Source organism: Stutzerimonas chloritidismutans, assembly GCF_051486945.1.
GTDB lineage: Bacteria > Pseudomonadota > Gammaproteobacteria > Pseudomonadales > Pseudomonadaceae > Stutzerimonas > Stutzerimonas chloritidismutans_B.
In genome coordinates this window covers 507031-563722 of record NZ_JAHVDX010000002.1, presented here as the reverse complement: position 1 = coordinate 563722, position 56692 = coordinate 507031, and the positions used below count along the sequence as shown (strand labels likewise).

At 64.6% G+C, this 56692-nt stretch carries 49 protein-coding genes (2 of these 49 running past the window's edge); 19 read left to right on the top strand and 30 right to left on the bottom strand.

The window, feature by feature from the left end:
- The 4 genes from KXR72_RS09685 to KXR72_RS09670 all read right to left on the bottom strand — a co-directional run.
- Positions 1-795, bottom strand: partial view of an ABC transporter permease gene (locus tag KXR72_RS09685; protein WP_437420899.1) — the 5' portion only. It extends 312 nt beyond the left edge of the window; only the first 795 of its 1107 coding nucleotides appear in the window; it begins with the start codon at positions 793-795; its stop codon lies beyond the left edge, outside the window.
- Between the two features lie 11 nt (positions 796-806).
- The gene (locus tag KXR72_RS09680) at positions 807-2360 is read right to left on the bottom strand and encodes an ABC transporter ATP-binding protein (RefSeq protein WP_437420898.1); all 1554 of its coding nucleotides are present in this window, start codon (positions 2358-2360) and stop codon (positions 807-809) included.
- 302 nt (positions 2361-2662) lie between these two features.
- Complete coding sequence (locus tag KXR72_RS09675) at positions 2663-3241, bottom strand: superoxide dismutase (RefSeq protein WP_243607046.1); 579 nt, start codon at positions 3239-3241, stop codon at positions 2663-2665.
- Between the two features lie 360 nt (positions 3242-3601).
- Positions 3602-4204 carry a LysE/ArgO family amino acid transporter gene (locus tag KXR72_RS09670; RefSeq protein ID WP_437420897.1) on the bottom strand — a complete coding sequence of 201 codons (603 nt, stop codon included), beginning with the start codon at positions 4202-4204 and terminating at the stop codon, positions 3602-3604.
- A 97-nt stretch (positions 4205-4301) separates the two neighbouring features.
- Here KXR72_RS09670 and KXR72_RS09665 point away from each other — a divergent pair, with 97 nt between their 5' ends.
- Positions 4302-5189, top strand: coding sequence for a LysR family transcriptional regulator ArgP (locus KXR72_RS09665; RefSeq protein ID WP_437420896.1), 888 nt, complete (start codon positions 4302-4304; stop codon positions 5187-5189).
- A 2-nt stretch (positions 5190-5191) separates the two neighbouring features.
- Here the strand turns inward: KXR72_RS09665 and KXR72_RS09660 are convergent, their stop codons facing one another.
- Entirely contained in the window at positions 5192-5464 is a 273-nt protein-coding gene (locus KXR72_RS09660; protein ID WP_437420895.1) for a hypothetical protein, read from the bottom strand.
- Between the two features lie 329 nt (positions 5465-5793).
- Between KXR72_RS09660 and KXR72_RS09655 the strand changes: the two genes are divergently transcribed.
- Positions 5794-6702 (top strand): ATPase, encoded by a 909-nt coding sequence (locus KXR72_RS09655; protein ID WP_437420894.1) that lies wholly within the window; start codon positions 5794-5796, stop codon positions 6700-6702.
- A gap of 170 nt (positions 6703-6872) precedes the next feature.
- Here the strand turns inward: KXR72_RS09655 and KXR72_RS09650 are convergent, their stop codons facing one another.
- Positions 6873-8789 carry an autotransporter domain-containing protein gene (locus KXR72_RS09650; RefSeq protein ID WP_437420893.1) on the bottom strand — a complete coding sequence of 639 codons (1917 nt, stop codon included), beginning with the start codon at positions 8787-8789 and terminating at the stop codon, positions 6873-6875.
- Between the two features lie 361 nt (positions 8790-9150).
- On the opposite strand from KXR72_RS09650, the gene KXR72_RS09645 reads away from it, so the two are divergent.
- A complete protein-coding gene (locus KXR72_RS09645; RefSeq protein ID WP_437420892.1) occupies positions 9151-10332 on the top strand; it encodes a diguanylate cyclase in 1182 nt (393 codons plus the stop codon).
- 2 nt (positions 10333-10334) lie between these two features.
- Here KXR72_RS09645 and pncB read toward each other — a convergent pair whose 3' ends face one another.
- From pncB to hmpA, 4 genes are all read right to left on the bottom strand, one after another.
- A complete protein-coding gene (gene pncB, locus KXR72_RS09640; protein WP_437420891.1) occupies positions 10335-11531 on the bottom strand; it encodes a nicotinate phosphoribosyltransferase in 1197 nt (398 codons plus the stop codon).
- Positions 11532-11936: 405 nt separating this feature from the next.
- Complete coding sequence (locus tag KXR72_RS09635; protein ID WP_019342274.1) at positions 11937-12113, bottom strand: general stress protein; 177 nt, start codon at positions 12111-12113, stop codon at positions 11937-11939.
- 230 nt (positions 12114-12343) lie between these two features.
- Entirely contained in the window at positions 12344-12577 is a 234-nt protein-coding gene (locus KXR72_RS09630) for a hypothetical protein (protein WP_437420890.1), read from the bottom strand.
- 58 nt (positions 12578-12635) lie between these two features.
- The gene (hmpA, locus tag KXR72_RS09625; RefSeq protein ID WP_437420889.1) at positions 12636-13814 is read right to left on the bottom strand and encodes an NO-inducible flavohemoprotein; all 1179 of its coding nucleotides are present in this window, start codon (positions 13812-13814) and stop codon (positions 12636-12638) included.
- 264 nt (positions 13815-14078) lie between these two features.
- Between hmpA and KXR72_RS09620 the strand changes: the two genes are divergently transcribed.
- A complete protein-coding gene (locus KXR72_RS09620) occupies positions 14079-14303 on the top strand; it encodes a DUF2188 domain-containing protein (protein ID WP_437420888.1) in 225 nt (74 codons plus the stop codon).
- 13 nt (positions 14304-14316) lie between these two features.
- On the opposite strand, the gene KXR72_RS09615 is transcribed toward KXR72_RS09620, so the two are convergent.
- From KXR72_RS09615 to gcl, 6 genes are all read right to left on the bottom strand, one after another.
- The gene (locus tag KXR72_RS09615; RefSeq protein ID WP_437420887.1) at positions 14317-15270 is read right to left on the bottom strand and encodes an urea transporter; all 954 of its coding nucleotides are present in this window, start codon (positions 15268-15270) and stop codon (positions 14317-14319) included.
- 26 nt (positions 15271-15296) lie between these two features.
- The gene (pyk, locus tag KXR72_RS09610) at positions 15297-16712 is read right to left on the bottom strand and encodes a pyruvate kinase (RefSeq protein WP_437420886.1); all 1416 of its coding nucleotides are present in this window, start codon (positions 16710-16712) and stop codon (positions 15297-15299) included.
- 43 nt (positions 16713-16755) lie between these two features.
- The gene (locus KXR72_RS09605; RefSeq protein ID WP_437420885.1) at positions 16756-18027 is read right to left on the bottom strand and encodes a glycerate kinase type-2 family protein; all 1272 of its coding nucleotides are present in this window, start codon (positions 18025-18027) and stop codon (positions 16756-16758) included.
- Between the two features lie 332 nt (positions 18028-18359).
- The gene (locus KXR72_RS09600) at positions 18360-19313 is read right to left on the bottom strand and encodes a 2-hydroxy-3-oxopropionate reductase (RefSeq protein WP_437420884.1); all 954 of its coding nucleotides are present in this window, start codon (positions 19311-19313) and stop codon (positions 18360-18362) included.
- Positions 19314-19317: 4 nt separating this feature from the next.
- A complete protein-coding gene (gene hyi / locus KXR72_RS09595) occupies positions 19318-20100 on the bottom strand; it encodes a hydroxypyruvate isomerase (protein WP_437420883.1) in 783 nt (260 codons plus the stop codon).
- Positions 20101-20277: 177 nt separating this feature from the next.
- Positions 20278-22059 (bottom strand): glyoxylate carboligase, encoded by a 1782-nt coding sequence (gene gcl, locus KXR72_RS09590; RefSeq protein ID WP_437420882.1) that lies wholly within the window; start codon positions 22057-22059, stop codon positions 20278-20280.
- Between the two features lie 153 nt (positions 22060-22212).
- Here gcl and KXR72_RS09585 point away from each other — a divergent pair, with 153 nt between their 5' ends.
- Entirely contained in the window at positions 22213-23121 is a 909-nt protein-coding gene (locus tag KXR72_RS09585) for a LysR family transcriptional regulator (RefSeq protein ID WP_437420881.1), read from the top strand.
- 5 nt (positions 23122-23126) lie between these two features.
- Here KXR72_RS09585 and uraH read toward each other — a convergent pair whose 3' ends face one another.
- Together uraH and KXR72_RS09575 are read right to left on the bottom strand one after the other, a co-directional pair.
- Positions 23127-23537, bottom strand: a complete 411-nt coding sequence (uraH, locus tag KXR72_RS09580) for a hydroxyisourate hydrolase (RefSeq protein ID WP_437420880.1) — start codon at positions 23535-23537, stop codon at positions 23127-23129.
- A gap of 17 nt (positions 23538-23554) precedes the next feature.
- The gene (locus KXR72_RS09575; RefSeq protein ID WP_437420879.1) at positions 23555-24043 is read right to left on the bottom strand and encodes a GlcG/HbpS family heme-binding protein; all 489 of its coding nucleotides are present in this window, start codon (positions 24041-24043) and stop codon (positions 23555-23557) included.
- A gap of 140 nt (positions 24044-24183) precedes the next feature.
- Here KXR72_RS09575 and KXR72_RS09570 point away from each other — a divergent pair, with 140 nt between their 5' ends.
- The 4 genes from KXR72_RS09570 to KXR72_RS09555 all read left to right on the top strand — a co-directional run bounded on the left by KXR72_RS09570 (position 24184) and on the right by KXR72_RS09555 (position 29229).
- The gene (locus KXR72_RS09570; protein WP_437420878.1) at positions 24184-24858 is read left to right on the top strand and encodes a heavy metal response regulator transcription factor; all 675 of its coding nucleotides are present in this window, start codon (positions 24184-24186) and stop codon (positions 24856-24858) included.
- Positions 24855-26213, top strand: coding sequence for a heavy metal sensor histidine kinase (locus KXR72_RS09565; protein ID WP_437420877.1), 1359 nt, complete (start codon positions 24855-24857; stop codon positions 26211-26213). Before KXR72_RS09570 ends, KXR72_RS09565 begins: the two co-directional genes overlap by 4 nt.
- A 66-nt stretch (positions 26214-26279) precedes the next feature.
- Positions 26280-27134 carry an exodeoxyribonuclease III gene (xth, locus tag KXR72_RS09560; RefSeq protein ID WP_437420876.1) on the top strand — a complete coding sequence of 285 codons (855 nt, stop codon included), beginning with the start codon at positions 26280-26282 and terminating at the stop codon, positions 27132-27134.
- A 700-nt stretch (positions 27135-27834) separates the two neighbouring features.
- Positions 27835-29229, top strand: a complete 1395-nt coding sequence (locus KXR72_RS09555) for a PepSY-associated TM helix domain-containing protein (RefSeq protein WP_437420875.1) — start codon at positions 27835-27837, stop codon at positions 29227-29229.
- A gap of 152 nt (positions 29230-29381) precedes the next feature.
- Here KXR72_RS09555 and KXR72_RS09550 read toward each other — a convergent pair whose 3' ends face one another.
- On the bottom strand, positions 29382-30560 hold the full coding sequence (locus tag KXR72_RS09550; protein ID WP_437420874.1) for an HlyD family secretion protein: 1179 nt from the start codon (positions 30558-30560) through the stop codon (positions 29382-29384).
- Positions 30557-32134, bottom strand: a complete 1578-nt coding sequence (locus tag KXR72_RS09545; RefSeq protein WP_437421330.1) for an MFS transporter — start codon at positions 32132-32134, stop codon at positions 30557-30559. The genes KXR72_RS09550 and KXR72_RS09545 overlap by 4 nt, the downstream gene beginning before the upstream one ends.
- Before the next feature lie 452 nt (positions 32135-32586).
- Here KXR72_RS09545 and KXR72_RS09540 point away from each other — a divergent pair, with 452 nt between their 5' ends.
- A complete protein-coding gene (locus KXR72_RS09540; protein ID WP_437420873.1) occupies positions 32587-34206 on the top strand; it encodes a class I adenylate-forming enzyme family protein in 1620 nt (539 codons plus the stop codon).
- Positions 34207-34485: 279 nt separating this feature from the next.
- Here the strand turns inward: KXR72_RS09540 and KXR72_RS09535 are convergent, their stop codons facing one another.
- Together KXR72_RS09535 and KXR72_RS09530 are read right to left on the bottom strand one after the other, a co-directional pair.
- Complete coding sequence (locus tag KXR72_RS09535) at positions 34486-36492, bottom strand: TRAP transporter permease (protein WP_437420872.1); 2007 nt, start codon at positions 36490-36492, stop codon at positions 34486-34488.
- A 73-nt stretch (positions 36493-36565) separates the two neighbouring features.
- Positions 36566-37729 carry a TAXI family TRAP transporter solute-binding subunit gene (locus KXR72_RS09530; protein WP_437420871.1) on the bottom strand — a complete coding sequence of 388 codons (1164 nt, stop codon included), beginning with the start codon at positions 37727-37729 and terminating at the stop codon, positions 36566-36568.
- 352 nt (positions 37730-38081) lie between these two features.
- On the opposite strand from KXR72_RS09530, the gene KXR72_RS09525 reads away from it, so the two are divergent.
- The 7 genes from KXR72_RS09525 (at position 38082) to KXR72_RS09495 (ending at position 47945) form a co-directional block, all read left to right on the top strand.
- Positions 38082-39329, top strand: coding sequence for a sensor domain-containing phosphodiesterase (locus KXR72_RS09525; RefSeq protein WP_437420870.1), 1248 nt, complete (start codon positions 38082-38084; stop codon positions 39327-39329).
- Positions 39330-39434: 105 nt separating this feature from the next.
- On the top strand, positions 39435-40769 hold the full coding sequence (locus KXR72_RS09520) for a lysine N(6)-hydroxylase/L-ornithine N(5)-oxygenase family protein (RefSeq protein ID WP_437420869.1): 1335 nt from the start codon (positions 39435-39437) through the stop codon (positions 40767-40769).
- On the top strand, positions 40766-41962 hold the full coding sequence (locus KXR72_RS09515) for an MFS transporter (RefSeq protein ID WP_437420868.1): 1197 nt from the start codon (positions 40766-40768) through the stop codon (positions 41960-41962). Before KXR72_RS09520 ends, KXR72_RS09515 begins: the two co-directional genes overlap by 4 nt.
- Positions 41955-42530: a GNAT family N-acetyltransferase gene (locus tag KXR72_RS09510; protein ID WP_437420867.1), complete on the top strand. Its 576-nt coding sequence runs from the start codon at positions 41955-41957 to the stop codon at positions 42528-42530. Before KXR72_RS09515 ends, KXR72_RS09510 begins: the two co-directional genes overlap by 8 nt.
- Positions 42527-44389 carry an IucA/IucC family protein gene (locus KXR72_RS09505; RefSeq protein WP_437420866.1) on the top strand — a complete coding sequence of 621 codons (1863 nt, stop codon included), beginning with the start codon at positions 42527-42529 and terminating at the stop codon, positions 44387-44389. Before KXR72_RS09510 ends, KXR72_RS09505 begins: the two co-directional genes overlap by 4 nt.
- 101 nt (positions 44390-44490) lie before the next feature.
- Positions 44491-45660, top strand: a complete 1170-nt coding sequence (locus KXR72_RS09500) for an aromatic ring-hydroxylating oxygenase subunit alpha (RefSeq protein ID WP_437420865.1) — start codon at positions 44491-44493, stop codon at positions 45658-45660.
- Positions 45661-45758: 98 nt separating this feature from the next.
- The gene (locus tag KXR72_RS09495) at positions 45759-47945 is read left to right on the top strand and encodes a TonB-dependent siderophore receptor (RefSeq protein WP_437420864.1); all 2187 of its coding nucleotides are present in this window, start codon (positions 45759-45761) and stop codon (positions 47943-47945) included.
- On the opposite strand, the gene KXR72_RS09490 is transcribed toward KXR72_RS09495, so the two are convergent.
- From KXR72_RS09490 to KXR72_RS09475, 4 genes are read right to left on the bottom strand one after another with little or no spacing between them, the layout of a single operon-like run.
- A complete protein-coding gene (locus tag KXR72_RS09490) occupies positions 47939-48850 on the bottom strand; it encodes an iron-siderophore ABC transporter substrate-binding protein (RefSeq protein WP_437420863.1) in 912 nt (303 codons plus the stop codon). The genes KXR72_RS09495 and KXR72_RS09490 overlap by 7 nt on opposite strands.
- The gene (gene fhuB, locus KXR72_RS09485) at positions 48847-50841 is read right to left on the bottom strand and encodes a Fe(3+)-hydroxamate ABC transporter permease FhuB (protein ID WP_437420862.1); all 1995 of its coding nucleotides are present in this window, start codon (positions 50839-50841) and stop codon (positions 48847-48849) included. The genes KXR72_RS09490 and fhuB overlap by 4 nt, the downstream gene beginning before the upstream one ends.
- Before the next feature lie 8 nt (positions 50842-50849).
- Complete coding sequence (locus tag KXR72_RS09480; protein WP_437420861.1) at positions 50850-51617, bottom strand: ABC transporter ATP-binding protein; 768 nt, start codon at positions 51615-51617, stop codon at positions 50850-50852.
- Positions 51611-52375, bottom strand: coding sequence for a siderophore ferric iron reductase (locus tag KXR72_RS09475; protein WP_437420860.1), 765 nt, complete (start codon positions 52373-52375; stop codon positions 51611-51613). The genes KXR72_RS09480 and KXR72_RS09475 overlap by 7 nt, the downstream gene beginning before the upstream one ends.
- 178 nt (positions 52376-52553) lie before the next feature.
- On the opposite strand from KXR72_RS09475, the gene KXR72_RS09470 reads away from it, so the two are divergent.
- Positions 52554-53006, top strand: a complete 453-nt coding sequence (locus KXR72_RS09470; protein ID WP_437420859.1) for a PA2169 family four-helix-bundle protein — start codon at positions 52554-52556, stop codon at positions 53004-53006.
- Between the two features lie 198 nt (positions 53007-53204).
- Positions 53205-54125, top strand: a complete 921-nt coding sequence (locus tag KXR72_RS09465; RefSeq protein ID WP_437420858.1) for an AraC family transcriptional regulator N-terminal domain-containing protein — start codon at positions 53205-53207, stop codon at positions 54123-54125.
- Positions 54126-54203: 78 nt separating this feature from the next.
- Here the strand turns inward: KXR72_RS09465 and KXR72_RS09460 are convergent, their stop codons facing one another.
- From KXR72_RS09460 to KXR72_RS09445, 4 genes are all read right to left on the bottom strand, one after another.
- A complete protein-coding gene (locus KXR72_RS09460) occupies positions 54204-54941 on the bottom strand; it encodes an SDR family oxidoreductase (RefSeq protein ID WP_437420857.1) in 738 nt (245 codons plus the stop codon).
- Positions 54942-55056: 115 nt separating this feature from the next.
- Entirely contained in the window at positions 55057-55527 is a 471-nt protein-coding gene (locus tag KXR72_RS09455; RefSeq protein WP_437420856.1) for a nucleoside deaminase, read from the bottom strand.
- Between the two features lie 231 nt (positions 55528-55758).
- Positions 55759-56538, bottom strand: a complete 780-nt coding sequence (locus KXR72_RS09450; protein ID WP_437421329.1) for an ABC transporter permease — start codon at positions 56536-56538, stop codon at positions 55759-55761.
- Positions 56525-56692, bottom strand: the 3' end of a protein-coding gene (locus KXR72_RS09445) for an ABC transporter ATP-binding protein (protein ID WP_437420855.1). It continues 630 nt past the right edge of the window; 168 of the gene's 798 nt are visible here — the last part of the coding sequence; its start codon lies off the right edge, out of view — the gene reads right to left on this strand; its stop codon occupies positions 56525-56527. The genes KXR72_RS09450 and KXR72_RS09445 overlap by 14 nt, the downstream gene beginning before the upstream one ends.

The window sequence follows — 56692 nt, the reverse complement described above, 5'->3', positions numbered from 1 at the left end:
GACCTCCGCGACCCCCGCCAGACCAGCGAGGCCGCCACTGATCAGCAGGGTAATCCAGACCAGCCACTTGTCGCGAAAACCGACAAAGCCGGCGGCACGCTTGTCCAGGCCCAGCACCTTGATCTGGAAACCCAGAAAGCTGCGCTGCAGCAGGACCCACACCACGACGAACGCCAGCAGCGCGAAATAAAGGCCGCCGTGTACGCGCAGGTCTTCAACGATTTGTGGCAAACGGGTAGCGTCGCCAAACATGGCGGATTCCGGGAAATTGAAGCCTTCCGGGTCCTTCAGCGGACCGTGTACGCAGAACAGCAACAAGTTCAGCGCGATGTAGTTGAGCATGATGCTGGTGAGGATTTCATTGGCGTTGAATGCCGTCTTCAGCCAGGCGCAGAGCGCGCCCCAGGCCGCGCCGCCGAGCGTGCCTGCTAGTAGCGTGATCACCAGTGCCCACTGGCTTTCCCAATCGATGATGTTGACCGCCACGGCGCTGCCAGCGAGCGCACCGATGAGCAGCTGGCCCTCGGCACCGATGTTCCAGATACGTGCGCTGTAGACCACCGCCAGGCCGAGCGCGCAGAGCATGATCGGCAATGCCTTGACCAGCAGTTCCGAGATGCCATACAGGTCGCCCACCGGATCGATGAGCAGCACCTTGAGCGTCTCCAACGGCGGGTGGCCGAGGATGGCGAAGAGCAGGGCGCCGCTGAGTAGCGTCAGCACGGCCGCGAGCAGCGGCGAGAACCAGAGCATGGCGCGCGACTGCTGGCCGCGCGGTTCTAGGGATAACAACATGGGCGGTCTCGTCAGGCTGCGGGGGTGGAGGCAGGAATGCGGGTATCGAACTGGCCGGCCATCCAGCGACCGACTTCAGCGGGTGTGGTACTGGCTGTCGGATATTGGGCCGAAAGCGCGCCATGGCTGAGCGCCGCGATCCGGTCGCTGATCTGGAACAGCTCTTCCAAGTCTTCGGAGACCACCAGAATCGCCGCCCCGGCGTCGCGAAGTTCGATCAGGGCGCGGTGGATTGCTGCTGCTGCGCCGACGTCGACGCCCCAGGTGGGGTGTGCGGCGATGAGCAGCTTGGGTTGCTGGAGAATCTCCCGGCCGAGGATGAATTTCTGCAGGTTGCCGCCCGACAGGCTGGCGGCAGGTGCCTGTGCATCCGGTGTCTTCACTGCAAAGCGCTCGATGATGCTGTCGGCGAACGCCTTGACGCGGCTGCGCTGGATCAGTCCATTGCCGAGCATTCCGCGTTGCTGGGAGGCCGTGAGCAGGGCGTTGTCGGCCAGGCTCATGCTCGGCACCGCGCCGTGACCCAGCCGTTCGGCGGGCACGAACGCCATGCCGTGGCGGCGGCGTGCATCCGGGCGCAGGTGGGCGACCGGGTCGCCGAGGAAGCGGATCGTCTCGCCTTCGTTGGCCGCCAGCGGGCGTTCGCCGCTGAGCAGGGCTAGCAGTTCGTCCTGGCCGTTGCCGGCGACACCGGCAATACCGACGATCTCACCCGCGCGCACCTCGAGGTCGACATCGCGCAGTGAAACGCCGAATGGGTCGGCGTTGTGCCAGGACAGCCGCTCGACCCGCAGGAACGGCGTTGATCCTTCGGCCTTGGGGTATTCCGCTTCGAGGCCTTCGGCGTCGCCGACCATCAGGCGCGCCAGTTCGAGATCAGAGCACTCGGCCGGGATGCAGTCCCCCGATACCTTGCCGCCACGCAGCACGGTGGCCGCCTGGCACAGCGCCCGAACTTCATTGAGTTTGTGGCTAATGAACAGAATGCTGCAGCCCTCGGTCGCCAGGCGTCGCAGGGTCACGAACAGGTCGTCGGCTTCCTGCGGGGTGAGCACCGACGTCGGTTCGTCGAGGATCAGCAGCTTGATGTCCTGCATGAGGCAGCGAACGATCTCCACCCGCTGGCGCTCGCCGATCGACAGGCTGTGTACCAGGCGGTGCGGCTCGAGCGGCATGCCGTAGCGTTTGGACACCTCACGGATCTTTGGCTCCAGCTGCTTGGGTGAGCCAGCGGCGGCGCCCAGCGCGAGCGCGATGTTCTCCGCTACGGTCAGCGTTTCGAACAATGAGAAGTGCTGAAAGACCATGCCGATGCCGCGTTCGCGCGCCTGGGCCGGGTCGCGCATGGTCACGGGCTCGCCCTGCCAAACGATCTGACCGGCATCGGGCTGGGTGACGCCGTAGATGATCTTCATCAGCGTGCTCTTGCCCGCGCCGTTCTCCCCCAACAGGGCGTGAATCTCACCGGGATCGATGGACAGGTCGATGCGGTCGTTGGCCAGGCAGCCGGGATAGCGCTTGGTGATGCCTCGCAGCTGCAGCCGGGCGGTTGGCGAGTCGGACATGAACAGGGTTCCGCTGGGATTCGTTATCGGAGAAAAGCAAAAAGCTGGCCATGCAGTCAGGAAACCATGCGCGACCGCTGGCGCGGCTGGCCGTTAGCCAACCGCCAACCGTGGCGATGATAGTCGCTGCGCCGAAATGGTGCTTCGCCAAGTGAGAGGTTGCCCGGTTGCACCGTGGCGGGGCGCAGCCGCCAACCGGTGTTCTGGCTGTCGCCCAACGAAAAATGCCCGCATCAGACGATGCGGGCATTTCGTGGCATGCAGGCGGTGACCCGTTCGAGCTACCGCGGAGCAGGCCGGACTTAGGCGAAGTTTTTCGCCACGAAGTCCCAGTTCACGACGTTCCAGAACGCCTCGACGAACTTCGGACGAGCATTGCGGTAATCGATGTAGTAGGCGTGTTCCCAGACGTCGCAAGTCAGCAGTGGCTTGTCGCCAGCCGTCATCGGGTTGCCGGCACCAATGGTGCTGGCCAGGCCGACGCTGCCGTCGGACTTCTTCACCAGCCAGGCCCAGCCAGAGCCGAAGGTGCCGATGGCGGTCTTGGTGAATTCTTCCTTGAACTTGTCGAAGGAACCGAAGGCCGCGTTGATGGCGTCAGCCAGGGCGCCGGTCGGCTGGCCGCCCGCGTTCGGGGCCATGCAGTTCCAGAAGAAGGTGTGGTTCCAGACCTGGGCAGCATTGTTGAAGATGCCACCGGAGGAGGTCTTGATGATGGTTTCCAAGTCCTTGCCTTCGAACTCGGTACCTGGGATCAGGTTGTTCAGGTTGGTCACGTAGGCCTGGTGATGCTTGCCATGGTGATACTCGAACGTCTCGGCGGAAATGTGCGGCTCGAGGGCGTTCTTTTCAAACGGAAGCGGGGGCAATTCGAAAGCCATGGTGTATCTCCTGCTCAGGTGTCGAGGATTGATGCGGCCAGCTGGAAGGAGGCAGTTGCGCTGGCGGTCAGCGCCTTGCGCCACGGATGAAACTGCACGAAGTCGTCCGTTTGCGTCTGTCTTTTCCCTTCGCTCGCTGCATGCGTGCGCAATCTCTTGGCCGTTCACGGGCGGCCGTGGTGGCGGGCTGAAGCGTTCCGCTCCATGCCCGCGAACCCGGGATCATAGCACCGGCCCTGCGGCAAAACCACGCGCCAACTGTGTGGGAAAGCCGTGCCAGAGCCTTGTGGCTGATGGCTCTAGGCGAGGGCGGGGCTGGTGGAACCCACAACGTGGACCGTCACCTGTAGCGGTCGTTCCTCACGCGGCGAAGATGAGTTGCGCCGCGACAGCGAACATCATCGCCGCCACGCCGAGGTCGATCAGGCGCCAGGTCAGCGGGCGTGCCAACCATGGGGCGAGCCAGGCGCCACCCAGTGCCAGGATAAGGAACCATATCGTTGAGGCGCTGGCGGCGCCGAGCGTATAGGCACCCGGCTCAGGCTGTTGCGCCCCGAGCGTGCCAATCAGCAGAACGGTATCGAGATACACATGCGGGTTGAGGAGCGTCACCGCGAGGGCCGCCAACAGCACGCGGTGCAGTGGGCGGGTGCCGTTGCGTTCATCTTCGTTGAGTCCTTGCGGGCGCATGGCGCGGCGCAGCGCCACGACGCCGTAGTAAAGCAGGAAGGCCGCACCGCCCCAGCGGGTGACTTCCAGCAACAAGGGGCTCCTGGCGAGCAACGCAGCGAGGCCGAACACGCCAATACTGACAAGAAGGATGTCGCAGACGATGCACAGCGCCGCAACCGGCAGGTGATGCTCGCGGCGCAGACTCTGCGCCAATACGAAAGCGTTCTGCGCACCAATCGCGACGATCAACCCGGCCGTTACCAGTAACCCATTGAAATAGCTCTGCCACATTGCGTTGCTGCCCGCGTTTCGAAGGAATGGCTGGCAGTCTCGATGCAAGCGGCTTATAAGAAAAACGAAAAACCGTTATGCCATATAAGGAAGGCTGATGTTTGACTACAAGCTACTCGCCGCCCTGGCTGCGGTAGTGGAGCAGGCAGGATTCGAACGGGCAGCGCAGCGCCTGGGGCTGTCGCAATCGGCTGTGTCCCAGCGAATCAAGTTGCTTGAAGCACGGCTGGGGCAGCCCGTGCTCCTACGTGCAACGCCGCCGAAGCCGACCGAAGTAGGGCGGCGCCTGCTCAACCACGTCCAGCAGGTTCGCTTGCTGGAGCGTGACCTGCAGGCCCAGGTGCCGCAGCTCGATGACAGCCACCTACCGGAGCGGCTGCGTATTGCCCTCAATTCCGACAGCCTGGCTACCTGGTGGGCGCCGGCCGTTGCGCCCTTTTGCGCGAATCGAGGCGTGGTGCTCGATCACGTACTGGAAGATCAGGATGTTGGCCTCAAGCGCATGCGGGCCGGGGAGGTGGCGGCCTGTGTCTGCGCAGTCGAGCGGCCACTGGGCGGGGCGCGCAGTGAGTTTCTCGGTGCCATGCGCTATCGCGCGCTGGCCAGTCCCGCATTTATTGACCGGCACCTGCGGGGCGCTCTGAGCGCCGAGGCGCTGCTGCGGGCACCGGCTATCGTGTTTGGCCCGGATGATCAGTTGCAGCACCGCTATCTCGCATCGCTGGGGCTGGAGGGCCCCTTCAGCCACCACCTTTGCCCGTCGTCGGAGGGCTTCGTGCGTCTGATCCAGAGTGGTCTAGGGTGGGGGCTGGTGCCCGAGCTGCAAGTACAGGAGCTTTATCGCAGCGGGGCGCTGGTCGATGTGTTCAGCGGCCCGCCCATCGACGTGCGACTGTTCTGGCACCACTGGCGCAACGGCGGCGAGCTGCTGGGTGAGCTGACGCGCCAGTTGCAGCACGTCGCCGGTCAGTGGCTGGTTGAGTAGGGTCAGGCCATGACCCGTTGGCCGCGATAGATGCGCACGGCTGGGACATGAGCCGCATGGGCGGCTAGTTTGACCCCGCTGGGGGAGGGCAGGTCGCTGTAAGCCGCGAGTTGCCGGCCTAGTTCACGCGTCAGTTCGTCGCCGGAGCCAAGGCAGGCGGTCAGCATCGCGGTGACTGCATCCGGCTGGCTCAAGCGTATGTCCAGGTGTTGCTCCTCGCGCAGGCGACGGCGAAGGCTTTGCATGCAGTCGAGAACCGCCTTGTTGAACTCCATGACGTATCACTCCTTTATGAGCACGTCCCGGCTTAGGCATAAGGCCCGACCTCCGTGTCGGAAAACGCTATCCGCTGGCATTGGCTGCAAAGCAATGCGCGTACCAGTTCACGTTTCTCCCAAGGTTTTGGTGCCGAGATCGCAGGCATGGCGGGACCTGTAGCCAGTTACTTCTATGGCTGCGCCCCGGTTCGACGACGTGGCTGCACGCACCTGAGGCTTGGGGTGGCCGCCACGCCTGTTCCTGGTGCGTCGAGTGGGCCGCTGAAGTTGGTGGGTTGAATCGCTATACTGCGCGCTGTTTTCGCTCCGCGCCCTGAAGGTATCCCATGCGCAACGATGCTCACGACGAACTGGAAAACGTACCCAGCCTGACCGCAGCACGCGACCGGGACGGTCCTTACCCAGCGCCCGAGTTGGAGCCTGTTCGTCGCCCGGCGCCAGAGATGCGTGCAGATGAAGGGCGGTCGCGGCAGAAACGTCGCGGCGCCAACACCGCTCCGCTGTGGATCATGATCGTGGTCCTGCTTGCCGCCCTCGGCGCGCTGGGCTGGTGGAGCATGCAGCAGATGGCCCGGCTCGAAGCGCAACTGGTCGCCACGCAAGACAGTTTCGCCCGCATCAGCGAAGAGGCGGCGGGGCGGCTTCAGGACATTTCCGGCAAGGTCGTTGCCACCGAATCGAACGTGACCACCGAAGGCGAGGCGCTCAAGCTGCGCATCAAGCAACTGGAAAAGCAGGCGCTGGAACTTGCCGAACAGCAGCGCGCCATCACCACGCAGCAGCAGAGCCTGGTCGGTAAGCAGGACAACCAGCAGCAGCGGCTTGACGAGCAAGGACGGCGCGTCGAGGCGGTCGCCACCGACGTGCGTGCGCAGCAAGCGAGCACCGCCGAATTGGCCGCTGGCATCAAGGGGCTGAGCGGCGAACAGGCTACGCTCAAAGGCGCGGTCAACGACCTCAAGGGCTCGGTCGATAGCGTGCCGGCGCTGGCGTCACGCGTCGACGGGATGAGCAAGGACATCGCAGCGCTCAAGCAAAAGGGCGACGCCAGCCAGGCGGTCAGCCGGCTTGAGCAGGATCTGCTCGTACTGCGCAGCGAACTGGACAACCGTCCCTCACCCACGCCGGGGGTGAACACTGGAGAGTTCGATGCATTCCGGGCGCAGATGACGCGCAGCATCAATACACTGCAGAGCCAGATAGCGACCTTGCAGCAACAACTAGGGCGGCGATGAGCGAAAGGGGAGTCGGTTTTTCGATTCCCTCCCGTTGAGTCCGCCAGTCGCCACAGCGCGCGCGCTTCATCAATCGCCCCGGATCAGCCGGCTCGCATATGCCGCAAACAAAAAAAACCGCTACGCAGCGCCACGTAGCGGTTAGGCAATTGCCAAACGAGGATCAGTCCCTACAGATCGACCGCCAGCGAAAGGCCGATGCCATGGTTGCGGTTGTCGTTGCCGACGTAGTGGTAGTTGGCGCGCAGGCTGACGTCCCGCGTCAACTGATGCGCAAGCCCCAGCGTGAAGCGTGTCTGGTCGCCGGTTCGCATCGCGCCGGGCAGTTCGAACTCGTTTCCAGAGACGCTGTTGAGCGACAGGCGAACGTTCTCCCGCTCGTCATCCTTTCGCTCCAGTTCACGGGCCACATCGCCAAACAGCCGGGTGCGCTCGCTTAGCGCATATTCGCCGAATAGCCCGGCCGTCAGCCTCAGCGACTCGAGCGTTTGGTCATCGAAGGTCAGTGCAGTAGCGCTCGTGCCCTCTTCACGGTAGCCATCGACCTCGACCTTCTGGTAGCTGGCGCCGACGAAGGGGCCGAAGGCCAGCTGCTCACCCGGCTGCATCAGGTTAAAACCGGTCTTGCCCGATACGCCCCAGAGCATGCCTTCGGTGCTGCCCTTTTCCGTGCGCTCGGCCACACCCAGCGCTAAGCGGCGGTCCAGCGAGTCGTAGTCCAGATAGCCGGCGCTAAGTGCCAGCTGTGCGAACAGCCGATCCCGCTGATAGCCGGCCAGTAACGTGCCGAGGTAGCTGCGCATGTCAAAGTCCGAGTTGGCGTCGCCGAGCTCCAGCGAACTTTGCGCGAGGCCAAAGCCTGCACCGATGGACCAGGCGTCGGACAGGCGATGGATGTAACCCAAGGTGACGGTCGGGCGGCTGCCGTCACCACCGCCGAAGCCATCATAGTCCGAGCGGCTATAGTCGCCCTGCACAAAGGCGCGCCCGCTGCCCACCTGCTGAGAACTGCTGCGCTGCGCTGCCAGTTCGGTGTCGAGCATCTGCCAGTGGCTGCTCAAGGCTGTGCGGCCCATTTCTGGCAACAGCGACACCTGCGCAGGTGCTTCCAGGATCGAGTAGATGTAATCGGCGCTGATCTGGTGGACGGCCGTGGTTGGATGCACCGCGTCGTTGAACAGCAGGCGGCTCGGATCGGGCGTCGCGCCGCCGACGCCGTAGGTTGGATCGGCGGTGCAACCGTCGCCGCCGAAGCACACCGAGGTCTGGTCGATTGCCGGGTCGAAGCCGAAAAGCGCCAGGTCATTGCGTATTTCTTCGAGCAGCAGACGATTGTTCAGCAGGACGTAGTTCCCGCCCCGGGCCTGTAGCCCGGAGGCAAGTTCTGCGTTGAAGGCATCGCTCAGGCCGTTGAGCACGTCGCCAAGTCCGGGCAGGCTGTTGCCCAAGGGTGTGTCGCCGACGTTGGGCAGATCCGACACCACGATGTATCGCGCGCCTGCTGCCTGCAGCGCTCTGACGGCCTCAACCATGTTGCCCGCCGCCTGCGCCATAGTGACGGGGCGGCCGTTTTGCACGAGTTGGAAGATGTCATTGGCGCCGCCGTTGAGGTAGTACAAACCGTTTGGGTCGACTTGCGGATTCTCGACGAGGTAGCCCGGGCGGCTTCGGGCAAGCCCATTCGCGGCTACCGTCGAGGTGCCGACGAGCGAATCGAGGATCTGGTCCGATCGATAGCCGCCGACAGCGTAGTTAGTGCCGTCGGCGTTTCCGGTCAGAAGTTGTGGCAGTAAAGGTGTAGAGGGCAGCGATTCGAGTCCAAGGCGACCAGCGAGTACCTGGGTAACAACCTGACCGTAATATTCGGTGTTGTTGTCGGCATAGGTTGGCCCGGTGCGATTGGTGAACCGCAGGCCACCGGTGGGATTGCCACCAAGCAACGGGCTGCCCACATCGGGGAAGTTGCCGGCGTCGCTGAGCGAGTCGCCAAAGGTGACGAACTGGCTGTAGGGGCTGGTTTCGGCCACGGCTGCCAGGGGCAGGCTTGCGGCGATGACGAAGGCGAGAGGCGTGAGTGCGTGGGGCACGGGAGGTCTCCATCTGTTGTTTTTGTTGTTCTGCAGGCCGGACGTCTGCGCGCCGACACCCAACGCTAGCGGCGCGGCTGCCCGGTGGTAAGCGCTCTTAAGCGGCATTTGAGCAATGGGCGTATCGCTCCAAAGGGTGAGCTCGCCGTCTGTCGGCGCGCATCTGTACGGCTATGAATATCGAGCCTAGACACTGAGGAAACGACCTGCGCGGTCGCTAACGTGTAGGTCGCGCTTGGGGCTGGGCGGGCCGACGGATGGCGCTGCGTGCGAGGGCGTGGCGGCCGATATCAAAGTGATAGTATTCGCCGATTTCATCGGCGTGGTTGGCCGCATAGTGCGCTTTCAGGTGATAACGACAATGCCTTCACTGATCGAATTTCTGCAACGCCGCCTGGCGATCCTGCTGCCAAGCGAGTTGCGGGCCGAGGAGCTGATCAAGCTGCTGCTGCCCCATCGCCATTCCATGCTGCTGACCCAGCGCCGCGCGACGCTGATCGTCAACCGGGTCCGGTTGTTCGCCTTTCTCTTTGCCGTACTAACCCCGGTTTGGGGCGTGCTCGATCTGATGGTTTTTCCCTATCCGCTGTGGTTGAGCCTGATTACCTTCCGCCTGCTCGCTTGCGCCGCGTTCGCCTGCCTGCTGCTGCTCTACCGGCCGCGTGGCAACCTGTTCGACGCCTATCGAGCAGTAGCGGTCCTGTTCGCCATCCCTACGATTTTTTATATCGCGTCGCACCGGTTACTCGGTGGGTATCAGCTGACGGAGCTGTCGGCGGTCGTTGCAGCCGGATATGCCTTCTTGCCTTTCGTGTTGATGGCCGGCCTGGCCATTTTCCCATTGACGCTCCTCGAGAACGTCGTGCTCGCTGGTGTGCTGCTGGCGGCCCACGCGCTGGCCGGTTACCTGAGCTGGGCGACGCTTAACTGGCCGTCGTTCGCCGGTGCATTCTGGCTGTTGATCCTGATTGCCGGCGTCACCGCGTTGGCCAGCCTGAGCCAGCTGGCATTCATGATCGCATTGGTGCGCCAGGCGATCCGTGATCCGCTGACCGGCACGTTCGCCCGGGGTAGCGGGCAAGAAATCCTGCAGTTGCAGTGGGATACCTCACGTCGGCACGACACTGGCCTGGCCGTGGCCTTCCTCGACCTCGATCATTTCAAGGCGATCAATGACGGGTTCGGCCATGAGGCCGGCGACGGGGTGCTGAGCGACTTCAGCCGACGCCTGCTGGCGACGCTGCGCAGCACCGACAGCCTGCTGCGCTGGGGTGGTGAAGAATTCGTCATCATCATGCCGGACACCGACATGGATCAGGCGCGAATGGTGCTCGACCGGATGCTGCGCCGCGGCTTGGGTATGCGTCCGGACGGTACGCCGCTCACCGCCAGCATTGGGCTGGCCGAGCGTTGCCGCGATTTCGCCGAGTCCCCGACGGAACTGATCGAACTGGCCGACCGGCGTATGTATCTGGCCAAGGCCAGCGGCCGCAATCAGCTGTGCACCGGGGGCGAAGAGAGTCGCTTCGTGCAGTCCGCTTGAGCTCAATTCACGCCAAAGACGTGCTTGAGGTAGGCGACGAAGGCTTCGTCGCGGCACATCGTCTTGCCGGGTGAGTCGGAAATTTTCGCAACCGGCTGGCCGTTGCAACTGGTCATCTTGATAACCATGTTGGTTGGCTCGACACCCGGGATATCGCAGGTCAACTGGGTGCCGATGCCGTAGCTGGTATTGCTGCGCCCGAGTAATGCGCGGTAGATGCCCAGTGCCTTGGGGAAATCGAGCCCGTCGGAGAACACCAACTGGCGTGACATCGGGTCGATACCCAGGCGCTGATAGTGGGCAATGGCCTTTTCCGCCCATTCGACGGGGTCGCCCGAATCGTGGCGCAGGCCGTCGAAGAGCTTGGCCAGATACAGATCGAAGTCAGCCGTGAAGGCGTCCATGGTGATGCAGTCGGTGATGGCGATGCCCAGTGCGCCCCGGTATTCACGCGCCCAGCAATCAAGCGCGGCACTCTGGCTGTCGATCAGACGAGGGCCGAGCTGCTGGTGCGCCATGATCCATTCATGAGCCATGGTGCCCATAGGCTTGAGGTTCAGGGTGCGGGCCAGATGGACGTTGCTGGTGCCTACGAAGTTGCCCGGGAAGCCCGTCTTCAACCGCTCCACGACACGCGCCTGCACGGCAAAGGAAAAGCGCCGCCGGGTGCCGAAGTCGGCCAGGTTGAAACCGGCGAGCTCGGCTTCGGTTGCCTCGCTGCGCAACCAGTCGAGTTTTTCTTCCAGTCGCGTCTCGGCCTGATCCAGCGTCACGTGCGGATAACGCACGCGGTTGCGTACCTCGCTGATGATCGCCAGCAGCGGCACCTCGAACAGAATGACGTGCAGCCAGGGCCCGCGTAGATAAACGACCAACTCCCCGGCTTCGAGCTCGACGCGCACATAGCGCGGATCGAAGCGGAACAGGCCAAGGAAGCGAATGAAGTCCGGCTGCATATAGGGGATGCGTTCGAGGAAGGCCAGCTCGGCCGGTTCGAACCGCAGTTCCGCGAGCGCTTCCAGCTGCTCGCGGATGGCGTTCAGGTAGGGCGACAGGTCTTCTTCGGAGCGGCTGCGGAACGCCCATTCCACCTCAGCGTTGGGGTAGTGGTGCAGCACCGCCTGCATCATGGTCAGCTTGTAGTAATCGGTATCCATCAAGCTCTGGATGATCCGCTCGGAAAACGCGCTGACACTCATTGAGGTGCTCCTGGTCCGTGGCAGGCTTCAGGCGCCGCCGATGCCTTCGACTACCTTACCGGTCCCGCCGCAGTTTTGGCATGCCTGTGAGTCGATGCGGCCACTTCCATGGCAGGCCGGGCAGACGTTTTCGCCGGTTCCCGGCGTTCCGGGCGGCGCCTGGTCGCCCGGGTTGGGTGAAACAGTAGAAGCGTTTCGGTCGTTCATGATGAGGCCCTCGGCAAAAAACTGCGTCAGTTTTAGTTGCTAAGAGAAAAGGAAAAGTGTCGCTGTCGGACATTATCCGACCGGCGGCAAGAGGCAGGTCGTATAAACAAAAGTTGATTAGATTTTATAAGTGGTAAAACGGAAGGCTAATAAAAAAGGCAAAGGACTTGCCTTTGCCTTTTTTACCCGCGACGTAACTCAGCTATTGCTGTTGCGTCCGCCGCCGTGGCTGTTCTGGCCGCCCTTACGGCCAGCTTCGGACGCCTTTTCGCGGTCGTTAGCGAAGTTGCCACCGCTGTTATGGCCGCCTTTCTTGCCTGCTTCAGAGGCTTTCTCGCGGTCGTTTGCAAAGTTGCCAGGGTTTTTATTCGCCATGTCATTTCTCCTCAATGGATACAGACTTCTGCGGGGCTGGACGACTCTCTCAGCCTTCATGATTTCAGATAGGGCTACGCCTGTAGGAGTTTCCATTGAAATGCGAACGGCGGACGAATGGTAAACGGCCGCATTAACGGTATATGGCAATGTGTAATTACAGCGAAACGGCAAACCCATACAGCAAGTTAATTATGTACAACTCTTCGTTCCACTCTGCAGATAAGCAATCAGGCCGGCAGGCTGATCTGCCGCTGCGCGGCGAGGCGCATCACATAGCCGATCTTCAGTGCCGTCGGGCCGAGGATCACAAGCGCGTGGCTGGCGACGACCAGCATCAGGGGGAGCTGTCGGTCGATCAAGTAGGCGCCCGTGACGCCAAGCAGCAGCAGGGCGATACCGGCTGCCATCGTCAGGTTGGCACAGAGCAGCAAGCGGAGAGGTTCGAGCGGTTGAGTGAACATGCGAAATCACCTCGCTGGGTTGGCGGGAGGGCGGGCCCGCGAGTGCAGGCCCGCAGGGTTACTCCAGTGCGGCTGCCGGGCCGAAGAACTCGTACCGCGCCTGCGCATCCGGCACGCCGAGCGCGCGTAGCTGCCGGCGGATCGCAGCCATGAACGGGCGTGGGCCAAGGAAGTAGGCATCCAGGTCGCGGTCGGCGGGAAGCCAGCGGGCCAGCCTCTCCTCGGTCATCAGGCCGACGGCGTCCGGTGGGTTGGCGCCGCCCGCGTGTTCGTCATAGCTATAGAAGCGGTGCAACTGGTCGTGGCGCTCGGCCAGCGCGTCGATGGTCTCGCGGAAGGCGTGCGCGTCCGCGTTTCGCGCGCAGTGGATGAAGTGAATCGGGCGCTCGGTCTGCAGGGCGGCTTCCAGCATCGCCAGGGTCGGCGTGATGCCTACGCCACCGCTGATCAGCACTAGCGGCTTGCCGCCCGGTTGCAGCGTGAATTCACCGGCTGGGGCAAAGAGGTCGAGCGACTCGCCCTCGGCCATATTGTGCAGCGCATTGGAAACCACACCGCCCGGCTCCCGTTTCACGCTGATGCGGTAATCGCGCCCGTTGGCCACCGCAGACAGCGAATAGTTGCGCCGCTGCTCCCGACCATCGACCCAAAGCCGCAGGCCGATGTATTGCCCCGGCTGGTGGCTGACGACCGGTTCGCCATCTTCCGGCTCGAGATAGAACGAGGTGATTTCGCTGCTCTCTACCGCCTTGCGTGCGATCCGAAAGCGACGGGCGCCTCGCCAGCCACCGGGCGCGTCGGCCGTGGTGCTGTAGATCTGCTCTTCGGTTTCGATGAGGATTTTGGCGAGCTGGCCGTAAGCAGCGGCCCAGGCATCAATAACCTCGTCGGTGGCGACGTCCGCGCCTAGTACCTCGCGGATCGCACGTAGCAGGCAGGAGCCGACGATTGGGTAGTGTTCCGGTTGCACCTGCAGGGCGACGTGTTTGTTCACCACCTGCGAGACCAGCCCGCCGAGCTGGTCGAGGCGGTCGATATGTTTGGCATACATCAGCACACCGTTAGCCAGCGCGCGGGGTTGGTCGCCGCTGGCCTGGTGGGCCTGGTTGAACAGCGGACGCACCTCCGGGTGCTCGGCCAGCATCAGTTTGTAGAAGTGATCGGTCAGGGCTTCGCCGCCGGTCTCCAGCAGCGGGACGGTGGCTTTGATCAGGGCACGTTGTTCAGCGCAAAGCATGGATGACTCCGATAATTGATGGGCCTGCCTCTTCTGCATCGCATCAGCGACGCGGGGCGGGTACAGGTCCGTTTCAACAATCGTTCCAGCTTGGAATTGACTGAAATCAAGGGCGGCAAGCGAGGAGTGGTCGGTTTTACCCTCTGAATCCGGGTTTTTATGACCGCGAAAGGTGATCTGTACCGTCCCATCGGTGGAGGATCGAACCGTAGCCGCGCGGCGCGCTCTATAAGGCTAGCTACTTGAACGCCTGAGGAGGCCGCTATGGAGAATTACCACATCACACACGACGACGATCGTTGGGTTCTGCGGGAGGAAGGCGACAAGCGCGCCCTGATCGAGGCCGGAACCAAAGAAGACATCATTGCCGAGACGCGCGATTACATGAAGTTGCGCACCGCTTCGGTGAAGATTCACACCGCCGACGGCAAGATCGAGGAAGAGCGAACCTATCCGCGTGACCAGGATCCGCGTGCGACCAGGGGTTAACCGGGCCTCCCGCTCAAGCCGCCCGGGTTGCCCATCGCGGCGGGCGGCCGTCGTGCCAGCGCATGCCCAACGTCACCGCCCAACTGGCGAGGATGAAGGGCATGGTCAGCGGCGGTAGGCCGAGTCGATCGAACATCACGTTGCCCAGGAGCGCCAGCAGGATTCCCAGCGCAGGCGCCACCGCTGAACGGCTGACCTGGCTCAGCGCCAACGCGGCCAATGCCGGGTTGTAACTGGCCAGCCCCGCCAACGCTTGCGCGTCAGAGCCGCCTACGAGCAACGTCGCGTAGAGGCCGACCGCCGAGCCGCACAAGGCCCAGAGCGCAGCGCTGCGATCCGCCCAGAGCAGGGCCACGAGCAGGCAGAGCCCGGCGCCCGGCGCCGACAGAAACAAAATCTGCCCTAACCCCTGCAGCATCCCGCCCAGCGCACCCATGCCACTCACTGCCGGTTCCGGTAGCCGCGCCGCGACCACCTCATCCATCAATCCGCACAACCCCAGCGCCAGCCAGCCCAGCAACACGAACGCCAGTGTATAGCCCGGCAGACCGGGTCGTGGCCTGACGATGCTCGCCCGGCCTGAACCATCCACCGCTCCATGAGCGCATCTTCCCAACCCATCGCCGCCGCGCAGGCGACCGAGCAGACACCCTTGCAGCGGTACGGACAGCCCGGCGGTCAGCACGATGAGCCCGCCGGCGACGGGTGTGGCGCCGAGCGTCAGGGCGACCAGCAGGCCGAGCAGCGTTGGGTTGTAGCCATACAGGCCAGTCGCGATGTCCTGCTGCGGATAGCCGAGGCGCAACGCCAGCCCGGTGCCGACGCCCAGGCCGAGCAGGGCGCCCGCGAGCAGGGTGAGATCCTGCAGGCCGATCGCGAGCAGAATCAGCAGGCCGCAGCCCGGATGCGATTGCAGCAGAATCTGGCTGACACCGTTGAGCAGCGCCTGCGGCAGGAAGGGCGTCATGGGCTGATGCGGTTCGATGACAGGGTTTAGTTCAGCGTCTCGATCCGCAGCGAGTTGGTGGTGCCGGATTGCCCCAGCGGCACGCCCGCCGTGATCAGAACGGTGTCGCCAGTGCCGGCCATGCCTTGTATCCGGGCGCGTTCCAGTGCGTTGAGGCACACCTGCTCCATGTCGTGCATGCGGGCGTCGATTGCCGAATACACGCCCCAGGCGACGGTCAGCTTGCGCGCAGTGGCAAGATTAGGTGTCAGGCTGAGGATCGGTGCGCTTGGTCGCTCGCGTGAGGCGCGCAGGCTGGAGCGTCCGGACTCGGTGTAGTTGACCAGCACCGCGATGGGCAGGATGCCGCTGATCCGCCGGATCGCGCAGCTGATGGCATCCGGCAACGTCGCTTCGGCGTTCGGTCGGTTGACGTCGAGCTGAGCCTGGAAGTCCGGCCCGCTTTCGACCTGTCGAATGATCTTGCTCATCATGCCCACGGCTTCCAGCGGGTAGTCGCCCGAGGCGGTTTCCGCCGACAGCATCACCGCGTCGGCGCCTTCGGCCACCGCGTTGGCCACGTCGGTGACCTCGGCGCGGGTCGGGGCAGGGGAGAAGCGCATCGATTCGAGCATCTGGGTGGCGACTACCACCGGCCGGCCCAATTGGCGGCAGGTGCGGACGATGTTGCGTTGGATACGCGGCACGTTTTCGGCCGGCACTTCGACGCCCAGGTCGCCGCGCGCCACCATGATGGCGTCGCAAAGCCGGGCAATCTCGCGCAGGTGCTGCACTGCCGAGGGTTTTTCGATCTTGGCCATGAGAAAGGCGCGGTCGCCGATCAGCTCGCGGGCTTCGTGAATGTCCTGTGGGCGTTGCACGAACGACAGCGCCACCCAGTCGACGCCCAGTTCGAGGCCAAAGGCCAGGTCGCGGCGATCCTTTTCAGTCAGCGGGCTCAGCTCCAGCACCGCTTCGGGCACGTTGACGCCCTTGCGGTCGGACAGCTCGCCACCGGCCACCACGCGGGTTTCAATGGCGTCGGCATGCTTCGAGATGACCGTCAGGCGCAGCCGGCCATCGTCCACCAGCAGGCTCATGCCCGGCTGCAGCGCATCGATGATTTCCGGATGCGGCAGGTTGACCCGCGTGCTGTCGCCCGGTGTCGGGTCGAGGTCCAGGCGCAGGGTCTGGCCGCGCATGAGGTTGACCTTGCCCTCGGCGAAACGCCCAACACGCAGCTTCGGCCCCTGAAGATCCATGAGGATGCCGATGGGCTGATTCAACTGGCGCTCCACCTCGCGAATCCAGCCGAAGCGCTGGGCATGGTCGGCGTGCTCGCCATGGCTGAAATTGAGGCGGAACAGGTTCACCCCGGCCTCAACCAGCTCACGTACATCGTCGATGCTGCGGGTGGCGGGGCCCAGGGTAGCGAGGATCTTGACCTTCTTATCAGGTGTCATGGCGGGCTCTATTGGCAGTTATGGTTATGAGCGTTGCCAGCCGCTAGCGGGATGGCGGCAGAATCAGGATGGCGCGGAAATCGTTGACGTTGGTGCGTGTCGGGCCGGTCATCAGGAGGGCGTCGAGGGCCTGGAAATAGCCGTAGCCATTGTTATTCGCCAACTCGTCCGCGGCGCTCAGGCCCAGGGCTTCAGCGCGGGCGAAACTGTCGGGCGTCATCAGCGCGCCGGCATTGTCTTCCGAGCCGTCGATGCCATCGGTGTCGCCGGCCAGCGCGTACACATTGGGCAGGCCTTGCAGGTTTTCCGTGAGGCTGAGGAGGAACTCGGCATTGCGACCGCCGCGGCCCTTGCCGCGTACCGTCACGGTGGTTTCACCGCCGGAGAGGATCACGCAGGGCGCGGCGATCGGCTGGCCGTGCAGGACCACCTGGCGAGCGATGCCGCCGTGCACCTTGGCCACTTCCCGTGATTCGCCTTCCAGGTCACCGAGGATCAACGGCGTGATGCCGGCGTCGCGAGCCTTCTGTGCCGCGGCGTCGAGGGATTGCTGGGGCTTGGCGATCAGCTGGAAATGGCTGCGCGACAGGCACGGATCGTTCGGCTTGACGGTTTCCGAACGCGGATCTTCCAGCCAGGCACGCACGTTCGCGGGAATCTCGATGTTGTAGCGCGCCAGGATCGCCAGCGCTTCGGCCGAGGTGGTCGGGTCGGCCACGGTCGGCCCCGAGGCGATCACCGTGGCCTCGTCACCGGGTACGTCGGAAATTGCGTAGGTGTAGACGCTGGCTGGCCAGCAGGCCTTGGCCAGCCGCCCGCCCTTGATCGCCGAGAGGTGCTTGCGCACGCAGTTCATCTCGCCGATGTGGGCGCCGGAACGCAGCAGCGCCTTGTTGATCGCTTGTTTGTCGGCCAGGCTGATGCCCTCGGCCGGCAGCGCCAGCAAGGACGAGCCGCCACCGGACAGCAGGAAAATCACCCGGTCGCTTTCCTCGAGGTTGCTGACCATCTCCAGCACGCGGCGGGCGACGCGCTCGCCGGCATCGTCCGGCACCGGATGGGCTGCCTCGACGACTTCGATCTTGCGGCAATCGGCGCCATGGCCGTAGCGCGTCACCACCAGGCCGGACAGCTCGCCTTCCCATACCGCTTCGATGGCTTCGGCCATGGCCGCTGCTGCTTTGCCTGCGCCAATGACGATCGCCCGGCCGCTGCGATCCGCCGGTAGGTGATCAGCCAGGACCTGGCGTGGATGGGCGGCATCAATGGCGGCAGCGAACAGGTCGCGCAGAAAAGCTTGCGGATCGAGGTTCATGTACGACTCCATCTGTTAGGTCAGGTGCCCGATTCCAGACCTTAGCGCTCGGCAATGCAAGCGCTAAGGTCTGGAATCGACCCACCCGGCAGTCAGGCCGTGACTCCTCGTGCTAGGCAGGTCGAAAGGGGTGCCGCCCGAGGGCAGCGGTTGGATCGCAGAGGCGTGGGGCCGAGCTCGTGGGGGACGCTGTGATTTCGTCTCCAAGCAACTTCAATCCAACCCTTTGAGCGTCGCTGAGCGAGCCTTACGGTTCCCACCACCTGGTCTGTCTGTCCCTGAAGGTGGGGCGCTTGGCTCGACGCAGCGTGCTCGAAGGCTGACGGCCTGCCTCAGTCCTTGCGGATCGAGAAATTAGCCATGTGTTCCAGACCCTTGATCAGCGCCGAGTGGTCCCAGCCGCTGCCGCCGATCGCCGCGCAGGTGCTGAACACCTGCTGGGCGTTGGCGGTGTTGGGCAGGTTCAGGCCCAGCTCGCGGGCACCGGCCAGGGCGAGGTTGAGGTCCTTCTGGTGCAGGGCAATGCGGAAGCCCGGATCGAAGGTGCCCTTGATCATGCGCTCGCCGTGGACCTCGAGGATCTTCGAGCCGGCGAAGCCGCCCATCAGCGCTTCGCGAACACGGGCCGGGTCGGCGCCGTTCTTCGCGGCGAACAGCAACGCTTCAGCGACCGCCTGGATGTTCAGCGCCACGATGATCTGGTTGGCGACCTTGGCCGTCTGCCCGGCGCCGTTCTCGCCGACCAGGGTGATGTTCTTGCCCATGGCCTGGAAGAGCGGCAGGGCGCGGGCGAAGCTCTCTTCGCTACCGCCGACCATGATCGACAGCGTCGCAGCCTTGGCGCCGACTTCGCCACCGGAAACCGGCGCGTCGAGGTAGCGGGCACCGGTGGCATCTATCTTCTCGGCGAAGCCCTTGGTGGCGCTGGGCGAGATCGAGCTCATGTCGATCACCAGCTTGTTCGGGCCGACGCCCTCGGCGATGCCGTTCTCGCGGAACAGCACGTCTTCGACCTGCGGGGTGTCCGGCACCATGATGATGATGAATTCGGCTTCCTGGGCGACTTCCTTCGGGTTCGCCAGGGCGACGGCGCCCGCCTCGACCAGCGCGGCCGGAGCCGCGTCGTGGTGTTCGGACAGGAAGATGCTGTGCCCGGCTTTCTGAAGGTTCTGAGCCATGGGCAGGCCCATGATGCCGGTGCCGATGAATCCGATCTTAGCCATGTGTGTTCTCCTCGATTCTGTGGGGCAGGCCGCTGCTCGGCCTGCGTTGCGGCGTGAGCGCAAGCGGTCAGATGGCGTTGTGGCTCTTCAGCCAGCCGAGGCCAGCTTCGGTGGTGGTGGCCGGCTTGTATTCGCAGCCGATCCAGCCCTGGTAGCCGATGCGGTCCAGATGCTCGAACAGGAAGTGGTAGTTGATCTCGCCGGTGCCCGGCTCGTTACGCCCGGGGTTGTCGGCCAGCTGCACGTGGTTGATCGCCGCCAGGTTGTTCTCGATGGTGCGCGCCAGGTCTCCCTCCATGATCTGCATGTGGTAGATGTCGTACTGCAGGAACAGGTTGGCGTGGCCGACCTTGCCGCGAATCTCCTGCGCCTGGGAGGTGTTGTTGAGGAAGAAGCGCGGGATGTCGCGGGTGTTGATCATTTCCATGACCAGGCGGATACCCTCGGCTTCCAGCTTCTGCGCGGCGTAGCGCAGGTTTTCGATGAAGGTCATCTCCAGCTTGCCGAGATCGGCGCCCTTCGGGGCGATGCCGGCCAGGCAGTTGACCTGGGTGTTGCCCAGCACCTTGGCGTAGGCGATGGCGCGGTCCACGCCGGCACGGAATTCCTCGATGCGCTCGGGATCGCAGGCGATGCCACGGTCCCCATTCGCCCAATCACCGGCTGGCAGGTTGAACAACACCTGGGTCAGCCCGTTGGCATCCAGGCGCGCCTTGATCTCCTCGGCCGGGTAGTCATAGGGGAACAGGTACTCGACACCGGAAAAGCCGGCCTCGGCGGCAGCGGCGAAGCGGTCCATGAAGTCCAGCTCGGTAAACAGCATGGACAGGTTGGCGGCAAAGCGGGGCATGGGTAACTCCTTGTGATCTGTACGGATCAGTTCGGTGGATGTTCTGCGCGATATCCACCCTTCGGTTTCAGCGGTGTTGCATTTGGTGGATATGCTTCGCGATATCCACCCTACGGGTCCGAAGTGCTCCTGCCCGTAGGGTGGAAGACCGCGAAGCGTCTTCCACGCGTGGGTGGTTCAGTCCAGCAATCCAACCGCGGTCGGAGCGTCTTCCCGGCTTTCGGCCAGCGGCTCGAACTCGTTGATGGCATCGATCTCGGTGCCCATGGCGATGTTGGTGACCCGCTCGAGGATCACCTCGATCACCACCGGCACCTGGTGCTCGGCCATCCAGGCCTGGGCCTGTTCGATGGCCGGGCGCAGGTCTTCCTGCTTGAACACGCGGATCGCCTTGCAGCCGAGGCCCTCGACCACCGCGACGTGATCGACGCCGTAGCCTTCCATGCCGCTCTGGTCGGCATTGATGTTCTCGAAGCCCAGCTGCACGCAGTAATCCATCTCGAAACCGCGCTGCGCCTGGCGGATCAGGCCGAGGTAGGCGTTGTTCACCAGGATGTGCAGGTAGGGCAGCTTGAACTGCGCGCCCACGGCCAGTTCCTCGATCATGAACTGGAAGTCGTAGTCGCCCGAGAGCGCCACCACCTTGCGGGTCGGGTCCGCCGCGACCACGCCGAGCGCCGCCGGGATGGTCCAGCCGAGCGGGCCGGCCTGGCCGCAGTTGATCCAGTGGCGCGGCTTGTAGACGTGCAGGAATTGCGCGGCGGCGATCTGCGACAGGCCGATGGTGCTGACGTAGCAGGCGTCCCGGCCGAACGCGTTGTTCATGCACTGGTACACGCGCTGCGGCTTCATCGGCACCGAGTCGAAGTGCGTCTTGCGCAGCATCGTCCGCTTGCGCTCCTGGCAATCGGCGGCCCAGGCGTTGCGATCCGGCAGCTTGCCCGCGGCCTTGCGCTCCCTGGCCACCTCGACGAACAGTTTCAGCGCGGAGCCGGCATCGGAAGTGATGCCAAAGTCCGGCGAGAACACCCGGCCAATCTGGGTCGGCTCGATGTCCACGTGCACGAATTTGCGGTCCTTGGTGTAGACGTCGACCGAACCGGTGTGGCGGTTGGCCCAGCGGTTGCCGATGCCGAGCACGAAGTCCGAAGCCAGCATGTTGGCGTTGCCGTAGCGGTGGCTGGTCTGCAGCCCGCACATGCCGGCCATCAGCGGATGGTCGTCAGGGATCGAGCCCCAGCCCATCAAGGTCGGGATTACCGGCACGCCAACGGTTTCGGCGAATTCCACCAGCAAAGCTTCGGCACCGGCGTTGTAGATACCACCACCGGCGACGATCAGCGGGCGCTCGGCCGCGCAGAGCATGTCGATGGCTTTCTCGATCTGCTTGCGAGTGGCGGCCGGCTTGTAGACCTGGAGCGGCTCGTAGGTCTCGACGTCGAACTCGATCTCGGCCATCTGCACATCGAACGGCAGGTCGATCAGCACTGGGCCAGGGCGACCCGAGCGCATGACGTGGAAGGCCTGCTGGAATACGCGCGGCACCAGTGCCGGTTCACGCACGGTTACCGCCCACTTGGTGACCGGCTTGGCGATGGATTCGATGTCCACCGCCTGGAAGTCTTCCTTGTACAAGCGGGCCCGCGGCGCCTGACCGGTGATGCAGAGAATCGGGATGGAGTCGGCCCAGGCCGAATACAGACCGGTGATCATGTCGGTACCGGCCGGGCCCGAGGTGCCGATGCACACGCCGATGTTGCCGGCTTTGGTGCGGGTGTAACCCTCAGCCATGTGCGAAGCGCCTTCGACATGGCGAGCCAGGATGTGACGGATGCTGCCATCGGCGCGCAGGGCGGAGTACAGCGGGTTGATCGCGGCACCGGGGATGCCGAAGGCGGTGTCGATGCCTTCCTTGCGCAATACCGCGACGGCGGCGTCGATTGCTCTCATGCGGGCCATGGTCGTTCCTCCTGGCTTGGAGCCTGTGCACGATCGGCTGCGCGTCGTGATGGCTCCTATTCGATAGTTTTTATACGTGGCCCAAGCATGAAGGGCTGGCCGGAACGAAGGAATTGGCCGAGACTTCAGTTCTGTCGATATCAGGAGTATCGAATGGATCGTTATACGACCCTCCATAGCTTCGTACTGGTCGCCGAGCACGGCAGCTTTGCCGCCGCTGCGTTGAAGGAAGGTGTCACGCCCGTCGTCATGGGCCGGCGGCTCGACGCGCTGGAGCGGCACCTGGGCGTCAAGCTGATGCACCGCTCCACGCGCGGGCTGGCGCTGACGGATCTGGGCGAGCAGTACCTGGAGAGAGCTCGCGGGCTGCTCAAGGATTTCGAGGAAGCCGATGCGAGCATCAGCCACCATGGCACTTCGGTCCGCGGCCATCTGGTCGTCTCGGCGCCGGCAGCATTCGGTCGCAAACATATCGGCCCGCACGCGCCGGCGTTTCAGGCGCGCTTCCCGGACCTGCAACTGTCGTTCAACTTCACCGATAGCGTGGTGGACCTGGTGCGCCACGGCTACGACATGGGCATCCGCATCGGCGAGGTGACCGACCCCAATTACGTGGCCATCAAGCTGTTCCCCAACCGTCGAGTGGTGTGCGGCGCGCCGGATTACTTCGAGCGGCAGGGCGTACCGCTCACCCTCGAAGACCTCACGCGGCACAACTGCCTGGCCTTCAACCTGCAGGGCGGCCAGCAGCGTGGCTGGACCTTCCTGCGCGACGGCAAACAGGTGGCGATCCGCGTGGCCGGTAATCTGGACTGCAACGATGGCGAACTCTTGTTCGACTGGGTCAAGCAGGGCCTGGGCATCGGCTGGCGCTCGACCTGGGAGATCCAGGCCGAGCTCAAGCGCGGGGAGTTGGTCACGGTGCTGGACCAATATGCGTTGCCGGCCTACGACATCCAGGCCGTCTACCCGCAGCAGCGCTATCTACCGGCCAAGGTGCGTTTCTTCATCGACTACCTAAAGGGCATCTACAACGCACCGGGGTATTGGGAGGTGCGCTGAGGCATTCAGTTGCCACGGTAGGTTGAGAAGCCGTAGGGGCTGAGCAGCAGTGGGATGTGATAGTGCTCGACGCTGCCGTCGGCTTCGAAGATCACCGGAACTTCAGGAAAAAAGGTGCTGGCCTTGTGTTTGGCGAACCAGTCGCCCGTCATGAAGGTGACGCGGTAAGTGCCTTTTTCCAGCGCCTTGCCTTCCGGGTAGAGCGCGCCGATCCGGCCTTGCTCGTTGGTATCGCCGCTGTTGAGCGCCGTCCAGCTATTGCCTTGCTGCTGTTCCAGTGTGACGTGCACACCCGGTGAAGGCAGGCCACTTTCCAGGTTGAGTACGTGCACGCTAAGCGGGTTGCCAGCGGCGAGGGTCAGGCCCGAGAGGCCGCTCAGCAGAAGACCTGCAGCGATGGATTTCAGCGTTTTCATGATGTTTTCCTTTTTCTTCAGTGGGAGGAGGGCAACAGCTTTTCAATGGCAGCGAGGGCGCAAGCCTCGTCGTTCTTGGCGCCGCCGGCACCCGCCACGCCGATGGCGCCGATCACTTCGTCGCCGACCTTCAGCGGTACGCCGCCGCCGAGCAGCAGCAGTTCATCGAGGGTGTTGAGATTGGCGGCGTCCGGCGTATTGGCGGCGCGTTCGGCGAACAGGCGAGTTGGGGTTTTACTCGACAGCGCGGTATAGGCCTTGCGCTGGGCCGCAAGGGTGTTGTGCGGGCCGACATTGTCGTCACGGCGTAGCGCGACCAGGTTGCCGCCGCGATCGACCACGGCAACCGCCGCGGTGCGGTTCTGGGCATGACAGGTATCCAGTGTCTGCTGGATAAGACCTTCGGCCAGTGCCAGCGAAACGTTTTGCTGGGTGAGCGGTTCCGGTGTGGCGGCGCTGGCGCCGAGGGCCAGCGTCAGCAATGAGAGTGTGGCTACGATGCGCATATCGGTTCCTCTGGTGGCTTGGTTTCGAGGCGCATGCTGCCGCCCAGCGACCGTCAGAACCGTTGCCTGCGCATTACGTTTTTGTAATGGCTGCCTGCTCATCGACTCCCTAACCTAGGCGCATACGAAGAGGCGAACCCATGCGAATCCTGGTGGTGGAAGACGAGGCAAAAACGGCCGACTACCTCAAGCGAGGGCTGGAGGAATCCGGCTATCGCGTGGAGGTCGCGCGCAACGGGATCGATGGCAAATACCTGATCGAGGAAGAACCCTTCGACCTGGTGATCCTCGACGTCATGCTGCCGGGGCTCGATGGCTGGCAGTTGGTGCACGTGGTGCGCCAGCGCTCGGCGCATACACCGGTGCTCTTCCTCACCGCACGCGATGCAGTGGAGGACCGTGTGCGCGGGTTGGAATTGGGCGCCGATGACTATCTGGTCAAGCCTTTCTCCTATGCCGAGTTGCTGGCGCGGGTGCGCACCTTGCTGCGCCGCGGTCCGCCGCGGGAGATCGAGCACTTCCACGTCGCCGGCCTGGAGCTGGATCTGCTGCGCCGCCGCGTCACTCGTCAGGGTGAACGCATTACCCTGACCAACAAGGAGTTCGCCCTGCTGCACCTGTTGCTGAGCCGCCAGGGTGAGGTGCTCTCGCGTGCGCAGATCGCCTCGCAGGTCTGGCATATGAATTTCGACAGCGACACGAATGTTGTCGACGTGGCGATCCGCCGCCTGCGCGCCAAGGTCGACGATCCGTATCCGCTCAAGCTCATCCACACCGTGCGCGGCATGGGTTACGTGCTGGATGCCTCACCATGAGCCTGCTGCCCCGCTCGCTAAGCCTGCGCCTGGCGCTGGCCTTCGCGCTGGTCGCCGTGGTGCTGCTCGGCACCATCGGGCTGTTCCTGTATCGCTCGCTGGAACGCGAGATCAGCTGGCGTGACGACCAGGCGCTGCTCGGGCGGCTTGAGCGCATGCAGGCGCTGCTGGACGACAGCGCCAGCATCGACGCCCTGCGTCAGCGGCCGCAGCTCTACGAGAACATGCTCGGCAACCGCGACAGCCTGCTCTGGCTGCTGGATGCCGAAGGCCGGCCGCTGATCGAAATCAACCCGATCCACCTGGCGATTCCAACGCTGCCTGCCGCCGACTCGATGACGTTGCGCAATGTCGGCGAAGCGCGCCTGGCCTGGCGGCGCTTGCCGGGCGATGCGGGGCTGACGCTCGTGGCCGGGCGTCTGCTGAGCGAGCGCGAGCAAATGCTGACTGCCTATCGCGTCAAGCTGTGGTGGGCGTTGAGTCTCGGCGCGTTGTTGGCGTCCCTGCTTGGCTGGTTGATCAGCCGGCGCGCGCTGCGCCCGGTGCGCGAGTTGACGCGCCAGGCGCTGGCCATCGACGTGCGGCACCTGCACCTGCGTCTGGACGATTCAACCGTACCGAGCGAACTCGAACCGCTGCGTGCGGCACTGAACCAGATGTTGGCCCGGCTGGAACAGGGCTTTGTCCGCCTGTCGCGCTTCAGCGAGGACCTTGCCCATGAGATGCGCACGCCGCTGGGCAACCTCATGGGCCAGACCCAGCAGCTGCTGCACCGTGCACGTTCAGTCGACGACTATCAGGCGCTGCTGGCGTCCAACGAGGAGGAGTACGAGCGCCTGGCGCGGATGATCGACAGCATGCTGTTTCTCGCCCGTGCCGAGCAGCCGGCAACGGCCATCACGCGGCAGGCTTTTTCGTTGCCGGAACTGGTCGAGCAGCTGTGTGAGTACTTCGAGGGTGTCGCCGAAGAGCGCGGCATCCGCCTGGTCGACGAGACCGAGGGCGAGCTGTTCGCCGATTCGCAACTGATCCGCCGCGCATTGGCCAACCTCGTGGCCAATGCGTTGCGTTACGGCGCGGGCGACAGCCCGGTGCGCATTGTCAGCGATGCGCAGGGCAACTGGCGCCGCGTCAGTGTGATCAACCAGGGCCCGCCGATCGACGCCGAGGATCTGCCGCAACTGTTCGATCGCTTCTACCGTTGCGACCCGTCTCGTGCCCAACCGGGTGATTCCGGTGGGCTGGGGCTGGCCATTGTGCGCTCGATCATGCAGTTGCATGGCGGCGAGGTGGAGGTCAGCAGTACCGCGCAGGCGACCGTCTTCACCCTGCTTTTGCCCGTCACACCAGGCTAACAGGACGGATGCCGCCCCCTGCGGTCACAGCTAAGGTGATTTCACCCGCTGAGCGGAGAGGTGCTTGTGAATCGTCTGAAAATCGCCACCTACAACATCAACGGCATCCGCGCACGACGGGCCAATCTGCTTGAGTGGCTGGAGCGCGAGCAGCCCGATGTGGTCTGCCTGCAGGAGTTGAAGGCGCAGGATGCCGACTTTCCCATCGATGACATCCGTGCCGCTGGCTATGGCGCCATCTGGCAGGGGCAGAAGTCCTGGAATGGGGTGGCGATTCTGGCCAAGGGCGACGACCCGCTGGAGATTCGCCGTGGCCTGCCGGACGACCCGGACGAGACCCAGAGCCGCTACCTGGAAGCCGCGGCCCACGGTGTGATCGTGGCCTGCCTCTATTTGCCCAACGGCAACCCGCAGCCGGGGCCGAAGTTCGATTACAAGCTGGCCTGGTTCGAGCGTTTCATCGAGCATGCGGCCGGGTTGTTCGCTAACGGCCATCCGGTGGTACTGGCTGGGGATTACAACGTGGTGCCCACGGACGAGGACATCTACAACCCGAAATCGTGGCGCAAGGACGCCTTGCTGCAGCCCGAAAGCCGCGAATGTTTCGAACGTCTTCTGGCCCAGGGTTGGACCGATGCGCTTCGTGCCAAGTACCCGGACGAGCGCATCTACACCTTCTGGGATTATTTTCGCCAGCACTGGCAGAAGAACTCGGGGCTGCGTATCGATCACCTGCTACTGAGTGCTGACCTGGCGCCGCGGCTGGTCGATGCCGGCGTGGATCGCTGGGTGCGTGACCAGGAACATGCCAGCGATCATGCGCCGACCTGGATTACGCTACGCGGCGAAGCGGGCGACGAAGTGGAATCGGACAAGCCCGCCAAACGCAACAAGGCCAAAAGCAGCCCCAAGAATGGCTAAACTGGCCGGTGCCAGCGATTAGCCGGCGCCTTCCGCTTCCGCTGGAGCCTGCCGCCCCATGCACCGCCCCCGTCGAGTTCCCACCTGGATAGCTGCCTTCGCTGTCCTGCTGCATCTGGTCGCGATGCCGCTGATGGGTGCACAGATGCGCGCGATTGGCGCGTCGGGCGGGCACTGCCCGATGGCCGAGGCGAGCCGGCACGCCGGGCACGGGGCGCATGCCGAGCACTCGGGCGCCATCGAACACACCGCATCCCATCATGCGGCAGGGGAGCCAGCGCCGGCCCCGAGCCATCATCAGGGCATGCCCTGTTGCTGCGCTGCCGGGGCGGGGTCGCTGGCGGCGATACCCGCTGGCTCGCCTGTATTGTTTCACCCCCGGCTTATGCCACTCGGCAACGTGCCGTCGATCACTGCACCGCCGTTATCGCCACGATATCGCTGGCCGAGCCTGAACCCCCGCGCCTCTCCATTCGCTTGATCGATCACGTTCTGTCTGTCCGGTAGCCGCGGGTGGTTGCGTTCGCGCCGCTGTTGGTTGCTGGCCAGCACTGCAGGCTTACGTCCCGGTCGGCAGCGTGAACATACGGACCCGCCTTTGTAGGCGCGAGCTTGCTCGCGATCCGATCCCTTGCTGGGCCATCGATCGCCAGCTGGGCCTACAGAAAAAGCTGCACACATTTTGATCGAGTAAGTAACCATGACTTCAAGTACCGCTGGCGCCCATCCAGAGGCGCAACCCCTGGCGGCCCGCACGCAGCAGCCATTGCTGGCACTGCTGATTCGCCTGCATCAGTACGTTGGCCTGCTGGTCGGTCCGTTTATCTTCATCGCCGCGATGAGCGGCCTGGTCTACGCGCTGACACCGCAACTGGAGGACCGGCTCTACGCCGCGCAGCTGTATACGGACAGCAGCGGCGAACCACTGCCGCTGGCACGGCAGATCGAGATCGCTCAGGCGCATATCGGCGACACCGCCACGCTGTCGGCGGTGCGCCCCGCGCCTGAGGCCGGTACGACCACGCGGGTGATGTTCAAGGCACCGGACCTGGGTGAGTCGGAAAGCCGAGCGGTGTTCGTCGATCCGGTCAACGGCGAGATCCTTGGAGAGCTGCTGGTGTATGGCACCAGCGGCGTACTGCCGTTGCGCACTTGGCTCGATCAGTTCCACCGCAGCCTGCTGCTCGGCGAGCCGGGGCGGCTGTACAGCGAACTGGCCGCGTCCTGGCTGTGGGTCGCGGCACTGGGTGGATTGGCGCTGTGGCTGATCCGGCGCCGGCGCGCGGCAGGTTCCGTGCAACGCGTAGGCTTACGTCGTTGGCATTCGACGCTCGGGCTGTCGCTGTTGATCGGCCTGCTGTTTTTCTCCGCCACCGGGCTGACCTGGTCGCGCTGGGCGGGCGACAACATTGGTGTCGCGCGCGCCGCGCTTGGCATGTCTACGCCAAGCGTGTCCACCGCACTGGACGGAGCCGAGCCGGCCGCAGCGGCTGGCGAGCATGCGCACCACGGCGCGATGACGATGTCCGGGCTGCAGCCCGCCACGCCGGCGCTGTTCGATCAGGTTCTCGCCGCGGCCCGCGAGGCGGGTATCGAGGCGGGCAAGGTCGAGATCGTCCCGGCTGCAGGGCCAGATCGTGCCTGGACGGTGACCGAAATCGACCGCAGCTGGCCCACCCAGGTCGATGCCGTCGCCGTCGATCCGCGGAGCCTGCGCATTACCGATCGGATTGATTTCGCGACATTCCCTATCGCAGCCAAGCTGACCCGCTGGGGCATCGATGCACACATGGGCTCGCTGTTCGGGGCGGCCAACCAGCTGCTGCTGGCCGTCACGGCGCTCGGTTTGGCGGTTCTGGTGGCCTTCGGTTATCTGATGTGGTGGCGCCGTAGCGCAGCCGTGCGTCGGATCGGCGTGCTGCAGGCCCTGCGCGTGCTGTCGCCGCGCGCCCTGAGTATCACGCTGGTGGTAGCGGTAGTGTTCGGCATTTGCCTGCCCGTGTTGGGCATCAGCCTGTTGCTGTTCCTGGCTGTCGAAGCGCTGCTCGACGTTCTGGCAAAGGCGCGGCCGGAGCGAACACGTCAGCCAGGATGAGGCGGAGCGGTGCTGTCAGCTCAGGCTTTCGATGCTTTTACGGCAGCCCGCTCGTATCGGGGCAGGGTGGCGCTAGCCCTAATGCGGTGCGCTGCCAAGCAAGGCAGTCGGCAGAGCACCGAATAGCCAGCAGAGGCGTGGCGGTGCCTGGTTCACTGGGCCTCGCGCTCCGGCTGATGCTCGCGCGTATCGTCGGCCACCTCGACGCCGGTATCTACATGGGTTACCACCGACAGGCCGGGCCGCAGCCGCTCGATCAGCGGTTGGTCCGGGTCGAGGGTGATGCGCACCGGCACGCGCTGTACCACTTTGGTGAAGTTGCCGGTGGCGTTATCCGAGCGCAGCACGCTGAACTCCGAGCCGGTGGCGGGTGCCAGGCGCTGCACGCGACCGGTCAGGCGGGCGCCGTCGAGCGCATCGATTTCGATCTGCACCGGCTGGCCGGGCCGCATGGCGAAGGTCTGGGTCTCCTTGTAATTGGCGATGACCCAGAGTTGATCCGGCACCAGATAGAGCAACTGCGAACCGGCCGTGACGTACTGGCCCTGGCGCACCGTGACTTCACTTACGCGCCCGTCACGCGGCGCGGTAACGCGCGTGTTGTCCAGGTCGATCTGCGCGCGCTTGAGATTGGCCTCGGCAATATCGACCTGGGCCTGGAGCCCGCCTCGGGAGACCTCGCTGGCCTTCAGGGTCTGTTCGGCAATGGCAATGGCGGCGCGTGCCTGTTGAACGGTGGCCGCGTCCTCTCGGGCGGTGGCTCGAATCTGATCGCGCTCGCGCAGCGATATCGAGCCGGACTTGGCAAGCTCGTTGACGCGCGCCACGTCCACCTTGACGCGCTCCAGCTCCGCTTCGGCAGCGGCCAGCTCGGCACGGCGCGATTCCAGCGTGGCGCGGTTGGTGGCCAGGGTCTGCTCGAGGTTTTCCAGATCGAAGCGGCGCGCGGCCAGTTCGGCACGGCGTTGCTCGACCACCTGGCGATACTGGCGATCATCGATCTGCACCAGCGGCTGGCCCTGGCGTACGTCCTCGAAGTCCTGCACCAGTACCTCGGTGACATAGCCGTTGACCTGCGGCGCGAGCACCGTGATCTGCCCGCGCACGTAAGCGTTTTCGGTGACCGCCACGCGACCGCCGAAAGGCCAGAGCTGCCAGGCGTACAGGATTGCCAGCACGCCGACCAGCGCGACCAGGCTCATCAGGATGACCGAGCGGCGGCTTGGCTTGATCGTCTTCGGTGGATCGGCCGGCACGGGGCCGGCATCCGTGGCGCCAGCAGCCTGCGCCGAAGGTGGGATGTCGTCTGGGGTGGGCCTGTTGTCACTCATTGAGGTGCCGCGTTCCTGTTCTGCCGTGCGAGGCGCACGGTGTGGAGAAGGGTCCAGCCGAACACGCCAATGGCGAGCATGCCGATCAGCCGGAACACATCGTTGAAGGCCAGTACGTTCGCTTCGCGGGTAATGGTTTGGCTCAATTGCGCTGCACCCTGTGCCTGGCGCAGCTGAACATCGCGCTGGCGCGAGGCGAGCGCCTGGCTCTGCAGTTGCAACCGCTGCGCGACCTGGGGGTCGCCCGGTACCACCTGTTCGGTGAGGTAGCTGGAATGGTACTTCTCGCGCACGACCTGGTAGGTGCCGAACAGCGCCGGCGCAGCAAGCCCGCCGAGACTCTGGGTCATGGTGAAGAGCACGATGAAACTGACCAGGTAATTCGGCCCGTTGCTCAATGCCCTGCCGATACCTGTGAGCAGTAACGGGCCGAGGAACATGCCGCTGGCGAAGGCCAGTAGGCCCTGGCTGAGGAACATGTCGTGCGGGCGGGTGAGGCTAGTGGCATCGATGTCCAGAAAGCTGGCGATCGCGATCAACACGATCGACAGCAGGATCTGCGGAAACGCCATGGCCTGGCTGAAGGTCAGCGCACTGGCGGAGATGCCGAGGACCAAGCCGAGCAGGATCACGGCATAGAGCGGCTGCAGCTGCTCCGCGCCCATGCCAAGCGTTTGCAGCAGGCCAACCGCGCCGTAGGTTTGCTCTGACAGCAACAAGCGCAGGGCCAGCGCGCCAAAGGCGAAACGGAGCATGGCGGCCGTTCCCAACCAGCGCGTTTGTAGTAGCGGGTTGCGACGATGATGCTCGATCATGAACGCCGCACTGATCAGTAGAAGGGCGGCAATCAGCGCATAGCCCAGCCAAGGTTGCTCGGTCCACCACAGAATCCGGCCCTGGGCGAGTACCGCGGCGATCAGCGCCAGCGCCGGAGCGAGCAGGGCGAAGGTCACGAAATCCAGCGGTTCGAACACTTTGATGCGCTCACCCAGCGGCAGCTTGAGCACCACTACCGCTGCTAGAGAGCAGAGCGCAAGCCCGCTCTCGAACACATACAGGCGATGCCATTCGCCCATATCCAGCAGCGCTGGGGACAGCAGCCAGGCCAGCGGCGTGCCCAGTTGTGAAATGCCGAAACCGAAAATCACGCCTTTTGGTAGCCCGGCCTTGCCGAACGCCTGGAGCATGTAGAACAGGCCCAGCGAGGAGGTGGTTGCCGCGGCGAGCCCGCTGGCTGCACGCACGAAGACGGCCATTTCCAGCCCCTCGACGAACACGTGGGCGATGCTGAGCAGCGCGTAAATCGTCAGCCCCACCTCGGCAAAGCGGCGCAGGCCGAACTGCTGGCGCACCTTGATCAACAGCAGGTTGGCCGAGACGTTGACCATGAAATAGGCCGCCGGCAGCCAGGCGCCTTGAGAAGGCGTCAGGCCGAGATCACCTTGGATGGCCGGCAGGTTGGCGATGAACAGCGCGTTGCCCAATCCGCCAGTGATCCCCACGAGAACCGCGACCAGCGCATAGGCGATGCGCAGCCGCATAGGATGCACGAGGATCGCCGGCGATCCGGGCATTGACGGCCGTTCGTGGGGTTCCCAGCGCGGCACGGGTTCGAGGTAATGCGGCATGGTTGGCAAAGCCCAAGGTGAAACGATGGCGTCTGTGCTGGAGAAGCGTTGCTCCAGTTCGGACAGTGACTGCGGGAAATGATTGGACACATTCTAAAACCAAATGCGTCGGCCAAGGCTTGGCTGATCCGTTGCCGATAGGGATCGCCTTCCCGCCAGCTATTTTGCGGTCTCCAGCTGAACAAATTGACGGTCGCTGATGCCTGTGCAAAAGTCTGGGCTGTCTTTTACGGAATGATATTCCGCTCTGCGGAACTAATTTATTCCCGTCACGGTTATTACAACGACAACAGCGTCAGGACAGAAGCCATGCGTATTCCATGTCGGGCAAGCAAGCCCACCTTCACGATGCCAATGTTCCTCGAACCGTCGCGCTGCCTCTTGAGCGGTGTTCGCTGATGCGCCTTTCTCAGTCGAAACGCGCCCCGGATGAGCTCATCAATGGCCGCTTGGCGAGCGAACTGCTGGCTGAGCTGCCGGAACGGCTCAGCACGCGGATTCTAGAGCGTGCTCAGAAAACCCCCGCTCTGGCTGCATTGGTCGACGGCGATGTGCGCTGGAGCTATGGCGACCTGGCCAGCGAGATCCAGGCAGCCAAGGCCTGGCTGACCGAACGGGGTGTGCGGCCCGGAGACCGGTTGATGAGTGTCGGCGAGAACTGCCGTGCACTGGTCGTGCTGCTGCTCGCTGCGAGCGAGCTCGATGCCTGGCTCGCCATTGTCAACGCGCGGCTTTCGGCGGCTGAAGTGGATGCCATCCGCGCGAATTGCGAGCCACGGCGAATCTTTTACACCGTGGCCGCGTCGCCTGAAGCGCGCGCGCATGGCGAGCGGCATGCCGCTGAGGCACTGATGCACTCAGGGTTGGGCGAGCTGATGGTCAGTCCGCTGCTCGCAACTGACCCAGAGCCCGTGCATGCCAGCGGCGCCGAGCAGGTGGCAGCGATGATCTACACCTCCGGCACCACCGGCAGCCCCAAAGGCGTGATGCTGACGCACCGCGGCATCCTTTACATTGCCTCGATCTCCGGCGGCATGCGCCACCTAACTGAAGGCCAGCGTGTCTATGGCGTACTGCCGATGTCGCATGTGTTCGGTCTGGCCTCGGTTTGCATGGGGTCGCTGTACAACGGCGCCTGCCTTTATCCAGCCCCACGTTTCGAGCCTGCGGCCCTGCTCACGGCGCTGCGTGACGAACGAATCAGCGTGCTGCAGGGGGTGCCAGCGATGTATGCCCGCCTCCTTGAATACCTCAACCAGACTGGCGCGTTGCTCGAGGCGCCAGCATTGATCTACATGTCTGCCGGAGGCTCGCCGCTCGATGGCGAGACCAAGCGGCGCGTCGAGGCTTGTTTCGGCCTGACGCTGCATAACGGCTACGGCCTGACCGAAGCCAGCCCGACCATCAGTCAGACCCGTATCGAGGACCGCCACACAAGCACCACCGTAGGTCGCGTGCTGCCCATGCTCGAATACCGTCTTGAGCCGCTGCACAGCACCGATGCCGAGGCACCTGAAACCGGCGAGTTGTGGATACGCGGGCCAAACGTGATGCGCGGCTATTTCCGTCAACCGGAGGCGACCCGAGCCTGCTTGACCGAAGACGGCTGGCTGAACACGGGTGATATCGCGCGTGTCGACGAGCGGGGCGAGCTGTTTATTGTCGGGCGCAGCAAGGAGCTGATCATTCGCTCGGGCTTCAACATCTATCCGCCAGACGTGGAGGCGGTGCTGAACGCGCATCCGCAGGTGACGTTGTCGGCCGTGGTGGGTCGCCAGGTGCCTGGTAACGAGGAGGTGGTGGCGTTCGTTCAGTGTTCGGCGGGGGCCGCGCTGAGCGAGGCGGAACTGGCGCGCTTTGCGGCTGAGCGGTTGGCGCCCTACAAGCGGCCTTGCCAGATTGTGATGGTGGAGGCGTTACCTGCGACGGCGACGGGGAAGATTCTCAAGGGACAGTTGAGAGAGCGGGCGCAGGGGATGGCTAGCCCGGCGGGGGAGATCGGTTCGGCTGGTCGATGACACCTCTTTGGTCAGGGTTGGGGGCTTGGTTTCGCCCTGCTGGGCGAGTCACTTTTTCTTGTTTCGCCAAGAGAAAGTAACCAAAGAGAAGGCGACCCCGACATCCGGGTCTGGCCGCGCTGCGTCCAGACTTCCCTCCCTCCGGCGCTCGGCCTTCTGAAGGGGGGCTGGGTCCGAGTCGTCTGAAACTATTCTTTTCTCTGTATCTGCGCTTCACGGCCATTCAGCGTTGACCGAGAAGCTCAGTTTGATGCCAGCCTGCGTCTGGAATCGGAAATCTCAAACAACCACCGTCGGCTGAATTCGTCCCCTCCGTTGGCTCCACTTAGCCAGCAAAACGGCCGGCACGGCCGCCGCAACCCCCACCACCAACAACTCCAGATGACTGAACGGAATCGGTCCGCCGCCGGGAATCGCCACGCACAACCCGGCGATGAGGATCAACGTCCGGATTACCGCTTCGGTGACCAGGTTATGCCCCAGCCGGCCGACGCCGATCAGGTAGCCCTGCATCGCCGACGCGAAGAGGATGATGCCCAGTACCGCCTGGCAGAACACCAAGGCGATTTCCCACGCCGGGCCCTGCATGATCAGCGCCGGGTTGAGCACGAACATGAAGGGGATGAAGTAGATCACGCTACCCAGACGCATCGCCTGTAAGCCGGTCTCCATCGGCCTGGCTCCGGCTACGGTGGCGGCCGCAAAGGCGCCGAGCGCCACGGGTGGCGTGATGAAGCTGAGCATGCCCCAGTAGAGAATGAACATGTGCACGGCCATCGGATCGAGGCCACCACCCTGAATCAACGCTGGCGCCAGCGCCACGGCGAGGAAGATGTAGGCGGCGGTGACGGTCATGCCGATGCCCAGCACGAAGCTGGTCAGTGCGCCCATGATCAGCAGCAGCGGGACGCTCCCACCGGCGAGGTGGATGAAGTCGTTGGCGATGGTGCCCGACAGCCCCGTCATCGATAGCGCGCCGACCAGCATGCCGACCCCCGCGAGGATGGCGATCAGCTCGGCGAACAGCTTGGCAGCCGAACCCAGCGTGTCGCCGACATCACCCCACTGCCAGCGGTGCTTTTTCGAAAACTGGTTGAGCACCAGCAGCAGGGCCGTGGCGTAGAAGGGCGCGACCGCTTCGCGCTGCATCACCAGCAGCATCCAAACCAGCAGCACGAACACAAAGATGTAGTACCAGCCTTCCTTGAGGGTCTGCTTCACCGAGGGCAATTCGACCTCTGGCAGGCCTTCGATGCCGTTGCGCGCGGCATAAGCGTCGATCTGAATGAACAAGCCGAGGAAGTACAGAATCGATGGAATGACGGCGGCCAGCGCGACCGCGGCGTAGGGCACGTCGAGAAACATCGCCATGACGAACGCGGTAGCGCCCATCACTGGTGGCATGAGCACGCCACCGGTCGATGCGCAGGCTTCGACACCACCGGCGAACGAGCGGCTCATGCCGATGCGCCGCATCGCCGGGATCGACAGGACGCCTGTCGTCAGCACGTTGGTAATGACGCTTCCGCTCATCGAGCCCATCAGCCCGCTGGCGAAGATCGACACCTTCGCCGGCCCGCCGCGCACGTGGCCGAGCAAGGCGAAGGCGAGGTTGATGAAGAAGGCGCCACCACCGGTCTTCTGCAACACGACGCCGAAAATCAGGAAGCCGATCACCAGCCCGGCGAAGGCCTGTAGCGGCACACCCATGACGCTCTCGGTGCTCATGGTGTGGTAAATGGCGGCCTGTTCCAGCGTCGAGGGAAAGGCCTGGATCGGGCCGGGCATGATATCCGCGACCATCGGATAGCAGGAGAACAGCGCGACGATCAGGGCGATCGGCCAGCCGCCGGCGCGGCGGGCGGCTTCGATGATCAGGATCCAGAACGCATAGCTGAACCAGACCGCCTGCTGCGGCGCATCGAAGCCCCAGCCACGCTCCAGAATGGTTTCGGCATTGACCACGAAATAGCCGCTGACCGCTGCCGTTACGGCGAACAGCAGGTAGTCATACCAGGGCACCGGTTTGTCCTGCCCGGACGCCAGCGCTGGCCAGAGCAAATACACCAGCGGTAGCAGCAGCGCGACCACGGCGTAGTAGAACTGCGTTTCCAGCCCGGTAATGACGCGCAGCAGCCCAAGGTTGAACAGGTAGTCGAGGGTCATCAGCACCAGCGCGACCGTGACGGCGCCGGGCAGCCAGCGCAACGCGCGCGGCAGGGTGCGCACACGGCTGATCATTTCCCGGGCTTCGACTGCTTTGGCTTCCGGTGTTTCGTTTTGCATGAGGGGATCCGTGCCTGGCGGCCCTTGGGCGGGAACACGACGCCGCCCCGTATGGGGGCGGCGCCTGGAGGGGTCACTCGAAGACGGGTGTGAAGCCGGCTTCGGTCAACGCGGCGGCGCGGGTTTTCATCCAGGCGGCGGCGAAGGCCTCTTCGTCATCGGGCGTGTCGCCGGCCATGAAGGTCTTCCAGGTGTCCATCAGCAGGGTCTGGCGCTTGATCAGCTGGTCCTGGTGGGCCTGCATCTCATCGGTCCAGGTGCCGGTTTCCTTGTAGTAGTCGACCACCGCGTCATGGAAGGGCACGACCCAGGTCATGTCCTGGTTGTCGGCGGCATAGCCAGCCGCGCCGGGTGCGCTGTCCTTATAGCTGTCGTAGTGGGTCTGCAGCGCCTTGACCAGGCCATAGGCGGTGTTGTCGTCGAGATCGGCGTTGGCAACGACGATGGGGTAGGGGTAGCTCGCGCTGTCGACCGGGTTGTCCGCTGAGATTCCGCCGGCGCCGGAGGTGGCGCGCAATGGCTGGAAGTAAGGCGCGACGGCCTTCATACGCGCCCAGCCGGCTTCGTCATCCGGGGCGAGCACTGGCCAGGTCACGCCGCGCGGGCTGCTGGCGAGCTGTTGGGCGGGCGGCGTTACGGTGGTGGTGAACGAAGCATCCACGTCGCCTGCGATGATGCCGTCGAAAGACCGGGCGTACCCGGGGTAGTCCACACGAGTGACGTCATCCCAGGTCAGGCCGCCAAAGGCGAGGAAGGCCTCGGTGCCCTTGTTCAGCGCATCGTCGCCGCGAATGTAGGCGATGCGCTTGCCCTTGAGGTCGGCGGGGGTCTTTACGCCGAGGTCGCCAGCCACGGCGAGCGAGAGTGCGAAGGTCGCGCTGGAGGTGGTCAGCACGCGCAGTGGCTGCGGGCCCCAGTCGCGGTTGGCGAACATCAGCACGCCTTCGGCGCCGTAATAGCTGGCGATACCGCAGGCGCAGAGCTGAACGCGACCGTTCTTCAGCGGCGTCATGCGGGACACGTCGTTATCGCCGGGAAGAATGCGCACCGAAGTGCCGTATTCCTTTTGCAGCATGCCGCCGATGGCGACGGCCTGGGCGTAGCCACTGGAGTTAGTGCCGTAAGCAGTCCAGGCCATGGTTTTCGGTAGTTCGACGTCCCTGGCATGGGCTGAGGCGGCAAGACCGAGACAGAGGGGAAGGGATGCGATGAGAAAGGGGCGGGCAAGGCGGCGCATGGTCACTCCTTCGGCTTTTTTAAGCCTCTTATTGTTTTGCAGTGCGGTACTGAGTTTTGAATCTGAATCGATACTAGGAAGGCTGAGTGCGGTCTGTCAAACCATGGCGGAGCCGTGAATCGTTCATCTCATCCATCAAGCCCGCTGTATCACAGGCTGCGTGATGCCCACCGTTTCGCTGATTTCTGACGGGGCGACGACCGGTCGTCCGTTCGTGCATGAGCAGCCGAAAAAACCGACAACACTCCTCATAGGCCCGGACATTACAACCGGCGGTGCAGAACGCCATGTAGCAAGCGGGCCGCCAACCATAAGCCGTCGAAGCGAAACGGCGCTTTCACCGGAGGTGTGAATGCTTGAAAACGTTCGGCTGGGTCCCGAGGCATTCGAAGGCGGCGGTGATGCGGCTGCCATGCTGCGCAACATCGAGTCGGCCGGTCATTCGGTCGGAGACATGCTCTGCGAGGCGTTACGCTCGGTTCGCTCGCACCTGGGCATGGATGTCGCCTTCGTCGCCGAGGTGGTGCAGGGCTTGCGGGTATTCCGCCACGTTGACGGTCACAGCGACCCGCTGCCGATCTGCGTGGGCGGCTCGGACCCGCTCTCGGATAGCTATTGCCAGCGGGTCATCGACGGCCGACTGCCGCAATTGATCCCCGACACCAGCAAGCTGCCTGAGGCGGCGAACCTGCCCATCACCGCACTCCTCTCGATCGGTTCCTATATCAGCGTGCCGATCCGCTTCAGCGATGGCCGGCTCTACGGGACCTTTTGCTGCTTCAGCGCCCAGCCCGACGGCTCGCTCAATGATCGCGACCTCGACACGCTGCGGCTATTCGCTGATTTCGCGGGCCGCCTGCTCGAAATCCAGGCCCAGGAGCAGCGTGAGCAGGAACGCCGTGCCGCGCGTATCCGCGAGGTGCTCGACGAGCGCGCCTACGAGGTGGTCTACCAGCCGATCGTCAACATGATGGAGAACGAGGTGGTGGGCTATGAGGCGCTTGCGCGCTTCGCTGGCCGCCCGTTGCGCAGCCCGGACATCTGGTTCAACGAGGCCGAGCAGGTCGGCCTGCAGTGCGAGCTCGAGATGGCGTTGGTCGCGCAGGCACTCAAGGGCCTCGACGGCATTCGCGGTGATCGCTATCTGTCGCTCAACGTATCGCCGGAAACCATCATCGGCGGCGCGGTCGGGCAGTTGCTGGCGGACCAGCCCCTCGAGCGGCTGATGCTGGAGGTCACCGAGCATGCGTCGGTGCGCGATTACGACCTGATTGCTGAAACCCTCGAACCGATGCGAGCCCGGGGCTTACTGCTGGCGGTCGATGACGCCGGTGCGGGCTATGCCAGTTTCCGACACATCCTCAAGCTCAAGCCGGACGTCATCAAGCTCGACCGCAGCCTCATACGTGATATCGACAGCAACCGTGATTGCCGCGCGCTGGTTTCGGCGCTGATCCGCTTTGGGCAGGAAACCGGCAGCAAGATCGTCGCCGAATGCGTGGAAACGGAAGCCGAGCTGGACATCCTTCGCGAGTTGCAAGTCAGCAAGGCGCAGGGCTACCTGCTGGGACGGCCCATGCCGCTGGCGGCGTTCGGCTAGTGCATAGGCGAGTAAAGGGTGATTGATAATTTTTGTTGTTTGACAATGATTCTCGTTAAGTCTAGCCTCCGCTGACCTTGAATGGTTGAGCGGAGATGACGACCGATGACCGAGTCGCCCTACGACTTCATCGCGATTGGCGTTGGCCCCTGTAACCTCGGGCTCGCGTGCCTCACGGCTCCGCTACCCGGCGTGCGCAGCCTGTTCCTCGAACGCAAACCCGACTTCAGCTGGCACCCGGGCATGTTGCTCGACGGCACCACGCTGCAGAATCCCTTCCTCGCCGATCTGGTCTCGATGGCCGATCCCACCAGCCCGTTCAGCTACCTCAACTACTGCAAGCAGCAGGGCCGGCTGTACACCTATTACATCCGCGAGAACTGGTACCTCGACCGCCAGGAGTTCGACCGCTACTGCCGTTGGGCGGCCTCTCGGCTGGATAACCTGCGCTGCGGCCATGAGGTGCGTGCCATCCGCCACGACGCGGCAACCGGCCTTTATCAGGTCTCCGGCCAAACGGCTGACGGCGCCTCGTTCGCCTATCAGTGCCACAAGCTGGTGATCGGCATCGGCGGCGTGCCGCGCCTGCCGGAGTGCTGCGCCACAGAAGACCACACCCAGCTGGTGCACAGCAGCCGCTACCTGGCAGAGCGCCCCCGCTTGCAGGCCGGGCGCAGCATTACGGTGATCGGCAGCGGGCAGAGTGGGGCGGAGGTCTACCATGACCTGCTGCAGGACGCTGAGCGCCACGGCTACACGCTCAACTGGGTGACGCGAGCGCCGCGCTTCTTCCAGATGGAAGACGCCAAGCTCACGCTAGAGCTCATCACACCCGAATACGGCGACTACTTCTACGGCCTCGATCCGGCTGTTAAAGCCGAGGTGCTCGACGACCAGCGCAGCATCTACAACGGCATCAATCAGTCACTGATCGAGCGCCTCTACGCGCTGCTCGACGAGCGCCGCCACCGCGACGCGCCGCCGACGCACCTGCTCACCTGCATGGCCCTGGAAGCCTGCCGGCGTGCTGACGACGGCCGCGGCTGGGTGCTCGATTTCCACCACACCCAGCTCGGCCGGCGCTACCGCCACCGCGTTGATGCCGTGGTCTTTGCCACCGGCTATCGCTACCAGGTGCCGGCCTTTGTCGAGGGCATCCGCGAGCGCATTCGTTGGAACGATCAGGGCCAGTACGTGCCGTCCAAACGCTGGGCGGTCGATCACCACAACTGCGAAATCTACGTGCAGAACGTTGGCCTGCAGAGCCACGGCCTGACCAATCCGGACCTGGGCCTGGCCTGCCATCGCAATAGCCGCCTGCTGGCTGAGCTGACCGGGCGCGACCATTACCCGAGCGAGCCGCGCACCGCGTTCCAGGAGTTCGTACCGGGCGAGGGCAGCGGCTTTGTCGCGCTGGAGCGGGAGGCCGTCGGCTCGTGACGTTGCGTACCACCATCCTGATCATGTCCGCCTTCGGCGTGATCAGCGACTCGATCCTCATCGCCTTCTACCCCCAGTTCTTCGAGCTGCGCTATGGCCTGACCAGCTCGGTACACGTGGGCGCCTACATCGCCGCCATCTCCATCGCCGTGATGTGCATGTTGCCGGTGTGGGCCCGTGTGGCGCGGCGTGTCGAGACCATGCACTTGCTGGCGTGGACGCAGCTGGCCGCCACCGCTTTCTGCCTGCTGGCGATCTGGGCGCCGACGGTCGAGGCGTACTGGCTGCTGACCATGCTGATGTTCATGACCAAGGCCAGCTACCTGCTGATGTTCCCTTACCTGATGCGCCTGGAACCGGCCGACCGGCACAGCGTGACCATCGGGCTGCTATCGGTGGTGATCCACATCGGCGCTATCTTTGGCGCGGCGGTGGGCGGGCTGGCCCTTCAGGAATTCGGCCCACGCTTCTGCGTAGCGCTGATGGCCGCGGGCGACCTCGCCCAGTTCGGGCTCTGTACCTATCTGATCCGCAGTGGGCGGGTGGTGCGTGTGCTGTCGGAGGACGCCGCCGAGCGTGCTGCGCCGGCTCCGCGACGCACCCCCGAGGCACTCTCGGCGCTGCTCAAACTGAGCCTGCTGATGTTTCTGTTCGACTTCAGCGCCTACCTGGTGCGGCCGTTCTTCACGGTGTACTGGGAGGCGCGGACCGGGATCGCCGAGCAGATGCTCACCGGCGTGGTGTTCGCCATCCCTGGCATCGTCGCGCTGATCGCCCTGGCCTTGAAGCACCGCATGGCAAGCCAGCCGCGCTGGGTCGACCACACCTTGCTCAACCTTGTCATCGGCGCAGTGGGCCTGGCGCTACAGGCGAGCGACTCGCTGTGGCTGATCGTGTTTGGCCGCTGCCTGTACGGCTGGGCGCTGTACCAGGTGATCGTCAAGCTCGAAGTCACGCTGTTCAAGGTCAGCACGCCACCGATGTATGCGCGCGATTTCGGCGTGACTAACTTCTTCCAGAACCTCGGCGTGCTGCTCTCGTCGTTCAGCGCCGGCTACCTGGTGGATTGGGTCGGCGTGCCCGCCAGCTTCGCCATCGCCGCGGCCGGCATGTTGCTGACCGCGGCCATCGACCGCGGCTGGTTCGGTGTCGACAGCCGCCACCGCGCCCCCACGGAGGCCTGCCATGCCTGAGCTGATCGAGCCCTGGAAAAACCGTGCTGCGCTGAATCCGGCCTTTGCCTTGCGCCCGCTGCGGCTGGAGGAAGACGTCGCGATCATCCAGCCCTGGTACCAGATGGACTACGCGCACTTCTGGAACATGCAGGACATGAGCGTCGAGGCGACCGCCGACTTCTATCGCGACGCCGCGAGGCATGGCTTGCAGGCCTACCTCGGCTTCTACCAGGCGCGCCCCGCGTTCGTCCTCGAATGCTACGACCCGCGTCGCGACCCGCTCGGTGACTGCTACCCGGTGCAGCCCGGCGACGTGGGCATGCACTTCTTCGTAGGCCCGGCCGAACGGCCGATCCGCCACTACACCTGCGACGTGCTGCGCACCGTCATGGCCTTCCTCTTCGATGCGCTCGGCGCCGAGCGGGTGGTGGTCGAGCCGGATGCGCGCAACGAACGGGTACACCGCCTCAATCGGCTGGTCGGCTTTGTCGACGCCGGCACCGTCCAGCTGCCGGGCAAGACGGCCCGGCTGGCGTTCTGCTCACCCCACGATTTCGCTCACTCACTGGAGGAACAGGCCCCATGACGATGTCCCCGAGTCTCGATCGTCCCGCATCGGCGGTCACGCATCTGCACCCTGACGTCTGGCGTAAGGTCAACCGGCTGTTGGTGCGCAAGGCCATCGCCGAATTCGCCCATGAGCAGGTGTTTACCCCGTCACGCCTCGGCGACACCGCGGCAGGGGCCTGGGGCCGTTATGAACTGGCCGCCGATACTGCGCGCTGTCGCTACACCTTCAAGGCCCGGCGCATGGCGCTGCGCCACTGGCATGTAGACGCCGCGAGTATCGAGCGCGAACTGGACGGCCAGCGGCAACCGCTCGATGCGCTGACCTTCGTCATCGACTTCAAACGCACCTTGGGCATCCCTGCGGACAAACTGCCGGTGTACCTCGACGAGATCAGCAGCACTCTATTTGGTGCCGCCTACAAGCACGCTCGACCGGGGCTGAGCAGCGCCGAACTGGCCGACGCCGATTACCAGACGCTCGAAGCGGCAATGATCGAAGGCCATCCCGGCTTCGTCGCCAACAACGGCCGGCTGGGCTTCGATGCGCTCGACTACCACGCCTACGCGCCGGAGACCGCCGGGCGTTTCGCGGTCGTTTGGCTGGCGGTGCATCGGGACAACGCACACTTCGCCGCCGTACCCGGGCTCGACCATGAAACCCTGCTGCGACAGGAACTGGGCGATGAGCGCCTCATCTCGTTCCGCCAGCAGCTGGCCGGGGAAGGGCTCGACCCGGCCGACTATCTGTTCATGCCAGCGCATCCCTGGCAGTGGTTCAACAAGCTGTCGATCATGTTCGCCGCTGACGTGGCCGAGCGCCGCATCGTCCCGCTCGGCCTCAGCGAGGACCGCTACTGCGCGCAGCAGTCGGTGCGCACCTACTTCAACGTGTCTGCGCCCGAGCGCTGCTATGTGAAGACGTCGCTTTCGGTGCTGAACATGGGCTTCATGCGCGGCTTGTCGCCGTACTACATGGCTGGGACGCCGGCGATCAACGCCTACCTCGACACGCTGATCAGTGCCGACCCAGTGTTGCGCGACCACGGCTTCGGCATCCTGCGCGAGGTGGCCTCGGTCGGTTACCGCAACCGCTACTACGAGGCGGCGCTGGAAACCGACAGCCCCTACAAGAAGATGCTCTCGGCACTCTGGCGGGAAAGCCCGATCCCGCGGCTGCAGCCCGGCGAGCGGCTGATGACCATGGCGGCGCTGCTGCATGTCGACCCGCAAGGCGCGCCGTTGCTGCCCGAGCTGATCCGCCGATCGGGGCTCACCGCGACGGCCTGGCTGCGGCGTTATCTGGAGGCCTTTCTGATTCCGGTGGTGCACTGCTTCTACGCGCATCACCTGGTGTTCATGCCGCACGGCGAGAACCTCATCCTGGTGCTCGAAGGCCACGTGCCGACGCGGGTGTTCATGAAGGACATCGCCGAGGAGTCGGCCATTCTCGACAAGGACGCGAAGATGCCCGAAGGGCTCGAGCGCCTCGCGGTGGACGTGCCGGAGGACTTCAAGATTCTCGGCATCTTCATCGACATCTTCGACGGCGTGTTCCGCCACATGGCCCAGCTGCTCGATGACAGCGGCACGCTGGAGGAGGCGGTGTTCTGGCGCACCGTCGCCGAGTCGGTGCTCGATTACCAGCGCACCCACCCGGCGTTGGCCGAGCGCTTCGCCCGCTACGACTTCTTCGCGCCGACCTTCCTGCATTCGTGCCTCAACCGGCTGCAGCTGAAGAACAACCTGCAAATGGTCGACCTGGCCAACCCGGCGGGCAGCCTGATCATGGCCGATCCGCTGGACAACCCGGTGGCACCGTACGGCCCGGCCCGCCAGCAGCGTGAGCAAAGTCGTGAAGCCGCACTAACGGTGTAGTCCCTGCGACCGGCCTTTGGCCGGTGAACTGAAAGCCCGTGCGGCAGCCTCGCCCGCGTTCTACCAGACGCGGCGGGGCTGGCTGCGCCAAGGAGCCTTGCATGTTCAACCCGAACCGACTGACCGAACCCCCACTGCGCCTGGCAGAGGATTCGCCGCAACTGACGGTGCGTGACTATTGCGACCCCGCCATCTACGAGCGCGAGCAGGCGCTGATCTTCCGCCGCAGTGCGCGCTACGTTGGCCACGAGAAGATGGTGCCGAACCCCGGCGACTGGTACGCGCTGCCGCAGGATGAGCACAGCCGCATCCTGGTGCGCAATGAAAACGGTGTCGAGCTGATCTCCAATGTCTGCCGGCACCGCCAGGCGCTGATGCTCGGCGACCACAGCCTGGATAGCGACCCCTGCGCCATCCGCCGCGGCAACCTGCGCGCTACCGGCGGGCGCATCCTCTGCCCGCTGCATGCCTGGACCTACGACAGCCAGGGGCTGATCGTCGGCGCGCCGAAGTTTCCCGAGCGGCCCTGCCGCAACCTGCCGCGCTACCCGCTGTTCAACGTCGGCGGCTTTCTCTTCGAGGGTGAGCGAGACCCGGTCGAGGACCTCGGCCCGCTGTTCGACCGACCGGAAATGGACTTCGCCGGCTATGCGCTCGATCACGTCGAAGTGCATCCCTGCCAGTGCAACTGGAAAACCTTCGTCGAGATCTACAACGACGACTACCACATCGCGACCTTCCATCCCGGCTTGCGGCGCTACGTGCACAGTGGCGGCCTGAGCTGGGAATACAGCGACTGGACCAGCCTGCAGCGCATCGCCGTGACACCTAACCTCGCGCGCCCCGGCACCGAGGCCTACCGCGGCTGGCACGAAGGGCTGATGGCGCATTTCGGTGGGCGTTCACCGGACTTCGGCGCGATCTGGGCCAGCTATTACCCGACCCACATGATCGAGGTGTTTCCGCACGCGCTGGTGCTCTCGACGCTGTACCCACGCGGCGTGCACGAGACGCTAAACGTCGTCGAGTTCTATTACCCCGCTGAGCTGCTCCAGACCAACCGCGAACTGTGCGAGGCGCACCGGGCGGCCTACCTGGAAACCGCGCTGGAAGACGACGAGATCGCCGAACGCACCGACGCCGGTCGCCGCGCGCTCTATCGCCGTGGCGAAGAAGACCGCGGGCCCTACCAGGTGCCGTTGGAGGAGGGCATGCAGCACTTCCACGGCTGGTATCGCTCGGTCATGCACACCCAGCCGACCCCGGCATGACGCCACCCTTTGACCCATACAGGAACGGATTCCATGAGCTGACTCGACGCCCTTCTCCGCAAGCACCCGAACGTCAACCCACAAGAAGTAAAAACATCATGACCGAAGTGATCCCCAACCTGTCGGCGCTTGCCGCCATCCCCGTCTCGCATCCGTCCGCGCTCGCGTTGGCCTGCCGGCTGGCGCCGCTCGCGCTGGCCTTCGCCGCGCCGATGACGCTGGCTCAGCAAGCCGAAGAGCCGCTGCAACTCGAGCCGGTAAACGTGACCGCCGAACAGGCCGCGCCGAGCGTCACCGAGCGCAGCGATTCCTACACCATCGGCGCGACCAGCACCGCGACGCGCCTGGACATGGCGCCGCGTGAAACGCCGCAGACCGCCATCACGCTGACCCGCGAGCAGCTCGACGACTTCGACCTGACCAACGCCACCGGCGCGCTGCAGGCCGCCGGCGTCAACGTGCAGCGGGTCGAGACTGACCGCACGTACTACTCCGTGCGCGGCTTTGACGTGTCGAACTTCCAGGTCGACGGCCTTGGTCTGCCGTTCAGCTCCGAAGAGCAGATGGGCGACATCGACACCTTTCTCTACGACCACATCGAAGTGCTCAAGGGCGCCAACGGCCTGACCGCCAATCCGGGCAACCCGGCGGCGACCGTCAATTTCGTGCGCAAGCGCCCGACGCGCGACTTCCAGGCCGAGGCCGCGCTGAGCTACGGCTCGTGGGATACGGTGCGGGGCGAGCTGGATGTCTCCGGCCCGCTGGATGACGCCGGCCGCGTTCGTGGCCGCGTGCTTGCCGTGCAGCAGGATGGCGACTCCTACCTGGACCGCTATTCGCTGGAAAAGACCGTGTTCTCGGCCATGCTCGAAGCGGACCTGGACGACCGCAACACGGCACTGTTCGGGTACTCGGAGCAACGCAACCGGCCCAACGGCATCATGTGGGGCGCCCTGTCGGTGTATGACAGTGAAGGCAACCCCATCGACTACAGCCGCTCGAAGAGCTACTCGCCGGACTGGACCTACTGGGATACCCAGGACAAGCAAGCCTTCGCTGAGCTGACCACCCGCTGGGGCGGTGGCTGGCAGTCTCGCGTGTCGCTGAACTACCGGGAGATCACCTCCGACGCCGAGCAGTTCCTCGCCTATGGAGTGCCGGACGCGGACACCGGAGAAGGGCTGTTCACCTACGCCTCCAAATACGACCGCATCGAGCGACAACTGCTGGGTGATGCATATCTGAAAGGCCCGTTCGCGCTGTTCGGCCGCACGCACGAGGCGGTGATCGGTGCCAACTGGTCGCGCTCGACCGCACGCTGGTCCTCCTATGACGATGCCTTCAACATCCCGTTGCCGGCCGGTTTCGATGGCGATTATCCACGGCCTGACTTCGACAACGGTCTGACCAGCGGCGCGGACTACACCACCTACCGGCGCAGCTTCTACAGCGCCGGCCACTTCAGCGTGACCGACCGGCTCAAGCTGATCCTCGGCGCCAACCACACCCGGCTCGACAGCAACGGCTATCAGGTGGGCGACACGCACGAATACGCCGAGTCGAAGACCACACCCTATGCCGGCGCCACCTATGACCTTGGCGAGCACCTTTCAGCCTACGCCAGCTACACCAAGATCTTCAGCCCGCAGCACCTGCTCGGCGGCGACCTGACGCTGCTAGACCCGATCGAGGGCCACAGCACCGAGGGCGGGATCAAGGGCGAGTGGTTCGGCGGCCGGCTGAACGCCAGCGCCGGCGTGTTCCGCACCAAGCAGGAGAACACACCGGAATATGGCGGGTTCGACGCGGGTGCCGGGGTGTCGTTCTACAACACCGTAAACGCCATCTCCAAGGGATACGAGCTGACCCTGGCCGGTCAGCTGACCGACAACTGGGAAGCCAGCGCCGGCTTTACCCACTTGTTCTCGCTGGAAGACGAAGAAGGCCGTACGGTGCGCACCTACGTGCCGCGCAACTACCTGCACCTGGCGACCACTTACAAGGTGCCGGTGGTGCAGGGCCTGAAGCTGGGCGGTAGCGTCACCTGGCAGGACGACATCTCCCGCGAGCAGGGCACCACCGCGGGCGGCGACACCATCGTCACGCGTCAGGACAGCTATGCGGTGGTCAACGCCATGGCCAGCTACGACATCGACGAGCACTTCAACGTGGCGCTGAACGTCAACAACCTGTTCGACGAGAAGTACTACACCAGCCTCTACTGGGAGCAGACCTACTACGCGGCGCCGCGCAATGCGACCGTCACGCTGAGCTGGGCCTATTGAGCTGACAGGGCAGGCATGCCGCCCGCCGCCTGTACGGCAGTGGGCGGTATCTTCAGCAGCGCCTCGGTAATGGCTTCGGCGAGAAACTGCACGCAGAACACGCCGCCGTGAGTCCAGGTCGGGCGCATGCCGGTGAAGCGCCCGCCGCGTACCACCGGCATGCCTTGCCACAGCTGGCTGTTGAACAGCCGTTCGCCGCCCGCGAAGGGCTCGATGTGCAGCACCACGTCCTTGTCGATTTCGCTGAGTACGGTCACCGGCAGCTGTAGATTGCCCCAGCGGCTGACCGGCGTGTCGTAGGCATTGCCCAGCCCGAGCAGGCTCAGCGCATGGGCGGGCATCGAGTTCGGCCCGTAGACCAGCACGGCGGTCGGCGTCGAGAAGCGCACCACCGTCACCTCCGGCAGGCGTTCGCCGAACTGCGCGTGCAGGCGCTCGCGCAGTTCGCCCAGTCGGTGATCCATTTCGGCCAAGCGTTCACGTGCCCGGTCAAGCCGACCGATGCGCTCGGCCAGCGCCAGGTAGTTCTCCCGCTGCATCTGGTAATTGTCGCGTGCCTGGGTGAAGTCACCGTAGGCCACCACCGGGGCGATGCGTTCGAGCTTCTCGCGCAGGTCTTCAAGCAACGGGGTGATCACGATGAGGTCGAGGTCCAGTTGCGCGAGCAATTCCAGGTTCGGTTCGGTGCGCGTGCCGACATCCACCACTGAGTCGGGCAGGGGCGGGCGCACGACCCAGGCGCGATAGTCGGCGCTGTCGGCGACCGCCACCGGGGTAACGCCCAGCATCAACAGATGTTCGATCGGCTCCCAGCTGAGGGCGGCGATGCGTGGCGGCTCGTCGGCACGCACCGGTGCGCCGATGAGCATCAGCAGCAGGGCGAGGGGAGCGAGCCAGGCCTTCATGCGATGCGCTGCCGGATGAGCAGATAGAGAAAGTACAGCCCGCAGAGGATCGAGGCGACCAGTCCGACAGGCACCTCCAGTGGGTAGAGCGCCGAGCGGCCCAGCCAGTCCGAGACCAGCATCAACCAGCCACCGAGCACCGCTGCGAGGAGCAGTTGCGGTAATACCCGGCGGGCGCCAAGCAGCGCGGCCATGTGTGGGGCGAGCAGACCGAGGAAGGCAACCGGGCCGAGCACGCTAGTCACCACGGCGCAGAGCAACGACACCAGGAGCAGCAGCGCCAACCGTGCCCGCGACACGTCGAGCCCCCGGCTGAGCGCCACGCCATCGCCGATCGACACCAATGTCAGCGCGCGGTGGAAGGTCAGGCTGATGGCCACCAACGCGCTGACGGCGACGGTCAGCAGCAAGGCCTCCTGCGCCTCGATCCGATAGGTCGAGCCGGCCAGCCAGCCGAGCAGCGCCAGGGCGTCGGACTCGCCACGGGTCAATCCAATCTGCAACGCGGTGTTGAGCAGCGCGGCCAGCGATACGCCGACCAGCACCATGATCCCCGGCGAGTAGTGGTGGCGGCGGCCGAAAAGCAGCAGCAGGCCGAGCACCAGCAGGCTGCCAACAAAGGCTGCAATGGGCGCGACGAGTTGCATCGCGCCTGCACCGAACAGCATCACTGCAGCCACCACCGCCAGGGTCGCACCGGCGGTCAGTCCGAGAATGTCCGGGCTCGCCAGGGGATTGCGCAACAGCCGTTGCAGCATCATGCCGGCGACGGCCAGTCCGCAGCCTGCCGCGACGGCGGCCAATAGCCGTGGCCAGCGCAGCGACCAGAGCACGGCCGAGGGCAGGCCCAGTTGCCAGCCGTCCGGGCCTCGCTGCACCAGCAGACTCAGCATCGCAATCGCCCCAAGCAACAGCAGCAAGGCCAGCCGGCGCTGGTTCAGCGACTCCGCGCCCGGCGGTAATGCCAGGCTTTGGCGATCCTCGGCGCCGAGTTGGCGGCGCGCCAACCACAACAGCGCGGGTGCGCCGACCAGCGCCGCGGCTGCGCCGCTGGGGATCAATTCTGAGAACCAGCGGTTCAGGGCCAGGGTGATGGCGTCCGCGCCGAGCAGCAGCAGGGCGCCGAGCAGGGCGCTGAACAGCAGCTCATCCCGAGACGTGCGCGCGCCGCATAGCCGCGCCAGATTCGGGGTGATCAGGCCAATGAAGCCGATCAAGCCGACGGCTGTGATCGCCACCGAGGTCAACCACAGGCACGCGAGAAACAGCACCAGCATCACCGGGAACAACGACAGCCCACGCGCCCGCGCGCCGGCACCGCCGAGCTGCAGCAAGGTTAGCGGGCGCGGCGCCAGCGCAATCAGCGGGAGGCCAACCAGCAGCTTGGGCCAAAGCCACTGCACCCAGTGCCAATCGATTTGCGCGAGATCGCCCGCGCCCCAGAGAAACAGCCCGCGGCTCTGCTTGGTATGCACCAGCAGGATGGCCGTGGCGATGGCGCCGAGCAGCAGGTTCAGCGCCATCCCGGCGAGAATCACCGGCAAGCCCGACGCGCCGTTGCGGCCGGCGATCAACAGGGCCAGCCCGACCGCGCCCAGCGCACCGCCCAGCGCCGCCCAATGCCCGTGCGTGGCCGCCAGGACCGGGGCGAAAAGTGCCGTGGCCGTCAACCCGAGCCAGGCGCCAGCGGCGGCGCCCAGCGTCATCGGCGAGGCGAGGCGGTTCTGCGTCAGTTGCTGCAGCACGCTGCCGGACACGCCCAGCGCTGCGCCTACCAATAGGGCCATGACCAACCGTGGCAATACCGACAGCCCGAACTCCAGCGCATCGAAGCTGCCATCCGCTGGCGGGCTCAGCGACCATTGCGCTGGGGCCCAGTGCGTCATGCCGAGGTTCAGGTGCAGTGGCGCGAGCAGCGCAAGGGCCGCGAGTGCCAGCAGATAGCGCAGCGGTACGGGCGTGGGCCGTGCGAGCCGGGCGAAGAGGGGCATTGCCTGCACTAGCTCACCACGGCGATGTTGCGCGGGTGACCGGGCTGCTGGATCAGGCGGATGTCGACATCGTAAAGCGCGCTCAGGCGTTCACCCGAGAGCAGGTCGTCAGGCGTTCCGTCGAAAAATAGGCGGCCGCCCTTCAGCGCGACGATACGGTCGGCGAAGCGGGCAGCCAGGTTGACATCATGCAGGATGGCAACGATGGCCCGGCCCGTCTCGCGGTTGAGCGCGCGCAGCAGGGTCATCAGCCCGTACTGGTGGGCCAGGTCGAGCGCGGAAGTGGGTTCGTCGAGCAGCAGCAGCGGCGCCTGCTGGGCCAGCAGCATGGCAACCCAGGCGCGCTGTCGTTCACCGCCGGATAGGCTGTCGGCCAGGTGATTGGCGTAACGGGTGATGTCGGTCTGTTGCAGCGCCTGGTCGATGGCGTGCTCGTCTTCGGGTTGCCAGCGAGCCAGCAGCCCGCGCCACGGAAAGCGCCCGAGCCGCACCAACTCGTGCACGGTGAGCCCGGCCACGTCCGGCAGATGCTGCGGCAGGAACGCCACCTTTTGCGCAAAGGCGCGCTGGCGGTAGCTGGCCAGCGGCTTGCCGTCGAGCTCGATATGGCCGCGGTCGGGGGCAAATTGCCGGGCTATCAGGTTCATCAGGGTCGACTTACCGGAGCCGTTGTGGCCGAGGATCACCGTGAAGCTGCCGGCCTCCACATGCAGCGCATCGAGTGCCAGCACGCTACGCCCGTCGCGGCGTACCTCGATGTCATGCAGGCTCAGCATGCCAGGGCTCGCAGGCGTTGCAGCCGCTCGTCGCAGTCGAGTTTCGGGCAGCTGTCGCAGAGCTCGCCATCGGCGCGGCGGAAGTGCTGGCAGCAGACCTTGCGACCCATGCCCAGGCAAGTGCGGCCATCGTCCAGATCGAGCACGGTCAGGGCGCCGCCGCCAGGGAGCCCCAATGCGCCGAGCCAGTCGCGCTCGGCTTCGAGCAAGGCGTCGTCGCTGATCGGCTCGTTGCGCTGCGCCAGCAGCAGGGCCGCGCGCACGCAGTCGGCGACCAGCAGGCGCGCCATCTTCGGGTAGATGTTCGTGACCGCGTTGAACTCTGCCAGCTGCGCCTCGACGAAGGCCGTCAGCTGTTCGCTCGCGCAGCTGATCAAGCTCATTGGTTGACCGCGATAGGGACAGTGCGCCGGCAGGCGGAAGCCATGCACGGAGCCTTCGTTCATCGACTGGCCCATGTTCGCCAGGCAAGGCGCGCGGCCGCACAGGTACACCGCCAGGACGCTCAGGTAGATGGGCTGCCAGATCAATAGGGACCAGCTGCGCGCCGACCAGTAGTGCGGGCCGGCTTCGGGGTGATGTTGCTGCCAATGCGCGTGCAGGGCGGCGACCCGAGCCTCGTTACCCGACCTACCACAGACCAGGTGTCGCCCATCGGCCATGCCTACCTCGCCAGCAAGGCCGGGCAGAGCCTGGGCGGCGGTGTCGAGAAGCTGGAGAAGGTCGCGGCAATCCTGGGGCATGGGATCGAAGGGCATTCGTTTGAATGCGAGGAGTGTACGCCCGTTATTGAGAATGATTCAAATTTGGCGAATCGATGATTCCCATCGACCCACCGAGCGGTGCGCCTGAACCTTTGCCGCGACGGGGCAGTCGACTTTCAAGGGTGGCCGGACGACCGTCTGGCCCGTCATCAACGCGACAGGAGAACCGTCAATGGATAACAAAGACACCGTTTCCGTACTCAACGACCTTATCGAAACCTGCAAGGACGGCGAGAAAGGCTTTCGCGAATGCGCCGATGACCTGAAGAAGCCCGAACTGAAAACCACCATGACCCAGCGTGCCCACGACTGCGCTACCGCCGCGGCCGAACTGCAGCAATTGGTGCGTACCCTCGGTGGCGACCCGGAGACCAGCACCAGCACTGCAGGCGACATGCACCGCCGCTGGGTTGATCTGAAGACTGCGATCACCGGCAAGAACGACGAGGCCATCCTCAACGAGTGCGAGCGCGGCGAGGACGTCGCCCTCAAGAGCTACCGTAAGGCGCTGGAAAAAGACCTCCCAATGGACGTTCGCTCGGTAGTCGAGCGCCAGATGCAGGGCGTGCAGCGCAACCATGACCAGGTAAAAGCCCTGCGCGACGCCGAACGCGCCCGCAGCTGACGGGTGCACGCCTCGTTGGGTCGGGGCTTTTACGAAGCAGCGCTTAGGCGGCCGCTTCGTGGGAGCCACGCCCCGCGGTGAATGTACGGCACAGGCCTGCCGAGGCTTCACGGGTGGAGGCTTCCGCCAATGGGCGGGCCTATCACAACCTGGCCAAGCTGCTAACCTTCCAGCCTCGTGTTTCGGGAGGCTGGCTTCATGAATTCTTTCATCACTCCGCTCGGCGATGATCTGGTCGCGCAGCGCGCCGAGCTGGCGCGGTTGATCGAGGCGCTGGTCCACGAGGATGGCATGCACGCAACGGCCATCGAACCCTTGCACCTGATCCGCTGCGCCAACCCCAGCGAAACCGTGTACGGCCTGCACAAGCCGGCGTTGTGCATCATCGTGCAAGGCGGCAAAGATGTCTGGCTGGCCGACGAACACTATCGCTACGATCCGCTGCACTACCTGGTGGTCTCGGTAACCTTGCCGGTGGCCGGCTGCGTGATTCGCGCCTCGGCGGACGAACCCTACCTGTGCATCCGCCTGGACATCGACCCGTCGCTGATTGCCGCGCTGGTCACCGAAATCGACCCGGCCCCGACGCCAGTTGAAGTGACCGAGCGAGGGCTTTACCTGGACCGCATCGACAGCCCGTTGCTCGACGCCACACTGCGGCTGGTCCGCCTGCTGCATGCCCCGAATGACATCCCAGTGCTCGCGCCGCTCGCCCTGCGCGAGATCTTCTACCGGTTGCTGCGCGGGCCGCAGAGCGGACGGCTGCAAGCGGTAGTGCTGCAGGGGAGCCAGTCACACCGGGTCAACGACGCCATCGAGTGGCTCAACCATAACTACATCGAACCGCTGCGCATCGACGAACTGGCGCGGCGGGTCAACCTGAGCAGTTCCAGCCTGCACCACCGCTTCAAGGCGCTGACGGCCATGAGCCCGTTGCAGTACCAGAAGCAACTGCGCCTGCAGGAAGCCCGGCGCCTGCTGATGACCGAAGGGCTGGACGTCGCCGCTGCGGGTTATCGGGTCGGCTACGAAAGCCCGTCACAGTTCAGCCGTGAATACAGCCGACTTTTCGGCGCGTCCCCGGTCAAGGACATGGCCCGCCTGCGTAACATCGCCTGATCAGGGGGCCTTGATGCCTAGGCGGCCCTAAAAGCAGCTGCCAGCGGGGCGCCGAGCAGGGCTTTCACGTCGGCGGCCTCAGTAGGGGCTGGCGGTCGGGCGAACGATCAGTTCGCTGACGTCCACGTCCGCGGGTTGGTCGACGGCATAAGCGATGGCGCGGGCAATGGCCTCGGCGGGGATGGCTCCCTTGCGGAATTCCCGCATCGCCGCGCGGGCACCTTCGTCGGAAATGCTGTCGGCCAGTTCGGATTCGGTCACGCCGGGTGCGATCAGCGTGACGCGGATGTCACCGCCCACTTCCTGGCGCAGCCCCTCGCTGATAGCCCGCACCGCGTACTTGGTCGCGCAGTACACGGCCGCTGTCGGGCTCACTGCATAAGCGCCGATGGACGCGATGTTGATGAACTGCCCCGAGCGCTGACGCTGCATGAGCGGCAGGCCAGCAGCAATGCCATGCAGCACACCGCGGATGTTCACGTCGATCATGCGGTCCCATTCCTCGACCTTAAGCGCCTCGAGCTTGGAGAGCGGCATGACGCCGGCGTTGTTGATGATCACGTCTACGCGGCCGAAGCGCTGCTCGGCGGCGTCGATGAATGCCTGCATGTCCTCACGCCGGGTGACGTCGAGGGCCTGCGCGATGGCCTCGCCGCCAGCAGCATTGAGTTCGGCCGCCAGGGCTTCGAGGCGGTCCAGCCGGCGTGCGCCGAGTACCACTTTCGCGCCCCGGCTGGCGAGCAGGCGGGCCGTGGCTTCGCCGATGCCGCTGCTGGCACCGGTGATGACGATGACTTTGCCTTGGATATGGCTCATGCGTGATTCCTCCCGTCTCAGTCGTTGCGGCATCATTTGCCGTGGAAGACATGCTAGGAAAGCCCGGGAGTGGCGCGTTAGGCGGATTCTGCCGCGTGTTTGCCTGATTCTGGCGCTACCAGATCCCCTCATGCAGGGCTGCGGCTTCGTCCTCGAGCAGCGGGCCGACAACCTCGACGGCGCGTTGCCCGCTGCCGAATACGACGCGGCAGGGTAGGTCGAGCGTCGGGTTCTCCGGGTGGTCGCCGGTCAGTTGCTTGAGGCGATGCTCGGACAGGCCGTACACCACGCGCCCCAGCCCCACCCAATAGGCGGCCCCGGCGCACATCGCGCAGGGTTCCGCCGACGTGTACATGGTGCAGCGGGCAAGGAAGTCAGGCGCGTAGCGCGTCGAGGCGCGGGTCATCAGCACCCGCTCGGCATGGCCGGTCATGTCGTGGTCCGGCATGTAGGCATTGCCCTGTTCCATCAGCACGTCTCCATCCGGCCCCACGAGAATGGCGCCAAACGGATGGGTGCCGCTTTCAAGTGCCCGGCGCGCCACCTCGAAGCTCTGGCGCAGAAGGGTAAAGTCCTGATCGTTCATCGGCGAATCTCGTTGGTGAATCGTCTGTGTGGATCGCCAGCAAGCTGGCTCCTACGAAAAGCGATGCAGCGTGCCGGCCCTGTTGTAAAAGCCAGCTTGCTGGCGAAGGTCGGATCGCGAGCAAGCCCGTTCCTGCGAAAAGCGGTGCAGCGTCCGGCTGCTGTCTGTAGGAGCCAGCTTGCTGGCGATCCGCAGCCACACCGCTGCTGGCGCACGCCTACAAGGCGCCGATCATTGCTGCTGGCCCTTCGGCAAGCTCCAGGGAAACAGCAGCTTCTGTAGCAGCCCAATCAGGTGAAACAGCATCAGGCTGATCACCACCAGCATCATCAGGGCCGCGAAGGCCTGTGGTACCTGGAACATTGAGGTAGAGAAATTGATGAAATAACCGAGGCCTTTTTCCGCCGCGACGAACTCCGCCACCACCGCGCCGATTACTGCCAGGGTGATCGAGATGCGCAGCGCGGAGAACAGGTGTGGGATCGCATAGGGCAGGCGGATGTTGCGGTACTCGCGTGAGCGCGAAGCGCCAAGCGAGCGCGACAGTTCCACCAGTTCTTCGGGCGTTGCCAGTAGCCCGGTAACACACGACACCACGATCGGGAAGAAGGCGATCAGAAAGGTAATGAACACGCGCGGCAGGTCACCCGCGCCCATCACCACGACGATGATGGGCGCAACCGCGACGATTGGCGTCGACTGCACGATCACCAACAGCGGATAGAGCGTGCGCGACAGCAGCCTCGACGACGCCAGTGCGACGGCCAGCGGAATACCGATCAGGATCGACAGCGCGTAGCCCATCAGCGTGACGCGCAGCGTGGCGAGCACATGATCGGCCCAGCCGGCGAAGCCGACCTTGGCGGTCGCCGCGAGGATGGCGCTGGGCGAGGGCAGTACGAAGCTTGGCACTGCGAACAGCCGGCAAGCCGTTTCCCAGCCCAGCAGCAGGACGAGAAATGCCAGCCAGGGCGCCAGGCGTTCGGCGTATTTGAAGTCAGACACCAGCATGACGCGAGAAGACTTGCCGGCGGATATGGTGGGCGAGCTCATTGAAGCGGGGCTCCGTCAGGGTTTCGAGGGACCGCGGGCGCGGCAGGTCGACGTCGATGATTTCCTGCACGCGGCCGGGGCGCGCCGACATCACCAGGATGCGGTCGGCTAG

Excerpts from the sequence above, each read along its gene's own strand:
- KXR72_RS09680 (WP_437420898.1), bottom strand. The coding sequence starts at position 2,360 with ATGTCCGACTCGCCAACCGCCCGGCTGCAGCTGCGAGGCATCACCAAG.
- KXR72_RS09675 (WP_243607046.1), bottom strand. The coding sequence starts at position 3,241 with ATGGCTTTCGAATTGCCCCCGCTTCCGTTTGAAAAGAACGCCCTCGAG.
- KXR72_RS09670 (WP_437420897.1), bottom strand. The coding sequence starts at position 4,204 with ATGTGGCAGAGCTATTTCAATGGGTTACTGGTAACGGCCGGGTTGATC.
- KXR72_RS09665 (WP_437420896.1), top strand. The coding sequence starts at position 4,302 with ATGTTTGACTACAAGCTACTCGCCGCCCTGGCTGCGGTAGTGGAGCAG.
- KXR72_RS09660 (WP_437420895.1), bottom strand. The coding sequence starts at position 5,464 with ATGGAGTTCAACAAGGCGGTTCTCGACTGCATGCAAAGCCTTCGCCGT.
- KXR72_RS09655 (WP_437420894.1), top strand. The coding sequence starts at position 5,794 with ATGCGCAACGATGCTCACGACGAACTGGAAAACGTACCCAGCCTGACC.
- KXR72_RS09645 (WP_437420892.1), top strand. The coding sequence starts at position 9,151 with ATGCCTTCACTGATCGAATTTCTGCAACGCCGCCTGGCGATCCTGCTG.
- pncB (WP_437420891.1), bottom strand. The coding sequence starts at position 11,531 with ATGAGTGTCAGCGCGTTTTCCGAGCGGATCATCCAGAGCTTGATGGAT.
- KXR72_RS09635 (WP_019342274.1), bottom strand. The coding sequence starts at position 12,113 with ATGGCGAATAAAAACCCTGGCAACTTTGCAAACGACCGCGAGAAAGCC.
- KXR72_RS09630 (WP_437420890.1), bottom strand. The coding sequence starts at position 12,577 with ATGTTCACTCAACCGCTCGAACCTCTCCGCTTGCTGCTCTGTGCCAAC.
- hmpA (WP_437420889.1), bottom strand. The coding sequence starts at position 13,814 with ATGCTTTGCGCTGAACAACGTGCCCTGATCAAAGCCACCGTCCCGCTG.
- KXR72_RS09620 (WP_437420888.1), top strand. The coding sequence starts at position 14,079 with ATGGAGAATTACCACATCACACACGACGACGATCGTTGGGTTCTGCGG.
- KXR72_RS09615 (WP_437420887.1), bottom strand. The coding sequence starts at position 15,270 with ATGACGCCCTTCCTGCCGCAGGCGCTGCTCAACGGTGTCAGCCAGATT.
- pyk (WP_437420886.1), bottom strand. The coding sequence starts at position 16,712 with ATGACACCTGATAAGAAGGTCAAGATCCTCGCTACCCTGGGCCCCGCC.
- KXR72_RS09605 (WP_437420885.1), bottom strand. The coding sequence starts at position 18,027 with ATGAACCTCGATCCGCAAGCTTTTCTGCGCGACCTGTTCGCTGCCGCC.
- hyi (WP_437420883.1), bottom strand. The coding sequence starts at position 20,100 with ATGCCCCGCTTTGCCGCCAACCTGTCCATGCTGTTTACCGAGCTGGAC.
- gcl (WP_437420882.1), bottom strand. The coding sequence starts at position 22,059 with ATGGCCCGCATGAGAGCAATCGACGCCGCCGTCGCGGTATTGCGCAAG.
- KXR72_RS09585 (WP_437420881.1), top strand. The coding sequence starts at position 22,213 with ATGGATCGTTATACGACCCTCCATAGCTTCGTACTGGTCGCCGAGCAC.
- uraH (WP_437420880.1), bottom strand. The coding sequence starts at position 23,537 with ATGAAAACGCTGAAATCCATCGCTGCAGGTCTTCTGCTGAGCGGCCTC.
- KXR72_RS09575 (WP_437420879.1), bottom strand. The coding sequence starts at position 24,043 with ATGCGCATCGTAGCCACACTCTCATTGCTGACGCTGGCCCTCGGCGCC.
- KXR72_RS09570 (WP_437420878.1), top strand. The coding sequence starts at position 24,184 with ATGCGAATCCTGGTGGTGGAAGACGAGGCAAAAACGGCCGACTACCTC.
- KXR72_RS09565 (WP_437420877.1), top strand. The coding sequence starts at position 24,855 with ATGAGCCTGCTGCCCCGCTCGCTAAGCCTGCGCCTGGCGCTGGCCTTC.
- KXR72_RS09555 (WP_437420875.1), top strand. The coding sequence starts at position 27,835 with ATGACTTCAAGTACCGCTGGCGCCCATCCAGAGGCGCAACCCCTGGCG.
- KXR72_RS09550 (WP_437420874.1), bottom strand. The coding sequence starts at position 30,560 with ATGAGTGACAACAGGCCCACCCCAGACGACATCCCACCTTCGGCGCAG.
- KXR72_RS09545 (WP_437421330.1), bottom strand. The coding sequence starts at position 32,134 with ATGCCCGGATCGCCGGCGATCCTCGTGCATCCTATGCGGCTGCGCATC.
- KXR72_RS09540 (WP_437420873.1), top strand. The coding sequence starts at position 32,587 with ATGCGCCTTTCTCAGTCGAAACGCGCCCCGGATGAGCTCATCAATGGC.
- KXR72_RS09535 (WP_437420872.1), bottom strand. The coding sequence starts at position 36,492 with ATGCAAAACGAAACACCGGAAGCCAAAGCAGTCGAAGCCCGGGAAATG.
- KXR72_RS09530 (WP_437420871.1), bottom strand. The coding sequence starts at position 37,729 with ATGCGCCGCCTTGCCCGCCCCTTTCTCATCGCATCCCTTCCCCTCTGT.
- KXR72_RS09525 (WP_437420870.1), top strand. The coding sequence starts at position 38,082 with ATGCTTGAAAACGTTCGGCTGGGTCCCGAGGCATTCGAAGGCGGCGGT.
- KXR72_RS09520 (WP_437420869.1), top strand. The coding sequence starts at position 39,435 with ATGACCGAGTCGCCCTACGACTTCATCGCGATTGGCGTTGGCCCCTGT.
- KXR72_RS09510 (WP_437420867.1), top strand. The coding sequence starts at position 41,955 with ATGCCTGAGCTGATCGAGCCCTGGAAAAACCGTGCTGCGCTGAATCCG.
- KXR72_RS09505 (WP_437420866.1), top strand. The coding sequence starts at position 42,527 with ATGACGATGTCCCCGAGTCTCGATCGTCCCGCATCGGCGGTCACGCAT.
- KXR72_RS09500 (WP_437420865.1), top strand. The coding sequence starts at position 44,491 with ATGTTCAACCCGAACCGACTGACCGAACCCCCACTGCGCCTGGCAGAG.
- KXR72_RS09495 (WP_437420864.1), top strand. The coding sequence starts at position 45,759 with ATGACCGAAGTGATCCCCAACCTGTCGGCGCTTGCCGCCATCCCCGTC.
- KXR72_RS09490 (WP_437420863.1), bottom strand. The coding sequence starts at position 48,850 with ATGAAGGCCTGGCTCGCTCCCCTCGCCCTGCTGCTGATGCTCATCGGC.
- fhuB (WP_437420862.1), bottom strand. The coding sequence starts at position 50,841 with ATGCCCCTCTTCGCCCGGCTCGCACGGCCCACGCCCGTACCGCTGCGC.
- KXR72_RS09480 (WP_437420861.1), bottom strand. The coding sequence starts at position 51,617 with ATGCTGAGCCTGCATGACATCGAGGTACGCCGCGACGGGCGTAGCGTG.
- KXR72_RS09475 (WP_437420860.1), bottom strand. The coding sequence starts at position 52,375 with ATGCCCTTCGATCCCATGCCCCAGGATTGCCGCGACCTTCTCCAGCTT.
- KXR72_RS09470 (WP_437420859.1), top strand. The coding sequence starts at position 52,554 with ATGGATAACAAAGACACCGTTTCCGTACTCAACGACCTTATCGAAACC.
- KXR72_RS09465 (WP_437420858.1), top strand. The coding sequence starts at position 53,205 with ATGAATTCTTTCATCACTCCGCTCGGCGATGATCTGGTCGCGCAGCGC.
- KXR72_RS09460 (WP_437420857.1), bottom strand. The coding sequence starts at position 54,941 with ATGAGCCATATCCAAGGCAAAGTCATCGTCATCACCGGTGCCAGCAGC.
- KXR72_RS09455 (WP_437420856.1), bottom strand. The coding sequence starts at position 55,527 with ATGAACGATCAGGACTTTACCCTTCTGCGCCAGAGCTTCGAGGTGGCG.
- KXR72_RS09450 (WP_437421329.1), bottom strand. The coding sequence starts at position 56,538 with ATGCTGGTGTCTGACTTCAAATACGCCGAACGCCTGGCGCCCTGGCTG.